62 protein-coding genes and 3 pseudogenes (1 of these 65 only partly in view) are annotated in these 55,838 nt (G+C 43.2%); 13 read left to right on the forward strand and 52 right to left on the reverse strand.

The window, feature by feature from the left end:
- The 3 genes in view from DXA93_RS06975 to DXA93_RS17815 are tightly spaced (at most 2 nt apart) and all read right to left on the reverse strand, a layout consistent with a single transcriptional unit that may run on beyond the window.
- Window positions 1–50: the start of a hypothetical protein gene (locus tag DXA93_RS06975; RefSeq protein WP_055268050.1), read on the reverse strand. 232 nt of this gene lie to the left of the window's left edge; the window shows 50 of its 282 coding nt (coding positions 1–50); the start codon lies at window positions 48–50; its stop codon lies beyond the left edge, outside the window.
- 2 nt (window positions 51–52) lie between these two features.
- The gene (locus DXA93_RS06980; protein WP_119207935.1) at window positions 53–301 is read right to left on the reverse strand and encodes a hypothetical protein; all 249 of its coding nucleotides are present in this window, start codon (window positions 299–301) and stop codon (window positions 53–55) included.
- Window positions 298–447, reverse strand: a complete 150-nt coding sequence (locus DXA93_RS17815) for a hypothetical protein (RefSeq protein WP_158583275.1) — start codon at window positions 445–447, stop codon at window positions 298–300. Before DXA93_RS17815 ends, DXA93_RS06980 begins: the two co-directional genes overlap by 4 nt.
- A 230-nt stretch (window positions 448–677) precedes the next feature.
- Here DXA93_RS17815 and DXA93_RS06985 point away from each other — a divergent pair, with 230 nt between their 5' ends.
- On the forward strand, window positions 678–1,124 hold the full coding sequence (locus DXA93_RS06985) for a hypothetical protein (RefSeq protein WP_119207937.1): 447 nt from the start codon (window positions 678–680) through the stop codon (window positions 1,122–1,124).
- A gap of 93 nt (window positions 1,125–1,217) precedes the next feature.
- Here DXA93_RS06985 and DXA93_RS06990 read toward each other — a convergent pair whose 3' ends face one another.
- Entirely contained in the window at window positions 1,218–1,412 is a 195-nt protein-coding gene (locus DXA93_RS06990) for a hypothetical protein (protein ID WP_119207939.1), read from the reverse strand.
- On the reverse strand, window positions 1,409–2,158 hold the full coding sequence (locus tag DXA93_RS06995; protein WP_119207941.1) for a phage antirepressor KilAC domain-containing protein: 750 nt from the start codon (window positions 2,156–2,158) through the stop codon (window positions 1,409–1,411). The genes DXA93_RS06990 and DXA93_RS06995 overlap by 4 nt, the downstream gene beginning before the upstream one ends.
- Window positions 2,159–2,234: 76 nt before the next feature.
- Between DXA93_RS06995 and DXA93_RS07000 the strand changes: the two genes are divergently transcribed.
- Window positions 2,235–2,969 (forward strand): hypothetical protein, encoded by a 735-nt coding sequence (locus tag DXA93_RS07000; RefSeq protein WP_119207943.1) that lies wholly within the window; start codon window positions 2,235–2,237, stop codon window positions 2,967–2,969.
- On the opposite strand, the gene DXA93_RS07005 is transcribed toward DXA93_RS07000, so the two are convergent.
- The 4 genes from DXA93_RS07005 to DXA93_RS17820 all read right to left on the reverse strand — a co-directional run bounded on the left by DXA93_RS07005 (window position 2,954) and on the right by DXA93_RS17820 (window position 4,241).
- Window positions 2,954–3,211 carry a hypothetical protein gene (locus tag DXA93_RS07005; RefSeq protein ID WP_119207944.1) on the reverse strand — a complete coding sequence of 86 codons (258 nt, stop codon included), beginning with the start codon at window positions 3,209–3,211 and terminating at the stop codon, window positions 2,954–2,956. The two genes, DXA93_RS07000 and DXA93_RS07005, sit on opposite strands and share 16 nt — an antisense overlap.
- A 95-nt stretch (window positions 3,212–3,306) precedes the next feature.
- The gene (locus DXA93_RS20875; RefSeq protein ID WP_330427282.1) at window positions 3,307–3,642 is read right to left on the reverse strand and encodes a phage antirepressor KilAC domain-containing protein; all 336 of its coding nucleotides are present in this window, start codon (window positions 3,640–3,642) and stop codon (window positions 3,307–3,309) included.
- Complete coding sequence (locus DXA93_RS20880; RefSeq protein WP_330427283.1) at window positions 3,639–4,070, reverse strand: Bro-N domain-containing protein; 432 nt, start codon at window positions 4,068–4,070, stop codon at window positions 3,639–3,641. Before DXA93_RS20880 ends, DXA93_RS20875 begins: the two co-directional genes overlap by 4 nt.
- Window positions 4,071–4,082: 12 nt before the next feature.
- The gene (locus DXA93_RS17820) at window positions 4,083–4,241 is read right to left on the reverse strand and encodes a hypothetical protein (protein ID WP_158583276.1); all 159 of its coding nucleotides are present in this window, start codon (window positions 4,239–4,241) and stop codon (window positions 4,083–4,085) included.
- A gap of 152 nt (window positions 4,242–4,393) precedes the next feature.
- On the opposite strand from DXA93_RS17820, the gene DXA93_RS07015 reads away from it, so the two are divergent.
- Entirely contained in the window at window positions 4,394–4,789 is a 396-nt protein-coding gene (locus DXA93_RS07015; RefSeq protein WP_119207946.1) for a helix-turn-helix domain-containing protein, read from the forward strand.
- 263 nt (window positions 4,790–5,052) lie between these two features.
- Here the strand turns inward: DXA93_RS07015 and DXA93_RS07020 are convergent, their stop codons facing one another.
- Entirely contained in the window at window positions 5,053–5,247 is a 195-nt protein-coding gene (locus tag DXA93_RS07020; RefSeq protein WP_119207948.1) for a helix-turn-helix domain-containing protein, read from the reverse strand.
- A gap of 172 nt (window positions 5,248–5,419) precedes the next feature.
- Here DXA93_RS07020 and DXA93_RS07025 point away from each other — a divergent pair, with 172 nt between their 5' ends.
- The 3 genes from DXA93_RS07025 to DXA93_RS07035 all read left to right on the forward strand — a co-directional run bounded on the left by DXA93_RS07025 (window position 5,420) and on the right by DXA93_RS07035 (window position 8,591).
- Window positions 5,420–6,409: an HNH endonuclease gene (locus DXA93_RS07025; protein WP_119207950.1), complete on the forward strand. Its 990-nt coding sequence runs from the start codon at window positions 5,420–5,422 to the stop codon at window positions 6,407–6,409.
- Window positions 6,410–6,440: 31 nt separating this feature from the next.
- The gene (locus DXA93_RS07030) at window positions 6,441–7,121 is read left to right on the forward strand and encodes an Ltp family lipoprotein (RefSeq protein WP_243109168.1); all 681 of its coding nucleotides are present in this window, start codon (window positions 6,441–6,443) and stop codon (window positions 7,119–7,121) included.
- Between the two features lie 162 nt (window positions 7,122–7,283).
- Window positions 7,284–8,591 carry a recombinase family protein gene (locus tag DXA93_RS07035; protein ID WP_243109169.1) on the forward strand — a complete coding sequence of 436 codons (1,308 nt, stop codon included), beginning with the start codon at window positions 7,284–7,286 and terminating at the stop codon, window positions 8,589–8,591.
- A 193-nt stretch (window positions 8,592–8,784) separates the two neighbouring features.
- On the opposite strand, the pseudogene DXA93_RS20535 reads toward DXA93_RS07035, so the two are convergent.
- From DXA93_RS20535 to DXA93_RS07100, 14 genes and pseudogenes are all read right to left on the reverse strand, one after another.
- Window positions 8,785–8,883, reverse strand: a pseudogene (locus DXA93_RS20535) (manganese catalase family protein); the annotation flags it as partial.
- A gap of 3 nt (window positions 8,884–8,886) precedes the next feature.
- Window positions 8,887–9,168 carry a spore coat protein CotJB gene (locus tag DXA93_RS07045; protein ID WP_022462706.1) on the reverse strand — a complete coding sequence of 94 codons (282 nt, stop codon included), beginning with the start codon at window positions 9,166–9,168 and terminating at the stop codon, window positions 8,887–8,889.
- Window positions 9,165–9,434, reverse strand: a complete 270-nt coding sequence (locus tag DXA93_RS07050; RefSeq protein WP_022462705.1) for a spore coat associated protein CotJA — start codon at window positions 9,432–9,434, stop codon at window positions 9,165–9,167. The genes DXA93_RS07045 and DXA93_RS07050 overlap by 4 nt, the downstream gene beginning before the upstream one ends.
- A 115-nt stretch (window positions 9,435–9,549) precedes the next feature.
- Window positions 9,550–11,307 (reverse strand): ABC transporter ATP-binding protein, encoded by a 1,758-nt coding sequence (locus DXA93_RS07055; RefSeq protein ID WP_117510327.1) that lies wholly within the window; start codon window positions 11,305–11,307, stop codon window positions 9,550–9,552.
- On the reverse strand, window positions 11,300–12,748 hold the full coding sequence (locus tag DXA93_RS07060; protein ID WP_118700506.1) for a response regulator: 1,449 nt from the start codon (window positions 12,746–12,748) through the stop codon (window positions 11,300–11,302). The genes DXA93_RS07055 and DXA93_RS07060 overlap by 8 nt, the downstream gene beginning before the upstream one ends.
- Window positions 12,720–14,585 carry a sensor histidine kinase gene (locus tag DXA93_RS07065; RefSeq protein ID WP_022462702.1) on the reverse strand — a complete coding sequence of 622 codons (1,866 nt, stop codon included), beginning with the start codon at window positions 14,583–14,585 and terminating at the stop codon, window positions 12,720–12,722. Before DXA93_RS07065 ends, DXA93_RS07060 begins: the two co-directional genes overlap by 29 nt.
- Before the next feature lie 198 nt (window positions 14,586–14,783).
- Window positions 14,784–15,602, reverse strand: coding sequence for an ABC transporter ATP-binding protein (locus DXA93_RS07070; RefSeq protein WP_022462701.1), 819 nt, complete (start codon window positions 15,600–15,602; stop codon window positions 14,784–14,786).
- On the reverse strand, window positions 15,595–16,023 hold the full coding sequence (locus DXA93_RS17980; protein WP_199681673.1) for an ABC transporter ATP-binding protein: 429 nt from the start codon (window positions 16,021–16,023) through the stop codon (window positions 15,595–15,597). Before DXA93_RS17980 ends, DXA93_RS07070 begins: the two co-directional genes overlap by 8 nt.
- Window positions 16,024–16,067: 44 nt before the next feature.
- Window positions 16,068–16,601 (reverse strand): ATP-binding cassette domain-containing protein, encoded by a 534-nt coding sequence (locus DXA93_RS17985; RefSeq protein ID WP_199681671.1) that lies wholly within the window; start codon window positions 16,599–16,601, stop codon window positions 16,068–16,070.
- Between the two features lie 10 nt (window positions 16,602–16,611).
- Window positions 16,612–17,865 carry an ABC transporter permease gene (locus tag DXA93_RS07080; protein WP_055228407.1) on the reverse strand — a complete coding sequence of 418 codons (1,254 nt, stop codon included), beginning with the start codon at window positions 17,863–17,865 and terminating at the stop codon, window positions 16,612–16,614.
- A gap of 15 nt (window positions 17,866–17,880) precedes the next feature.
- Window positions 17,881–18,885, reverse strand: coding sequence for an ABC transporter permease (locus DXA93_RS07085; protein ID WP_022462698.1), 1,005 nt, complete (start codon window positions 18,883–18,885; stop codon window positions 17,881–17,883).
- Window positions 18,886–18,984: 99 nt separating this feature from the next.
- A complete protein-coding gene (locus tag DXA93_RS07090; RefSeq protein WP_330427287.1) occupies window positions 18,985–20,079 on the reverse strand; it encodes an ABC transporter substrate-binding protein in 1,095 nt (364 codons plus the stop codon).
- Window positions 20,076–20,537: an ABC transporter substrate-binding protein gene (locus DXA93_RS18905; RefSeq protein WP_158583277.1), complete on the reverse strand. Its 462-nt coding sequence runs from the start codon at window positions 20,535–20,537 to the stop codon at window positions 20,076–20,078. The genes DXA93_RS07090 and DXA93_RS18905 overlap by 4 nt, the downstream gene beginning before the upstream one ends.
- A 44-nt stretch (window positions 20,538–20,581) precedes the next feature.
- On the reverse strand, window positions 20,582–20,911 hold the full coding sequence (locus DXA93_RS07100) for a hypothetical protein (RefSeq protein WP_119207958.1): 330 nt from the start codon (window positions 20,909–20,911) through the stop codon (window positions 20,582–20,584).
- Window positions 20,912–21,226: 315 nt separating this feature from the next.
- Between DXA93_RS07100 and DXA93_RS07105 the strand changes: the two genes are divergently transcribed.
- A complete protein-coding gene (locus DXA93_RS07105; RefSeq protein ID WP_119207960.1) occupies window positions 21,227–22,153 on the forward strand; it encodes a DMT family transporter in 927 nt (308 codons plus the stop codon).
- A gap of 2 nt (window positions 22,154–22,155) precedes the next feature.
- Here the strand turns inward: DXA93_RS07105 and DXA93_RS17825 are convergent, their stop codons facing one another.
- The gene (locus tag DXA93_RS17825) at window positions 22,156–22,320 is read right to left on the reverse strand and encodes a hypothetical protein (protein WP_158578772.1); all 165 of its coding nucleotides are present in this window, start codon (window positions 22,318–22,320) and stop codon (window positions 22,156–22,158) included.
- Between the two features lie 135 nt (window positions 22,321–22,455).
- On the opposite strand from DXA93_RS17825, the gene DXA93_RS07110 reads away from it, so the two are divergent.
- Entirely contained in the window at window positions 22,456–23,946 is a 1,491-nt protein-coding gene (locus tag DXA93_RS07110) for an AAA family ATPase (RefSeq protein ID WP_118594911.1), read from the forward strand.
- 240 nt (window positions 23,947–24,186) lie between these two features.
- On the opposite strand, the gene pckA is transcribed toward DXA93_RS07110, so the two are convergent.
- Window positions 24,187–25,791: a phosphoenolpyruvate carboxykinase (ATP) gene (gene pckA, locus DXA93_RS07115; RefSeq protein WP_117510336.1), complete on the reverse strand. Its 1,605-nt coding sequence runs from the start codon at window positions 25,789–25,791 to the stop codon at window positions 24,187–24,189.
- A gap of 314 nt (window positions 25,792–26,105) precedes the next feature.
- Here pckA and DXA93_RS07120 point away from each other — a divergent pair, with 314 nt between their 5' ends.
- Window positions 26,106–27,440, forward strand: a complete 1,335-nt coding sequence (locus DXA93_RS07120; protein ID WP_022461056.1) for an MATE family efflux transporter — start codon at window positions 26,106–26,108, stop codon at window positions 27,438–27,440.
- Between the two features lie 10 nt (window positions 27,441–27,450).
- Here DXA93_RS07120 and DXA93_RS07125 read toward each other — a convergent pair whose 3' ends face one another.
- Complete coding sequence (locus DXA93_RS07125; protein WP_055228413.1) at window positions 27,451–28,353, reverse strand: AraC family transcriptional regulator; 903 nt, start codon at window positions 28,351–28,353, stop codon at window positions 27,451–27,453.
- Window positions 28,354–28,638: 285 nt separating this feature from the next.
- Between DXA93_RS07125 and DXA93_RS07130 the strand changes: the two genes are divergently transcribed.
- Entirely contained in the window at window positions 28,639–28,896 is a 258-nt protein-coding gene (locus DXA93_RS07130; protein WP_330427284.1) for a heavy metal-associated domain-containing protein, read from the forward strand.
- 122 nt (window positions 28,897–29,018) lie between these two features.
- On the opposite strand, the gene DXA93_RS07135 is transcribed toward DXA93_RS07130, so the two are convergent.
- The 4 genes from DXA93_RS07135 to DXA93_RS07150 form a co-directional block, all read right to left on the reverse strand.
- Window positions 29,019–29,957, reverse strand: a complete 939-nt coding sequence (locus tag DXA93_RS07135; RefSeq protein WP_118594914.1) for a hypothetical protein — start codon at window positions 29,955–29,957, stop codon at window positions 29,019–29,021.
- Window positions 29,958–30,186: 229 nt separating this feature from the next.
- Complete coding sequence (locus DXA93_RS07140) at window positions 30,187–30,645, reverse strand: low molecular weight protein-tyrosine-phosphatase (protein ID WP_118594915.1); 459 nt, start codon at window positions 30,643–30,645, stop codon at window positions 30,187–30,189.
- Between the two features lie 70 nt (window positions 30,646–30,715).
- Window positions 30,716–31,474: a hypothetical protein gene (locus DXA93_RS07145; protein ID WP_118594916.1), complete on the reverse strand. Its 759-nt coding sequence runs from the start codon at window positions 31,472–31,474 to the stop codon at window positions 30,716–30,718.
- The gene (locus tag DXA93_RS07150; RefSeq protein WP_158578774.1) at window positions 31,474–32,568 is read right to left on the reverse strand and encodes an MBL fold metallo-hydrolase; all 1,095 of its coding nucleotides are present in this window, start codon (window positions 32,566–32,568) and stop codon (window positions 31,474–31,476) included. The genes DXA93_RS07145 and DXA93_RS07150 overlap by 1 nt, the downstream gene beginning before the upstream one ends.
- 294 nt (window positions 32,569–32,862) lie before the next feature.
- On the opposite strand from DXA93_RS07150, the gene DXA93_RS07155 reads away from it, so the two are divergent.
- Together DXA93_RS07155 and DXA93_RS07160 are read left to right on the forward strand one after the other, a co-directional pair.
- A complete protein-coding gene (locus DXA93_RS07155) occupies window positions 32,863–33,048 on the forward strand; it encodes an AAA family ATPase (protein ID WP_119207962.1) in 186 nt (61 codons plus the stop codon).
- The gene (locus DXA93_RS07160) at window positions 33,035–34,189 is read left to right on the forward strand and encodes an AAA family ATPase (RefSeq protein WP_158583278.1); all 1,155 of its coding nucleotides are present in this window, start codon (window positions 33,035–33,037) and stop codon (window positions 34,187–34,189) included. The genes DXA93_RS07155 and DXA93_RS07160 overlap by 14 nt, the downstream gene beginning before the upstream one ends.
- A gap of 177 nt (window positions 34,190–34,366) precedes the next feature.
- Here DXA93_RS07160 and DXA93_RS07165 read toward each other — a convergent pair whose 3' ends face one another.
- From DXA93_RS07165 to DXA93_RS07190, 6 genes are all read right to left on the reverse strand, one after another.
- A complete protein-coding gene (locus tag DXA93_RS07165; RefSeq protein WP_243037980.1) occupies window positions 34,367–35,353 on the reverse strand; it encodes an Abi family protein in 987 nt (328 codons plus the stop codon).
- A gap of 119 nt (window positions 35,354–35,472) precedes the next feature.
- Entirely contained in the window at window positions 35,473–35,841 is a 369-nt protein-coding gene (locus DXA93_RS07170; RefSeq protein ID WP_118594962.1) for a TnpV protein, read from the reverse strand.
- 187 nt (window positions 35,842–36,028) lie between these two features.
- On the reverse strand, window positions 36,029–36,493 hold the full coding sequence (locus DXA93_RS07175) for an 8-oxo-dGTP diphosphatase (RefSeq protein WP_243037981.1): 465 nt from the start codon (window positions 36,491–36,493) through the stop codon (window positions 36,029–36,031).
- A 20-nt stretch (window positions 36,494–36,513) separates the two neighbouring features.
- Window positions 36,514–38,547 (reverse strand): hypothetical protein, encoded by a 2,034-nt coding sequence (locus DXA93_RS07180; protein ID WP_118594919.1) that lies wholly within the window; start codon window positions 38,545–38,547, stop codon window positions 36,514–36,516.
- 402 nt (window positions 38,548–38,949) lie between these two features.
- The gene (locus DXA93_RS07185; protein WP_330416926.1) at window positions 38,950–39,483 is read right to left on the reverse strand and encodes an AbgT family transporter; all 534 of its coding nucleotides are present in this window, start codon (window positions 39,481–39,483) and stop codon (window positions 38,950–38,952) included.
- 47 nt (window positions 39,484–39,530) lie between these two features.
- A complete protein-coding gene (locus DXA93_RS07190) occupies window positions 39,531–41,249 on the reverse strand; it encodes a glycoside hydrolase family 2 protein (RefSeq protein ID WP_119207966.1) in 1,719 nt (572 codons plus the stop codon).
- Between the two features lie 146 nt (window positions 41,250–41,395).
- Between DXA93_RS07190 and DXA93_RS07195 the strand changes: the two genes are divergently transcribed.
- On the forward strand, window positions 41,396–42,238 hold the full coding sequence (locus DXA93_RS07195; protein WP_158583279.1) for an AraC family transcriptional regulator: 843 nt from the start codon (window positions 41,396–41,398) through the stop codon (window positions 42,236–42,238).
- A gap of 416 nt (window positions 42,239–42,654) precedes the next feature.
- Here DXA93_RS07195 and cytX read toward each other — a convergent pair.
- The 15 genes and pseudogenes from cytX to DXA93_RS07270 all read right to left on the reverse strand — a co-directional run bounded on the left by cytX (window position 42,655) and on the right by DXA93_RS07270 (window position 55,591).
- Window positions 42,655–43,814: pseudogene (cytX, locus tag DXA93_RS07205) on the reverse strand (putative hydroxymethylpyrimidine transporter CytX).
- A 115-nt stretch (window positions 43,815–43,929) separates the two neighbouring features.
- Window positions 43,930–44,313, reverse strand: coding sequence for an arsenate reductase family protein (locus DXA93_RS07210; protein ID WP_330425624.1), 384 nt, complete (start codon window positions 44,311–44,313; stop codon window positions 43,930–43,932).
- 181 nt (window positions 44,314–44,494) lie between these two features.
- Complete coding sequence (locus DXA93_RS07215) at window positions 44,495–45,178, reverse strand: serine hydrolase domain-containing protein (protein WP_243109174.1); 684 nt, start codon at window positions 45,176–45,178, stop codon at window positions 44,495–44,497.
- Entirely contained in the window at window positions 45,169–45,357 is a 189-nt protein-coding gene (locus DXA93_RS18370; RefSeq protein ID WP_243109170.1) for a hypothetical protein, read from the reverse strand. The genes DXA93_RS07215 and DXA93_RS18370 overlap by 10 nt, the downstream gene beginning before the upstream one ends.
- A 78-nt stretch (window positions 45,358–45,435) precedes the next feature.
- The gene (locus DXA93_RS07220) at window positions 45,436–46,137 is read right to left on the reverse strand and encodes a hypothetical protein (protein WP_118720585.1); all 702 of its coding nucleotides are present in this window, start codon (window positions 46,135–46,137) and stop codon (window positions 45,436–45,438) included.
- Window positions 46,138–46,162: 25 nt separating this feature from the next.
- Window positions 46,163–46,504, reverse strand: a complete 342-nt coding sequence (locus DXA93_RS07225; RefSeq protein ID WP_055222169.1) for an arsenate reductase family protein — start codon at window positions 46,502–46,504, stop codon at window positions 46,163–46,165.
- 260 nt (window positions 46,505–46,764) lie between these two features.
- A complete protein-coding gene (locus DXA93_RS07230) occupies window positions 46,765–47,187 on the reverse strand; it encodes a hypothetical protein (RefSeq protein WP_118720583.1) in 423 nt (140 codons plus the stop codon).
- Window positions 47,187–48,521 carry an AAA family ATPase gene (locus tag DXA93_RS07235; protein WP_118720581.1) on the reverse strand — a complete coding sequence of 445 codons (1,335 nt, stop codon included), beginning with the start codon at window positions 48,519–48,521 and terminating at the stop codon, window positions 47,187–47,189. Before DXA93_RS07235 ends, DXA93_RS07230 begins: the two co-directional genes overlap by 1 nt.
- A gap of 219 nt (window positions 48,522–48,740) precedes the next feature.
- Window positions 48,741–49,163 (reverse strand): annotated as a pseudogene (locus tag DXA93_RS07240) (ATP-binding protein); the annotation flags it as partial.
- Window positions 49,164–49,169: 6 nt separating this feature from the next.
- Window positions 49,170–50,708: an IS21 family transposase gene (gene istA / locus DXA93_RS07245; protein WP_118720579.1), complete on the reverse strand. Its 1,539-nt coding sequence runs from the start codon at window positions 50,706–50,708 to the stop codon at window positions 49,170–49,172.
- Window positions 50,709–51,418: 710 nt separating this feature from the next.
- Window positions 51,419–52,198 (reverse strand): hypothetical protein, encoded by a 780-nt coding sequence (locus DXA93_RS07250; RefSeq protein ID WP_118720577.1) that lies wholly within the window; start codon window positions 52,196–52,198, stop codon window positions 51,419–51,421.
- A gap of 121 nt (window positions 52,199–52,319) precedes the next feature.
- On the reverse strand, window positions 52,320–53,444 hold the full coding sequence (locus DXA93_RS07255) for an AAA family ATPase (RefSeq protein WP_118720575.1): 1,125 nt from the start codon (window positions 53,442–53,444) through the stop codon (window positions 52,320–52,322).
- Window positions 53,444–54,271 carry a DUF6414 family protein gene (locus DXA93_RS07260; RefSeq protein ID WP_118720573.1) on the reverse strand — a complete coding sequence of 276 codons (828 nt, stop codon included), beginning with the start codon at window positions 54,269–54,271 and terminating at the stop codon, window positions 53,444–53,446. The genes DXA93_RS07255 and DXA93_RS07260 overlap by 1 nt, the downstream gene beginning before the upstream one ends.
- A 374-nt stretch (window positions 54,272–54,645) precedes the next feature.
- Window positions 54,646–54,834, reverse strand: a complete 189-nt coding sequence (locus DXA93_RS07265; protein ID WP_118720571.1) for a hypothetical protein — start codon at window positions 54,832–54,834, stop codon at window positions 54,646–54,648.
- A gap of 280 nt (window positions 54,835–55,114) precedes the next feature.
- On the reverse strand, window positions 55,115–55,591 hold the full coding sequence (locus DXA93_RS07270; protein WP_119207973.1) for a hypothetical protein: 477 nt from the start codon (window positions 55,589–55,591) through the stop codon (window positions 55,115–55,117).
- Window positions 55,592–55,838 lie beyond the last annotated feature (247 nt).

Here is a 55,838-nt window from a genome sequence, read left to right on the forward strand (position 1 = left end):
CCGTGCATTGTCAGATCCACGGCCTCCGTATATTCAACAATCTGCATCATTCTCACCCTTCTTTCAACGACCCTGAGCGGATCCACGCCGCAAACACCTCGTCCCGGCGCTCTTCTTCCCGCTCTTCCTGCTCCTCGCGGCACTCTTCGACGTAATCGCCGATCTTCTTTGCCACGAGCGCCAGAAGGAACATTCCAGCTCCCAGGGCGGCGCGTCCCCACAGGTCGGAATCCACGCCGCCGATGTAGATCCATGTACCAACCGCGCCGATTGCCAACGCAGCTCTATCTGATGCTTTCATTCCTTACTCCTTTCATACCCCATCGACTCCACCGCGGCTTCCATCCGCTGGCGAACGATCTCTTTTGCTTTCTCTTCTCCGAGTTCCTCTGCTGTATACTGCTGTCCTCCGATTGTGATCCGAGTAACAACCATGATTTCTTTCATAAGGCACCACCTCTTCCTTATCGTATGCAACCCGTCTCCGTAATGATTTTCTATTGATTCATAACCATTTTTGAGCTATTATGTAGTTGCAAATTGTTTTTTTGTATTCGTCCCATGGGAATTGGTCCTTCCTGTGGGACTTTTTCTTTTTATTGACTTTTTACTGCTCCACTCCTATTCTGGTTATACAAGGCACTGCCATGCCCGAGTATTTCAGAAAGGAGATCATCGTGAATAGCTCTGTTATTGTTTCTGTAATCACTGTAATTGGGTCGTTTACCCTTGTTTATCTAAACTCGATAAAAGACTCATCCGACAGAAAATACAACGTCAGAAAAGAACAGCTTTTAAAATTTTATGTCCCGTTTTATCAGAGATATCGCATGGGATTCTTCCCTCAAAATCAGTTGAGCACTATGTCTATTGAAGTACGTTCCACATTTTTGGATATAATGACTCAAAACATCCATCTCATGGAACCACTATCTCAGGCAATGTATTCTGATTTCTATTTTGCATTCCTAAACTTGGCGGAAGCTGAAAATGGCAATCCAGAATATCCATATGAAAAATGTGCTCAAAAAATGGACGAGGTTTTTGAGGACCTGTCAAAAGCAATCTTCATCGAGTACAGACAAATATTAAAGAAATGCCATCTGCCAGTGCCTTTAAAATAAGGCCTGTGCGTTTCTTTTCTTTTGAATAGCACAATGCGGAAAGCATATTCATTCCAAGTACAATAATTACTATTGCTATTTCGAACATCAGCATCACTTAACGCTTGCCTCTCCAAAATGTGAGCGGATAAATTTCGCCGTTTCTCCAGAAGAGACCTGCATATCTTTTTCCAGCTCTCTTCTGGAAAAATCAAACTGCATATTAATTCCTTCTCTCAGCTTTACCCACTGCGGATACGTGATCCCGTCCAGAGCATCGATGTACTCACTCAGTTTCTTCTGGCTCATACTGCCTCCTTGTTCTTCAAATATTTATTCAGGAAATACTGCTGGCCTTTCCCAGTCACCTTTGTTGTTTTGGTCATCCGCACGCTGCCGTCCGGATTGGAAATCACAGTCTCTTTGATCTGGAAAAATCCATTTGCCACGTATTTCTGCTTCGGCATGTTCCGACTGGATCCAGTCTTCATAAGGTAACCTTCATTACGAAGCTGTTCGAACAATCTTTTCTGTCCAGTGTCCACGCCGTTCTGGCGCAGGAGCTTTGCGAGATCTCCGATCAGGATGGAACTGGTGCTTGCTTTCACCGCATCCGCGAAGATTTCCTTCGGACGCATGCGCTCGACATCTTCCAGCAGACCGGCGTTGGTTTCTTTCAGCTTCTCGATCTTCTGATCTGCCATTTTCAGGGCGCGGGCGAAGATCTGCTCCGGGGTGTTCCAGGCTTTTTCCAGGTCAATGAAGTATTGACGGTACTGCTTGCCTTTCTCGGATCGCTGGATCATACAGATCTGTTTTGCCATGTCTACGGAAATCTGGTAGTCCATAATATCTCTTTTGACCTCTCGATTTCCCTCTAATCGAACCTTCTCATTTTTGAGTAAGTTGAAATCAACCCCATTTTCAAATCCATATTCCGCCATTCTCGAGAACCAATCATTGAATCTCGTATTGATTTCCAATGCTTCATGTAAATCTCTTGCTGATACGGTCGGCTGTTCTGCCTCGTAGTTAATTTTTAACAACTCGTTCATCTAATTCCTTCTTTCTATCTTTATTTTTGATTTTGTGTTATACTTCTTTCAAAATATTTTGAAAAGGAGAATTGCCATGAATAGTGATGTAACCATTATCCAATCTCGCTTTCACTACACCGAAAAAGCATATGTGCCAAACACTTCGAACATCGTAGTTATCATTGACGAGCTGATCAAATTGATGGAACCGTATTTTCACAAACAAGCCCCTACATTCCGACTTATAAATGATATTCGCTTTGAACACCCAGAAACCGCTTCTACTTACGATAAAATTCATATCTGCTGTATGGACACTTCTTGGTCTCAAATAGCCTATCAATTTTCCCATGAATTCTGTCACCTTTTAATTGGAAATCCAGTTCCACAAAAGATGCGATGGTTTGAAGAAAGCATTTGCGAACTTTCCTCTTTGTTTTTCATGGAACAGCTGGCCATTGTTTGGGCGAAAAGTGGAATCCTCGGTCATCCCGAATACGCGGGATCTTTTATCTCCTACTGCGATAATCGCATGAATTCCGTATCTAACCTTCAAAATCTTTTGGATGTCTCCGATCCATCTTCTAATATTTGGGTTCATGCTGTTTCCGAATGCTATGACAGAAATTTCAATTTGCAAATTGCCAAATTACTTCTACCAATTTTTCGCAAATACCCTGCATTATGGGAAACTGTTCCCCTTTTAAGCAGGTTACCAGAAGATGAACGCTCACTTACTCGGTATTTAAGTTATTGGAGCATCCTTTCTGGAGAATCATTCCGGCAGCCTTTTGTAGAACTCGCTGAAACTCTTCATTGTTCCATATAAGACCAATTTACCCACTGATTCTCACGCCATAACCAAAACTCAGCCGCGCCACCGTTGTAATAGATATAAACTTTATATCCTGTTACCTCTGGTGGCTCTGGTTTCCCGCCAAGCAAGATCTCTTCTCTTTTCGCCATGAACTGATGCATAGCAAAAGAAATTGTTTTTTCAAGCTGTGCATAGTCAACGCCCATAGCTCCCGGTGCTCCCTTAGGGCATCCGTAATTCTTGAACGTGTTCATGTAACTCACCTTCTTTCTTTTTTCTGTCATCCTGTTTCTGGCTTACCATGGCTTCTCCCATTCCCAGAAGATAGCCCTTGTCAAATTCAGACATTTTAGGAATTGCCGTTGCGATGGTTTCCAGAATCTAAAAATTTGTTTACGAAATAAGTCTGTCCTCTCCCCGTCACTTTGGTCGTGCGGTTGATCCTTACAGATCCGTCCGGGTTGTTGACCGTAGACTCTTTTACCTCAAAAAGCTTCATGTTCATGGCTTTCTGGGTCGGCATGTTCCAATCAGATCCCTTTCTTTTGATCAGATAGCCTTTTTCTCTCATCCAATCAAAGAGACGTTTCTGACCGGTTTCAACGCCGTTCTGTTTTAAGAGCTTCGCCAGGTCACCGATCAGAATCGACGTGTGGCTTGTTTCTACCGCGTTGGCAAAAATCACCTCGGTTTCATTCGTTCGATTGCCTTGCTCTGCTCATCAATCGTCTTCTGTGCTTCCAGCACTGCCAGCGCAAGCAGTTCCTTTCCCTGTAGAGCTGGCACCTGGTAGCCGCCGGTTCTGCGGATAGCCGGAAGCACCTCTGATGTTACCCAGTGTTTGAAGCGCTGCGCACTTTTTAATCTGCTTCCAAAAACCAACGCATAAAGCCCTGACTCATTAATTACCGTCATTTTTTGCTTTCCACCAAGGGTGTCGATACTTTCTACTCCCTTATCTTCATCGAAAACATGCGTTGAAATTGCATCCCTTGGATTTGTAAATCCTAATGCCGCTGCAACATCTTTTCCAACGAACCACGGATCTCCATTAATAGTTACCGTTCGGACATCGCCGAATTCTTCTGAATTGAAAACTTTTAACTCGTTCATTGCTTCTCCTTCCTATGTCTCCAATTTTTTATCAGGTGATTTTTTCTGATTCATGTCCTTCATGATGCTCATTCCTTCAGCAATTCCAAGGAATCGGTTCTTTTCGGCTTCCGTCATTCCTGAAACAGCCTTGGAAATCTCTTCCATTGTTTTTTTCTCTTTTTCCGACATGTTTTTCCCTCCTTTCTTGTTCCTTACAAGAACATTATAGTTCCTTAGACGAACTTTGTCAAACACTTTTTGTTCTTTTAAAGAACTTTTTTCGTTGACTTTTTCATTATCACGTGCTATTCTGTTCTTATCAGAAAAAAGGAGGTGCAGTTATGACACAGGGAGAGCGAGTAAAAGAAATTCGAAAAGCTCTTGGTCTCACCCTTGAGAAATTTGGCAATGAAATAGGATTAAAAAAGAACTCTGTTAGTCAGATTGAAAATGGCGTAAACGAGCTCACCGAAGCAAATCTAATGGCTATATGCCGTGCAGACTGGCATGGAAATTTAGTCAATGAAAATTGGCTTCGTACAGGAGACGGCAAAATGTTTCTTTCTCCAACAAGAGAAGATGAAATCGCAAAAATGACTTCTAATCTCTTTAAGGAAGAAGAATCGTCCTTCAAATCCCGTTTAATTCTTGCATTATCCAGATTAGATGAAGATGAATGGGCTGTTTTAGAGAAAATTGCTAAAGAATTGGAAAACGGATTAAAGAAAAAGGACTAGGTCAAACCTAGTCCAATAGATTACAGATGATTTGTAGATAAACGCGAGTGTTTTTTCATCGTTTATCTTCTGAAGCATTTTGATAATCTTTCCTTTGTAGTCCATATGTACGCCCTCCGATCTAGTCTTATTATATACGAACGTTTGTTCGATTTCAATATCTTTTCTCGAACAATTTGTTCTCTATATTAATATTACGGATCAAAAGGGTGAAAATTAGTAAATTTTGGAAATCGTCCGAAATCTCGGACACTTTTTAAAAATCACTTATAAGGGCTGTCATATAAATCGTGCATCCGCACTTGCAAGCCCTTGGCGATCTGCTCCAATGTATCCAATCGCGGTATGCTTCCCTTGCACAGATCATTGAGCGTGGACTTCGGGATTCCGGTCAGAATTGACACCTGCCGGAGTGAGAGGTTTTTCTTATAGATGACTTCTGCAATTAATATCTTCATGCGGACAGTATCTGCAAAATCTGAAAAGATATTCTAAAAAGTGTAATTTTTTTAATTCTCAAACGTACTTATATGGGATGTTTTACCTAATATATGTTGAGGGGTGGTGCCTATGATTTTCCCGTAGCAATACAAATATAAAATATAATATAAAGCAAACGAGGAAAAGCATATGAAGTTTTTTATGTTTCTAATCATCATAACAATTATTCTCTGTATTCTTAACGAAATATGGCCGTATCTTTTAGGCATAGCTGCCTTTATCCTCGGAACATATCTTCTTTGGAAACTTTATGAACATTGTTATTTTAACAGTCAGAATTTTAAAGCTATCAAACAGCGAATCGCTACATACGCCAAAAGCTGCAATGAATTGAACGAGCATATTGAGAGTCTCAAAGACACAACTTTGATCTCAAATAAAGTAGACTATGGCGATGCTACTTACCATGATTCCAGCAAGTGGAATTATCAAAGAAAATACTTGAAAGACCAGAAATATGAGCCAAATGTTCATCAATGTTCTCGTTCTGTCTGTGACAACGCCCGGAAGAAACCTTTCGAGTATGTTTGTAAGTATTTTGGAATAAAGGCAAACGAAGAAACGCTGTCCAATTTCGAAACAATTTTAAATAATTTCGAGGCTGCCGAAGAAGGTAAACAGAATCTTAAAGCGGAAAAAGATAGTATCTTTAAAAGCATCGAAACAGAAATTCCTTTTCTTATTCGCACCATAGGAAAAAGAAAATTGGAAAAGAATCTCGGATTCAAACCGATAGATATGAGTACTGCATATTTCCCGAAATATATTTTTGAATATGTTAGTTCGGGTGGTAATGCTTCTACTCAGTGTGAAGTGGTAATGAATATTGAAAATCTAAATAAATTCATCCAGTTCTTATCTGAAAAGATAAAATTCAGCAAAAGTGTGGCCGGACAACGTGCTCTCATGACAAGTAAACTTCGTCAGCACATTAAAGAACGTGATAAATTTACTTGCAGACAATGCGGTATTTCTATTGCGCAGGAACCTCATTTATTACTTGAAATTGATCACATTATTCCTGTCTCTAAAGGTGGATTGACCGTTGAAGATAACCTTCAAACATTATGTTGGCGTTGCAATCGCAGCAAAGGATCTAAAGTAGCACCAGAATCCTAAATGCGATAAAATATAAAAAAGGAGAATGTCTATGAAAAAGAAAATGGTATCTCTCGTATTGACCGCCGTGCTGTCTGCCTCTGCATTGACCGCCTGCGGATCATCAACCGCTTCCAGCTCCTCGAGTTCCTCAAGCTCTTCGTCTACTGCTTTCAGCAGCATCAGTGAGACTGAAACTCCAACACCTACGGAAGAGGCTACCCCGACTCCGACCGAAGAAGCCGCAAGTACACAGTCCGAATCCGAAGACTCCAGCGTTCCGTGGGACTATACATCGGCTCTTAATTCAGCTGAAAGCTACAGTGAAATAATGCACATGTCAAAAGCCGGAATCTACGATCAGTTGACCTCCGAGTATGGAGACCAGTTCTCTGCCGAGGCTGCCCAGTATGCAGTTGACAATATGACCGCCGACTGGAATGCAAATGCCCTTGCAACAGCAGAAAACTACAATGAAACGATGCATATGTCGAAAGCCGGACTCTATGATCAGCTTACTTCTGAAAATGGCGAAAAATTTACCGCTGAAGAGGCGCAGTACGCTGTCGACAATATAAATGCCGATTGGAACGAAAACGCGCTCGAGACCGCAAAAGACTACCGCGATAATATGGATATGTCGCCAGAAGCGATCCGCGATCAGCTTACTTCTGAATACGGTGAACAGTTTACCGCCGAGGAAGCCGATTACGCTATACAGAATTTAAACTAAAATAAAAAACCGCCCCGGTGCGCCAACACCAGGACGGCTCAGTAACATTCCGAAGAATGATACCAGTTCGCAAAACATATTGTATCATCTTCGGAAGCGCCAATCAATCAGAACGTTTGTTTTGGTGTTTTTCTTATACCCAAAATTAAAGAAGGTGATATTATGTCAGCACTTAAAAACGGTGCTCTCTACATCCGCGTCAGCACCGCGGATCAGACAGAACTCTCTCCGGATGCCCAGCAGCGCCTACTCCTGGACTACGCGAAGAAGAACGGGATTGTCATCGCAAAAGAGTTCATCTTCGAGGAATCCGTCTCCGGCCGGCATGCGGACCGGCGGCCGAAGTTTCAGGAGATGATCGCGCTTGCCAAACAGGAGTCCCACCCGATCGACGTGATCCTGGTCTGGAAATACAGCCGGTTTGCCCGTAATCAGGAAGAATCCATCGTCTACAAATCACTGCTGAAAAAGAGCAATGTAGATGTGATCAGTATCTCAGAGCCACTGATCGACGGTCCGTTCGGTACGCTGATCGAGCGTATTATCGAATGGATGGACGAATACTATTCTATCCGTCTCTCTGGCGAGGTTCTGCGCGGCATGAAGGAAAAGGCTCTGCAGCACGGCTACCAGACAACGCCATGTCTTGGATACCAGGCGGCAGGCGGCGGCAAACCGTTTGTGATCGATGAAGCGGAATACCAGATTGTCAAATACATCATGGACCAATATGATCTTGAGCATCTGGATCCGACGGCGATCGCCCGCAAATGCAATGATCTTGGATACCGCACCAGACGCGGAAACCGGATGGAACGCCGCTCCATCGAGCGTGTGCTGCGCAATCCGTTCTATGCCGGTACTGTGATCTGGAATGGCATTTCCTTCGACGGTACCCACGAGACGCGGCTGGATCCGGCACGCTATCAGGAGCGTATCAAGCGCATGGATGCCCGCAGACGCTCTCCTAAGAGCCGCAACCCATCAACCTGCCGCCACTGGCTCTCCGGTCTCTTAAAGTGTCCAATTTGCGGCGCTACGATGACGGTAACAGCCGGAAACACATCTTGTCCATACTTTCAATGCTGGAAATACGCAAAAGGTTTCCATAAAGGCTCCAATTCAATCACCGTTGCCAAGGCAGAGCGGACCGTCTACCGCTACTTCGATGATATCCTCGCCGGTGCGGATTTCTCCTTCACTGTCCGCGACCGGAAGCAGGAACAGGAAGACGATGAGACCATCCAGCGGCTGCAGCATGCCCTGGACCATCTGGCTGTCCGCGAAGCCCGCGTGAAGATGGCTTATGAAAATGGGATTGATACGCTGGAGGAATACGGTGCCAACAAAAAAAAGGCTCGCCGAAGAACGGCAGAGCCTGCAGGAAGAACTGAACCGCGTGCTTACGCCCGCCGCCCCGCCGGAAACAATCTCGAAAGAAGATTTCCGGAAAGAGATAAAAAACATTAATGATATTCTGAAAAATCCAGAGGAGCCAACCGAGAAGAAGGGACTTCTGCTCCGCTCCATCGTGGATCGTATCGTCTATGAAAAATCTTCTGGAACGATGTATTTTGACTTTTTTGTTTCTTGATTTTCCATCCCGAAAAGCTCGCAAACCCGCATAAATACTGGCTTTTCTGGCTTATCATCTGGTATTGAACTCCGGGCCACCATACTGACTCATGATAATTTGGGCGATTTTGGGGTTTGGTGTCGTAATGTTTACAGGATACTCGAGGCGTTTTTCATAATTCCACATCCGTCAGCACCCTCCTTTCCGGTTGACTTCCCACGGCCATGGCTGCATAACCCATTCGAAAGAACGGCTCATGCGGTCGTTGGCGGTATCGATCGTGAGCGGGCCGTACTGTTCGGCGTACTGTTTCAATGCTTCTTTTCGAAGCTCCACTTTTTCCCGGAAAAAGGCAAGTGCATCTTCATCCTCCGGGTGGGTGTCGAGGTAAAGGTTCATTTCAACAACAGCAAAGCTGACCTGATCAATCCAGGCGAGCAGCTTTTCGCGGGATGGCATCTGCGGCATCATAGGCACTCTCCTCCTCCCTTTCCACAGAATGGTTTACAGAGTTCCGGGAATAAGGTTCCATTTTTTAATGCAGTGGAAAGATCATAGATCTGTTCAAACCGCTGCATCGGAACGTACGCCATTGCAGGTATCATATGATCTACATGCTGCATTTTCCGCGGGAAATTCCTTGGTTCCATCTTCAGTTCCATATTGTTTGAAGCGGCGCGGCGGTTCTGCATATTGTTCGCACCGCAGCAGCCGCGATTCATACGGGATGAATCCATACCATGTTCCTCTTTCATTTTCTGTTCTTTATAGAGTATGAAGAAAATAAGAAAGTGTCAAAAAAGGCAGCGGTTTCTCTTCCGCTGCCTTTCTGTCATACTAATGAAATTTTCATCAAAACTGCATCTCATACAAATGCGCATAAATCCCGCCTTTCGCGAGCAGTTCCTTATGTGTGCCTTCCTCCGCAATTCCATTCTCCGTCAGCACCAGAATCCGCTTTGCATTCCGGATTGTGGACAGCCGGTGCGCAATCACGAAGGTTGTCCTGTCTTTCGCCAGAAGTTCCAAAGATTTCTGGACGACTTTTTCGCTTTCGTTGTCGAGCGCTGAGGTTGCCTCGTCGAAAATCAGAATCGGCGGGTTTTTGAGGAATACGCGGGCGATGGAAAGCCGTTGTTTCTGGCCACCGGAAAGTTTTACGCCGCGCTGGCCGATATCGGTGTCGTAGCCGTCCGCCAGCTCCATGATAAATTCATGTGCATTGGCCGCTTTCGCTGCGCGGATGACCTCCTCGTCGGTCGCATCCGGTCTGCCATAGCGGATGTTGTCGATGATCGTTCCCGCAAACAGGTACACATCCTGCTGCACAATACCGATCTCATCGCGCAGATCCTTTAACTTCACATCGCGGATGTCCTTTCCATCCAGCAGAATTCGTCCTTCCGTCACATCGTAAAAACGCGGAATCAGCGAGCAAAGCGTCGTCTTTCCGGCGCCGGAGCTGCCGACCAGTGCCACATAGTCGCCGGCCGGGACATGCAGATTCACATTGCTTAACACGTTTTCCTTCGACTCCTCATAGTGAAACGAAACGTTTTCAAAGGTTACTTCTCCCTGCACATTCTTCAGTGGCAGTGCATCCGGCTTGTCCTGGATGTCCGGTGCGATGCTCATAATTTCCAGGAAACGTTCATAACCGGAATAACCATTCTGGAACTGCTCCGTAAAGTTCACCAGCTTTTTCACCGGATCTGTGCAGTTGTTGATGTACAGAAGAAAGGTAACCAGATCCGCTGCCCCAAGTTTCCCACCTGTCATCAGCAATGCGCCGACAATCAGCGAAATAACGGTAATCAGCGTCGAAAAGGCTCCCATTCCCGAATTGTAAATTCCCATATAGCGGTAGCTGACCTTCTTCGAATCGACAAAACGGTCATTTCCCGCATTGAACTTACGCATCTCTTCTGTCTCATTTCCAAACGATTTGACAACACGGATCCCCGAAAGACTGTCCTCAATCTGACTGTTGATATCCGCAATTCTGCGGCGGTTTTCCTTGAATGCACTCTTCATGCGGCTGTTCATCACTAACGCAAACAGCAGCATCACCACAATAACCACAAGCGGCACACATGCCAGCATCGGATTTACCACAAACAGAATAATCATCGCGCCGATCAGTTTGATAAACGAAATGACAATATCCTCCGGCCCATGATGTAAAAGCTCACTGATATCGAACAGATCGCTTGTGATGCGCGACAGCAGATGGCCGACCTTCTGGTTATCGAAAAAAGCAAACGAAAGCTTCTGATAATGGCCGAAGATCTCGTTCCGCATATCATGCTCAATCCGCGCCCCCATCACATGGCCGTAATAGGCAATATAAAAGTTACAGTACATTTCAACCAGAACCATAGCAATCATCAGAATACCGAGGCGGATAATCTCACCCGTTGCCTGCTCCAGCGGCTTTTCCACAACCGTACTCGTAATATACCGTACAATCAGTGGAATCACCAGTGTAATGGCTGCTCCAAGCATTGCAAAAAACATGTCGGTAAAAAACAATCCCTTATATGGAATGTAATACCGCGCCAGCTGGCGGATTCTTCTCTTCTCTTTTCCGGTTTCTTTTTCTTTACTCATCCTGTCCTCCCTTTCCGTTGGAAACCATTTTGTAATCTTTTCGGAACTCAGACGGTGATACGCCGCATGCCGTTTTAAATGATTTCATGAAATGCTTATCATTTTCAAATCCAACCTGTTTGGCAATTTCCGTAATTTTATCTTCTGTTTGAATCAACAGACGCTTTGCCTCCGCAATGCGGATCTCCTTCAGATAGTTCACAAAATTCACACCGGTATGTTCTTTAAACGCTGCTGAAAACAGCGAATAATTCATGCAAATATGGTTAGATACCATCGCCATATTCAGATCTTTTGCATAATTTTCCCGAATATATGAAATTGCCTCTTCCATTTTTTCTTTTCCGGCTGTCTGACTTTTCAGGCTTTCCCTGTAAACGTGTATCCATTCTTCAAACGCATCCAGAAACAGATCTGCATCACGGTACTGCAGAGGACGCGGACATTTTTCCTGTTTTTCCGGCATGCGGTAAAAAAGATCCAGTTCTTTGCAGATTGCTTCCGTCACTGTCAGAAGCTGATAGGGGGAGACCCTCTGATGCGCCGCCTCAAAATACCAGTTCCGCATTTTTCGCAGCACAGTATCTGCCCGGTCCGTTGGCACCTGCAGAATAAATTTTTCCTGAAACTGTGCCAGCTCCGGCTTTTCCTCAAAACATTTTTTCTGATATTCTTCCACAGGATTTTTCTGTATAAATGCCATTTCCCGGGCCAGCAGTGCTTCCTGGTATGCCTCTGGAATTTCCATCACAGAACGATGTTCTTTTCCCACTCCGAGACAAAATCTCTCATCTTTTTCTTTCATGATCCGCTCTGCCTCCGGTTCCGGCAGAAGATACAGAACTCCTCCTTCTACGCCTTCCAGCAGAATTCCGCTGCATTTCGAAAACCGTTCCCCATTTGCCTTGCTGGTCAGCAGGATCCGGAAGCTGTCGTTTCCGATGTGGCGCCGGAGCCTGCTTTCCATATCCATCCATTCTTTTTCTTCGGCCATTTCTGCATTCATCATCAGATAACGGAGCTGATTTAAAAAGCACCGTTCTTCCTCTTCTTCCGTTTCCCGGGTCTCCGAAAGCTCTCGTTCCAGATTTTCCAGAAGCTGTTCTATCGTCTCCCGCTTGATCGGTTTTAAAATATAGTCCCGAACTCCATGTTTCATCATTTCAACCGCATAGGAAAATTCATCATAGCCACTTAAAACAATAACAACAGGTTTCTGTGACAGCTCCTCCATTTTGTTGACCAGTGTCAGACCGTCCATTTTGGGCATACGGATATCAGTGAACATGACGTCCACCCTCTGTTTTCTCAAAATCTCCAATGCCTCTTCTCCGTTTCGACACTCCAGAATCTCCTCCACCGGCACGCTGCTTCGCCGGATCATCGCCACGATTCCCTGTCGAATCAATTTTTCATCTTCTACAACCAGCAGTGTATTCATTTTCTTTTTCTTCCTCTTTCTCGTCACCCTCTTGATCCATCGGAGAATATTTCCCCCTCGTGATGGGAAGATGAATGCTCACCTTCGTATAGCAATGCTCTTTTGTATAAACTGACAGTCCATACTCTGTTCCAAATTGAATGTGGATTCTGTCCTGTACATTCCGAAGCCCGATTCCATGTTTCGGCTGTGTATCTGAATTCAGGCGCATTCTTAGTTTACGTCTCAGAATTGCAAGCTGCTTTTCTGACATGCCTATTCCGGAATCTGTGATTTCAATCTCAAAGCTCTTTTCATGCTCTATTCCTTTGATTTCAATGACGGCGTCTGCATCCAGCTCCTCAATTCCATGTGTGATTGCATTTTCCACAATCGGCTGAAGAGACATCTTGGGGATATCCTGCCGATACAAATTTTCCGGTATCTGAACAGATAATGTAATTGTGAAATCATACCGCAGATTCATCAGTTCCACATAGTTCTGAATATAATTCATCTCATCCTGAACGGTTACCAGAAATTTATTCCAGCGCATATTGTAGTGCAGCATTTCACCAAGTGCTGTTACCGCATCGGAAATCGTATACTCTTCATTAATCTCAGCCATCATCTTAATGGATTCCAGAACATTATAAATAAAATGAGCGTTAATCTGGTTCTGCATTGCCCGGATTGCCGTATCTTTCAGCGCTGCCTCCCTTTTGATGCTTTCCTCGTTCTGTTTCTGAATTCTCTCCAGCATTCCGTTGATACCATAGCTCATTTCCCGCATCTCTTCTGCGCTGTAACAAACCTTTATCTTTGTTGTTCCATTGTCAATCTGACGCATCTCACACAGGACGTCATAAAACTCCTTCAGCAGGCCACGCACAATCAGATTGACCACCACAATCAGAAGCAGCCCGAAGCCGGCAAATTCAAGCAGCATTCTCTGCTGCTGTTTGATCATGTTTCCGGTTGCATCATCCAAATTGGTCAGTGTTACAAACATTCCATTGAGTTTATCGACTTTCCGAAGCACAATTGCAACGTTTTTCCGGTCAATCACCGCGCTCTGCTGACTCTCTTTTCTGTCACGGATTCCTGCCCGGAACAGAATCAGCCCCCGATAGGACTGCCATTTGCAGGCTGCCGCTGTTTTTCCGCAGTCATATAAATTCCAATTTTCATCAACAAAGCAGGCCCAGCTGCTGTCACCGGATCGATAAATTTCGGGAAATATGTCTGCCATACGCATGGATACCTCGATCACGCCAAGCCTTCCTCCGCTTTGATCCCGCAGTTCCCGTACATAAGTCATCAAATGGGAACCTTCTTTTTTTGTACCGGAGATAATATTTTTTTCCTGTATGTCAAAAAACCACTGTCCTCCGCCCTGATAGCTTCGGTACCAGGCGCAGTTTTTCATCTTTTCCTTCTGGTACAGGATCGGCTGCTGCTCCAGAAAACCATCTGCCATGGCAAAAATATGGATCTGGTACAGATCTGGCATTGCCTCCTGCATTTTATCGATTATGCTGATGCTGTTGTTTCGAAATTGCTGATAATAGCTCTCCGAGATCTCCTCTCCCCTCCTGAGATGAAGAAGATATTTTTCCAACGGTTCATACTCCTGCAGCGTATCTACAACCATTGAGCAGGCATTCGCTTTTGCATTCACCTCCGCACAGGTAAGATCTATTGCCGTTACTGCTTCATTTACCCCATGATCTATGGCATTCTTTTTGATACTCCTAAACCCAAAGCACATCATGCCAAAAAGCGGAATAAAAATAAAGATCAACGTTGTTACGGTAAATTTTTGGTTCAGTTTCAGTCCGCGAAACCAGTTTCGCATTTTTCATCCCCCAGTTTTCTTTTCGGTTCTGTAACCTTACTAATTTTACCAGTTTTTTCTTTAAAAAGCAATTTTTTCAGAAAAATTATTGACAAAAAGAGAAGACGGTACACTTTTTTTCCGTGCACCGTCTCTCTTTTCGCAAGACTCATATATGACGCAAAGCATGATTCCAGGGAAACAGCTTTCGTACCATTGTTATACTGTTGTCAGATCCCACGGTTCATAAATCTTTGGAACATCGCTGATCAGACGTTTGGTATACGCTGCTGTCGGGTGAAGAATTACTTCTTCTGCCGGTCCCGATTCCACAAATTTTCCATGCTCCATAATATAAACATTATCGGATACATAGTAAGCAAGACCAATATCGTGGGTGATGAAGATAATCGTCATATTGATCTCATCACGCAACTTCAGCAGCATATCCAGGATCGTTGCACGTGAGCAGGCATCAATCATAGACGTCGGCTCATCGGCAAGCAGAATCTTTGGTTTCAGAAGGAAAATACGTGCAATCATCAGTCGCTGCATCTGGCCTCCTGACAGCTCAAATGGATATTTGTTTGTCAGTTCTGCGTATTTTAAGTTTACAAAGCTGCAGGCCTCTGTCATCAGACGTTCTTTTTCTTCTTTCGGCAGATTCTTGTCACCGCGCATATTAATGCAATCCAGCAGAACAGAATCTACACGTTTAAACATATTGTAGGAAGCAAACGGATCCTGGAAAATCGCCTGAATTCCCTTCCAGTACTCTTTTTTCTTCTTTCCGTTCGAGATGTCTCTTGGTTTACCCTGGAAATCAATTTCACCTTCCGTTACGCTGATCAGCCCGAGCAACATCTTCGAAAGGGTTGTTTTTCCGGATCCGGATTCTCCTACGATAGAAACAAATTCACCTTCATGAAAATCGAAATCAACATGGTCTACAGCGACCGTTTTTGCATCGCCAAAGCCAAACACTTTCGTTACGCCTCTTCCGGAGAGGCATGGTTTTAATTCTTTACCATCACGCATTTGCATACACCTCCCGAACCTTTCTCTCAGACATCAGGCAGCGGTACTCTCTTCCGTTCGGCAGTTCGATGACCTCTGGTTTCATACCGCGGCAGGTTGGCTGTGCATAAGGACAGCGGTCTGCGAAACGGCAGCCCTCCGGCGGATGCTTCAGGTTTGGCGGAGTTCCCGGAATTGCAGTCAGCTTCTGTTCTCTTACACCTTCCTCCGGAACGATGATCGATCCCATCAGACCTTTGGAATATGGATGCAGCGGATCGAATACCATTTCTTTTGCGGTACCTTTTTCTACAATCTGTCCAGCATACATAACCATAATATCATCGGTTACGTTGTAAAGAAGCGGCAGCTCGTGTGTGATGAAGATCATGGATTTGATAAATCCTTTTTCCATCAGATCACGCATCATTTTAATAACCATTTTCTGGGAAGTTACATCCAGCGCGGACGATGGCTCATCGGCGATCAGTACCTTCGGAGAAGAATGGTCGAAATTGCGATAACGGTTCTCTGTTTCATACCTCCGGAAAGCTCAACCGCATGCTTTTGCAGTACCTCCTCCGGCAGGCCTAAGATCTGAAAACGTTCTTTTGCCAGATCATAAATATCCTTTCTCGGCATTTTCGGATCATGCGCATGAATAACGTCTTCTACAAATCGGATGATTTTCTGTGTCGGGTTCAGAGCATTCATTGCTGCCTGCGGAATGTAGGCGATCTCATTGCCCAGAATATTTTTCCGGACATCGTCTGGTTTCATTCCGGAAATTTTTCTTCCATCTACGATAATATCGCCGCTGATGTAGTGAAGCGGTGCGAAATAATAGCCCATCAGGGACAGTGCCAGCGTCGATTTACCACAGCCGGACTCACCTGCTACACCGAGGGATTTTCCCTCCTCAATCTTCAGGGAGACTCCGTCTACGGCGTATACATCTTCATGAAAACGAGTTACATATTTCGTTTTCAGATTGTTTACTTCCAGCATTACTTTTCCCATAGCTGCCTCCTTAGTCTCTTAACTGCGGGTTGAATACCTGGTCAAGACCGGTGTTCATCAGGTTAAGAGAAAATGAAATAAGTGCGATTACAAGAATAACCGGGAAATATGCCCACCATGCACCGTTTAAGTGTGCATTGTACTGGGTTGCCCATTGCATCATAAGACCAAGTGTTGCAGTCTTTGTGGTTGCCGGTCCAAGTCCGATCATAGAAAGCTGTGCCTCTGCCAGAATTCCGGAGGAAATCTGGAGAATGAAGGCCATAACAACGTAGGATGCAACGTACGGAAGGATGTCGGTAAGGACAATCCGCAGCATGCTGTGGCCGGACAGTTTGGAAAGGTTTACATGGTCACGGTTTCGAAGAGAAATAACCTGGGAACGTACAGAACGTGTTGTCCACGGCCATGCGGTAATTCCGATCAGGAGTGCCACCATCATGATTCCCCTCTGAGACTCACCTACGCTGTAGGAGATGAGGATCAGGAGAACGAAGGATGGGATAACGGTGAACAAGTTGGTAAAGAACAGAATCAGGTTGTCCACAAAACCTCCAAGGTAACCTGCAAGAAGTCCGAGGAACAGTCCGATCACAGTTGCAATGATTCCCGCAACCAGACCAATTTTCAGGGATGAACCTGTTGCAGAGATCAGCTCAGTCAAAACATCACGACCAAAGTTATCTGTACCAAGAACAAAGTTCTGACGGTTAATGACATCTTTTTCATTGATGTACTGCTTGCTGTCGATGCTCTGAACCTCTTCCAGCTCACCGGTCTCTTCATTTTTCTCGGCAATAATGGTTGGAACATCCTCTAAAATACCGTCGATTTCGTTGTCAAGACGCTGATATTTTTTCTTTTTTGCTGCGATAAGGCCTTTCTGTTCTGCATTTGGGTCATATTTTTCCTCCCAGAGAGCAATCAGACCTTCTGCATCGGTAACATCGATTTCACTGGCATCTACACCGCCGTATTTTTCCAGCCATTCTGCCATCATAGAACGGTTGTCCATTGTCAGTTTGCTTTCAACGATGGATGCGGTTGCATCAACATTCATCTTATACGTTTTGCCGGAATTTACGGTGTCCTGAATCGAAAGATAGGTACCCGGTTTGAAAAAGTTTCCGTTTCCGATCATTGCCAGCGGATCTTTTGCCACAACAAGCGGATAGATGATAATAGTCAGGAGAATTGCCAAGAAGATTACAAATCCTGTCACGAATTTTCCTGAATGAAAAATCTGTTTGATTGTATTTTTCATAGCGTATTCTCCTTTCTAATCCTGCTGGGATGCTTTGACACGTGGGTCAATGACTGCATACAGAAGTTCAACAAGCAGGTTGGCCAGCAGAACCATGATAGTAATGATTAACGTACAGGCAGAAAGCAACGGATAATCCTGGCCGGTAACTGCTGAGAGCATCGTTGTTCCAAGTCCCGGATAACTGAATACCATCTCAGCTACCAGGTTACCGCCTATCATGGTACCAAGGGACATTGCAAGACCGGTGATCTGCGGAAGCATTGCGTTACGGAACACATATTTCACAATCGTATGATCCTTGATTCCAAGGAAACGACTGTATTTTACATAGTCGGCATTCAATTCATAAATTGACATTGAACGCATACCAATAGCCTGGCCGCCGATCGTGATGATTACGATAGACCAGAACGGCAACTGGTAATGTGAAAGCACAGATTTCATAAAAGCAAGGCTCATATGCGGAATCATACTGCTCGCATAGCCGCCTGCTGCAGGTGCAATATGTAATTTCAGTGAGAAAACAAATAAAAGTACGGTTGCCATACCAAAGGCAGGTACGTTACTGATAAACAGGAATGCCGGAAGGATTGCCTTGTCGAAAACACCTTTCATGTAAGCTGCAATTGCACCAAGCAGGTTACCAAGAATCCATCCAACAATAATGGCCGGAAGCTGTAAACATATGGTCCACAGAACCGAACTGGAAATAATATCGGATACGGTACGCGGATACTGGCTGAAAGAAATGCCGAAATCACCGCGAAGTGCATTTTTTACCCAAGTAAAAAACTGGACATACATTGGTTTGTTAATACCAAATTTCGCTGCATAGTCTTCATATACTTTCTGAATTGCAGTCGCATCGGTCATACCTTCTACCGATTTGGACGCAATAGTTGAAACCGGATCGCCCGGCATCAGACGCGGAAGAATGAAGTTCAGCAGCACTGCAAAGACTAACGTCAAAAGATACCACATGATCTTCTGCGTATAATACTTTTTCATTCCTTTCATAGAGGAACCCTCCTTCTGATTTTGTAAAAGCGGCCGGAGCACCCCGGCTCCGGCCGCCTCTGTTACAATTCAGTGTGTGCTTTCTTTCTGTTTGGCAAATCAGCCGTCAATCAGTTCCAGATTGTACAGTGCTGCTACGCCATAACCATCGGTGCAGTCCATCGGAGGAACATTGGTTCCATCGTCTTTCTGCGGATAGTTGGTCCATACGGACTCGTTTACTTCGTGGAATACCTGCGGTCTGTACATCAGCGGTACACACGGGCAATCTTCCAGCATAATCTTGGAAAGTTCTGTATAGTAATCTTTCAGTTTTGCATCATCGGTCTCATGAGGAATTGCTGCAAGGATTTCATCTACACGGTCGTTCTGATAATGACCGAAGTTACCACTGAAGTTAACCTCAAGATCGTTGTAATCAGAGCTCATGAAGAAACGGCATCTCATGTACGGGTTGGCAACCGATGTACCAGGGCCGGACTGCATGGTGATTTCGAAGTTTCCGGTACTGTAATCCGTGCTGTAGTTTGCTGCTTCCGGGAAGTAGGTCTCAATGTTGATACCAATATTCTTTCCTGCTGCTGCTACGATTTCAAGGGTTGCATTCCAGTCAGACCATCCTGTCGGGCACTCAGCCTTATAGGAAAGGTTCTTTCCGTTGTACTCACGGATTCCGTCTCCGTCGGTGTCTACGATTCCGGCATCGTCCAGAAGCTTCTTAGCACCTTCTACATCGGCATTGGACCACTGATACTCTTTTAAGGCATCCTGATCCACCATAGCCTGCTCAGCATCGGTCGGGTTCATGACAGAACGCGGAACATCTGCGAAGGTAGGAGACTGTCCGGACATTGCTGAAGAAATAACCTGATCGTAGTCAACTGCCATAGCGATTGCCTTACGAACAGCTACCTGATCCAGTCCTTCTACTTCTGTATTAAAGAACAGGGTAGGCATTGTCATACACAGCTGATACGGTGCTTCATCAACATAGGTAGAAATCGGAAGATCCTGCTCTAACCACAATTTCTGAAGGTCTGTGATGAATATCTGTGCCACATCAATATCACCATTCTGGAATGCGGTGGTAGCTGCTGCGTTATCTTTAAAGATCGGGTGAGAAATATATTTCGGAACCGGAAGCTTACCCCACATGGAATCTGCCTGTCCCCAATAATTATCATCGCGGATCAGACTACGTTCTGGTCATTGTCAAAGTATTTTTTGTACGGTCCGGAAGTTACCAGATCGTCCATCTTATCCATTTTAATTGCTTCAGCATCGTTGTTGTTTCTGTCAGCTACGGTCTTCAGATAGTTTTCCTGCATGATATAAAGCATTGGAAGATATCTTTCCGCAAGAACCGGGTTAACTGCTTCGCCGGAGTCATCGGTTGTCAGTTTGAAGACTACGGTACTGTCATCCTGTGCAACAACATCTGCAATGTAGCTCTTCATTTCAGCGCCGGTAGAAGAATTGTAATCTACATGTGCATGATAGGTAGCTGCTACGTCTTTTGCAGTAACCGGTGTGCCGTCATTCCATTTTGCATCAGCTTTGATCTTAACGGTAATTTCGGTACGGGCATCGTTCCAAACCGGATCTCCGTCTGCAAGCAACGGATACATTTTTGCATCCAGTGGATTCCACATATAAAGAGTTTCATAAACAAGTACACGTGAAGCATCGCCCTGCGCTATAACCATTGCATTGTTTGAGTTTGCGGACATTGGGTTGTAATCATTGACGGTACCCCACTGCTGTCCTGCGAAGTAAAGAGTTTCATTTCTTGGAGCTCGCCTACCACATCATCTGAACCTGTGGTATCTTCGCTGGAAGCATCTGCTGTGCTGGAAGATGCTGCTGTGGTATCGCTTGATGCATCTGCTGTTCCGCTGGAGGATGCTGTTGCTCCTCCGCTTGAACTAGTGCTTGTGCTTCCGCTGTCTCCACATCCGGCAAGCATCGTTCCTGCCATTGCCACTGTCATTAACAGTGCAAGGACTTTCATGTTACGCTTTTTCATACTTTTTACCTCCTTAAGGTTTTCGTTCTTGCTTGATGAATTCATTATATACAAAGACTGTTAGAAAAACAGTGTCTATTTTTTGTTTTTGGTGTTCTTTTTTTGTTTTATGTTGGTTAAATTGCTCATTTTACTCTTTTTAACTCCCTTTGTTCTGCTCATTTTTCACATATCCGTTTTCGCAACATCTGCACTATTTCGTCATTATGATTATTTGTGCTATTTTTCCGTCTTTTCCGACATTTTTCCGTTCGCTTTTTCCATCTCTTTGTGCTATGATGAATATCGTATCAATTTCAGGAGGTTTTTTCTATTATGAATACTGTTTCTCATAAGTACCGACAGTCAGCGCTTCTGCTTCTGACCGCTGCGATCTGGGGTTCTGCCTTTGTCGCACAGCAGACCGGTATGGATTATGTCGGACCTTTTACGTTCAACGCGGCACGAAACCTGCTCGGCGGACTTACGCTTCTTCCGCTGATTGTCTTTTTCTCCTCGCGTAAAAAGCGAACCCTACCGCCGGATGCTTCGTCAGAAAATGGCACACAGCCAAAAACGCTCTGGGCGGGCGGTATTCTCTGCGGCATCGCACTGTTTGTCGCCTCAACTCTGCAGCAGATCGGCATCCAGTACACAACCGTCGGAAAGGCCGGTTTTATCACCGCACTTTACATCGTACTTGTTCCGGTCTGCGGTTTTTTTCTCCGAAAGCGTGTACAGCCGAAGGTCTGGCTCGCAGTTCTTATTGCCGTCGCTGGTCTCTATCTGCTCTGTATGACAGACGGCTCCTTCTCTTTGCAGAAGGGAGATTTTCTTGTGCTTGCCTGCGCGCTCGGATTTACCGTACATATTCTGGTTATTGATCATTTTTCTCCGCTTGTCAGCGGCATCAAAATGTCCTGCATTCAGTTTTTTACCTGTTCGATCCTGTCCGCTGTCTGTATGGTTCTCTTTGAAACCGTAAACTTCTCCGATCTTCTGCACGCCTGGATGCCGATTCTCTATGCCGGAATTCTCTCTTCAGGTATTGGCTATACCCTGCAGATCATCGGGCAGAAAGGATTAAATCCTACCACAGCTTCTCTGCTTATGAGCCTGGAATCCGTTTTTTCTGTTCTTGCCGGTTGGATTCTCCTTCATCAGGCTCTCTCCGCTCGCGAGCTCTCCGGCTGTATTCTGATGTTTGCAGCGATCGTGCTGGTACAGCTTCCGAACTTTCACAAAGCCAACGCTGTTTCCTGATGTTATTCCTTTTTCAGTGTAAGAAAGATTTCTGTTTTGCGAGCTTCTTTCTTACGGCAGCTTGCTTTGATGACATAATTCCCCTCCGCCGCAGTGTGATCCTGTCCGGAGGGCTTTTTTATGCCATCCGAAAATTTAACCGAATCAAGTAAGTCACCTGCTTCCATTTCGAATATCCGCTTGCCCAATATTTTCATGGCATAAAAATACAAAATTCTGCATATTGATTGCAGGATTTTTTAATTCGTGCTACACTGTTTTTATTGTACCAATAAGCACTTATTTTATTAGGAGGTTCTGTCATGCCCGTTTTTGATTTCAGCAATTCCCCGGAAAAAGCAAAAGTTTCCGAATGTACGTATACTGTTTTCCGCACAAACGCACCGTTTACTTCTCCGGATCAGCCGATCCTAATTCTGGATACAAAAGAGAAGGCTTTCCCGCATCATCCCTGTGGTATTTTCACAAACCCATCCAAACGGACCTCGTTTGAATTTAAAGAGGAAGAAGAAACCTTTATTGCCGACATTCTTCAGATCGATGCCCGTTTTGTCAGCCTTTTAAAATGGCTCGGTGAAAACCATATCAATGTCCGCCTTTCCGGTGCACAAACATCCGACGGTTATGCAGTTTACAAAATCCGCGAGATCGCTTTCGGTGGCGGTGCAAAGCTTTCGGCTGAGGATGGATTTTTACAGTTTATGATTGAGCGTCTCCTCGCCAGCAATGCACCGGAAGAAGAAGTTGAGGATGAGGATCAGGAGGAAACCGGTGACAGCATGAAGCTCACCAGCATCCAATCCATCACTGATTTTATGAACTGTGCCGGAAGAACGCTGCCGGACAATATCCGCCTTTGGGCTCGTCGAAACCTCGCTGTTGCCCGTTCCCACGAAGTCTCTCCCGAAGAACGTCGTCACGCACAGCGCGCCCTCTCCATGATGATGAATATTCAATGGAAAAGCAACTATTTTGAAGCCATTGATCCAGTGGAAGCACGCCGGATCCTCGATGAAGAACTGTATGGCATGGAACGCGTGAAGCAGAGAATTATCGAAACCATCATTCAGATTAACCGGACTCATACGCTGCCGGCCTATGGTCTGTTACTGATCGGTCCTGCCGGAACCGGAAAATCGCAGATTGCTTATGCCGTTGCGCGTATCTTAAAATTACCGTGGACAACACTCGATATGAGTTCGATTAATGACCCGGAACAGCTGACCGGAAGTTCCCGCATCTACGCAAACGCAAAACCGGGAATCATCATGGATGCTTTTTCCATGGCTGGTGAATCCAACCTCGTCTTTATCATCAATGAGCTCGACAAGGCTGCCTCCGGCAAAGGAAACGGAAACCCGGCAGATGTTCTGCTGACCCTTCTTGATAATCTTGGTTTTACCGATAACTATATCGAATGTATGATCCCGACCGTCGGTGTATACCCGATTGCAACCGCAAACGACAAGAACCAGATCAGTGCTCCGCTGATGTCCCGCTTCGCTGTGATTGAAATTCCGGACTACACACCGGAAGAAAAGAAAATCATTTTCTCCCGCTATGCACTTCCAAAGGTATTAAAACGCATCGGTATGAAAGAAAATGAATGCATTCTGACACTGGAAGGACTCGATGCCGTAATCTCCTGCCACGAAAACACAAGCGGTATTCGTGATCTTGAGCAGGCTGCTGAGCATATCGCAGCAAATGCGTTATATCAGATAGAAGTCAACCATGTTTCCTCTGTTACCTTTGATGCAGAAATGGTACGTGAACTGCTCTTGTCCTGCTGATCTGCCTTATTTTCTATTTTGAAGGCGTATCAGGGTACGGCGAAAACCAGTGACGCAACAATTCACGCTCTGTGGTGCTGAAATTTTTTGCATTATTTTGGAGTGTGCTGTAAAATAGTTTCCTGTCCCATCAGTCTGTACTTTCGGGCAGGGAACTATTTTATTTCTCCAGATATTTTCATAAAAGGAAGCCCCTGACACTTTCATGTCAGGGGCTTCCTTTCGGTCAATTCAGAAAATTTATTTCTGCGGACCAGCGGAAACAAGTGCTTTACCAGCAGCGTTTCCTTCGTATTTTGCAAAGTTCTTGATGAATCTTTCAGCCAGATCCAGTGCTTTGGTCTCCCACTCGGAAGCATCAGCATAGGTATCGCGAGGATCCAGGATAGCCGGATCAACGCCCGGAAGTTCAGTCGGAACTTCGAAGTTGAAGTACGGAATAGTCTTCGTCGGAGCTTCGTTGATAGCACCGCTTAAGATTGCATCGATGATTCCACGGGTATCACGGATGGAGATACGTTTTCCGGTTCCGTTCCAGCCTGTGTTAACCAGGTATGCTTTTGCTCCGCTCTTCTCCATTTTCTTAACAAGCTCTTCTGCATATTTGGTTGGGTGCAGCTCCAGGAATGCCTGGCCGAAGCATGCAGAGAAGGTAGGAGTCGGCTCGGTAATTCCGCGCTCGGTTCCTGCAAGTTTTGCAGTAAATCCGGACAGGAAGTAGTACTGAGTCTGCTCTGGTGTCAGAATAGATACTGGCGGAAGTACGCCGAATGCATCTGCGGACAGGAAGATAACATTCTTAGCTGCCGGTGCAGAAGAAATCGGGCGAACGATGTTCTCAATGTGGTTGATCGGATAAGATACACGAGTATTCTCGGTTACGCTCTTATCATTGAAGTCGATCTTGCCTGCTGCATCAACGGTAACGTTCTCAAGCAGAGCGTCACGTCTGATTGCATTGTAGATGTCCGGCTCAGACTCTTTGTCCAGGTTGATGACTTTTGCATAGCAGCCGCCCTCGAAGTTGAATACTCCGTTGTCGTCCCAGCCGTGCTCGTCATCACCGATCAGAAGACGTTTCGGGTCTGTGGAAAGAGTTGTTTTTCCTGTTCCGGAAAGTCCGAAGAAGATTGCGGTGTTCTCACCGTTAAGGTCTGTGTTTGCAGAGCAGTGCATGGAAGCGATGCCCTTCAGCGGCAGATAGTAGTTCATCATGGAGAACATACCTTTCTTCATCTCTCCGCCGTACCATGTGTTGACGATAACCTGCTCACGGCTTGTGATGTTGAATACTACTGCTGTCTCAGAGTTCAGACCCAGCTCTTTGTAGTTCTCAACTTTTGCTTTGGATGCGTTGTAAACAACGAAATCCGGCTCGAAGTTCTCAAGCTCTTCTGCTGTAGGTTTGATGAACATGTTAGTTACGAAATGTGCCTGCCAAGCTACCTCAACGATGAAGCGGATAGCCATACGGGTATCTTTATTTGCGCCGCAGAATGCATCTACAACGAACAGTCTTTTGTTGGAGAGCTCTTTTTTGGCGATCTCTTTTACTGCTGCCCATGCTTCCTGGGTTGCCGGATGGTTATCGTTTTTGTACTCATCAGAAGTCCACCATACAGTATCTTTCGAATTCTCGTCCACAACGATGTATTTGTCTTTCGGTGAACGGCCTGTATAGATACCGGTCATAACGTTAACTGCACCAAGCTCTGTCTCCCGGCCTTTTTCATAGCCTTCCAGCTCTGGTTTTGTCTCTTCCTCAAATAACTGCTCATAAGAAGGGTTGTACACAATTTCTGTGGTACCGGTGATGCCATACTTTGTTAAATCGATCTGTGCCATCTTGTAATTAACCTCTTTCCTTTGATAGTAATACTGCTTCATTCTGCAAAATGCAGAAATTTGAAGGTATCCTTTAGAAGAAACCGGACCAGCCGGCCTCTTCTACTCTAATTATACATAAAAGGCCAAAAAAATCAACTGAAAATCTTCCGTTTTTTTACAGAACGTGTCCCAAAATCTGTAAAAATTTTATAAACTTCGATTTTTCGAAGTTTTCTGACAATTGCATTTTTGTACACTTCATCCTGCAAATTGACATTTTTTGATTTTTTATGTTATAATATTAATAATTATGTTCGGAAAGAAGTTTCTTTATGTATTACGATCTGACCCGCGGGAAAATCTCCCGCTCTCTTATCCTGTTTGCCCTGCCGATGATCGCAGGAAATCTGTTGCAGCAGTTTTACAACATTGCCGACACCCTGATCGTCGGACGCGTTCTCGGAAGCAATGCGCTCGCCGCCGTCGGCTCCTCCTATACGCTGATGACGTTTCTGACTTCCATTTTTCTCGGCCTGTCGATGGGCGCCGGTGCGCTCTTTTCGATTTATCAGGGACGAAAAGATCTTTCTTCTTTAAAACTTTCGATTCTCCACGCGTTTCTGCTGATCCTTGCCGTTACGCTCGTGCTGAATCTCGCTGTTTATGCAGGCATCGAGCCGATCCTTACGTTTCTTCGCGTCCCGGATGAAGTCCGTCCCGGCATGCGGACGTATCTTCTGATTATCTTTGCCGGCCTTATTGCAACATCCGTATACAATTTCTTTTCCTGTATGCTGCGCGCGCTCGGAAACTCTTCTGTGCCGCTGATTTTTCTCGCTGTCTCTGCTGTGCTGAACATTGCACTGGATCTGCTCTTTGTCGCTGTACTGCCGTTCGGCATCGCAGGCGCGGCGCTCGCTACGGTTCTTGCGCAGTATGTGTCCGCCGTCGGTATTCTGCTCTATGTGCTGCTCCGCTGCCGCATGTGGCTGCCGTCAAAAAAAGAATGGCGTTTCAGCCATTCCATTTTAAAAGAGATTCTGAATCTTTCTTCGATGACCTGCATTCAGCAGTCGGTCATGAATTTCGGCATTCTGATGGTACAGGGGCTCGTCAACAGCTTCGGTCCGGCGGTCATGGCGGCATTTGCGGCCGCGGTGAAAATTGATACCTTTGCCTATCTGCCGGTGCAGGATTTCGGAAATGCCTACTCCACTTTCACCGCACAGAATTACGGAGCCGGAAATCACGAGCGGATCCGGCGCGGCACGAAAGATGCTTTTGCACTGAGCGCTGCTTTTTCCATCGTCATTTCTCTGCTTGTCAATCTGTTCGCGCATCCGCTGATGCAGATTTTCGTGAAAGCATCAGAAATGGAGGTCATCGCGATCGGCGTACAGTACCTGCGGCTGGAAGGCTCGTTCTATCTCGGCATCGGATGGCTGTTTCTGCTGTACGGGTATTACCGCGCTGTCAAACGCGCCGAGATGTCGGTTGTTCTGACCGTCATTTCGCTTGGCATGCGTGTGGCGCTGGCATACCTTTTCTCCGCCACGGCGCTTGGCGTTGCCGGAATCTGGATCGCTATTCCGATCGGCTGGGCACTGGCTGATATGACCGGACTTTTCTTCCTGCGGCGTGCATTCCGATCGCAGAAGCCTGCATAAGTTCCGAATCTTATATCGCAGTACGGTTTTCTGCGGATAAACTGCGGAACTGCCCCGGCGTCTGGTGCATGCGTTCCTGGAAGACGCGGTTAAAATAGCTGATATTTCGGAATCCGCAGTCGCTCGCAATCTTGCTGATCGCCTCCTCGGTGGAAAGCAGCAGCCGGCAGCTCTCGGCAATCCGCAGGTTATTGACATACGTCACGGCGGAAATATGCATAATCGACTTAAAGAAGCGGCAGAAAGCGCTCTCACTCATATGAAACTGGCTCGCCAGTTCCGCGATTTCGAGATCCTCACAGAAATGAGCATTCATGTATGTGAGGATCTCTTTCATTCTGCTGACACGGTAATTCGTCGAGGCATCCGTTTTTCCGCCGTTCTTTTCTGCCGCACTGTAATATCCCTGCCAGATTTTCAGAAGTTCCGCTTTTAACAGCAGCTCCCAGCCCGGTTCTTTTCTTTCCTGCAGATTTCGGATCTCCTGCATGGCCTGTGCCGTTTTTTCTGCAAGGCGTGTCCCCCGCTCTGTCTTGGATGGAAAACGGATCTCGGAGGACAGCACTGGTTCGATATACTGCTGCTGGATCCGGTCAAGCGATGTGCCGGACAGAAAACGCGGCTGGAATACAACGGCAAGAAACGTAAATTCCTGTCCGTCGATTCCCTCTACCTCATGCAGACGGTTTGCATTGACAAAGGCGGTCTCCCCTTCCCGCAGGAGAAAGGTCTCGGTATCCATATGAAAAACAGCTTCGCCCTTTACTGCATAAAAGAGCTCCACTTCCTCATGCCAGTGGCAGTACACCCGCACGGTACTCTGCAGGTCTGTCTCGAAAACGTGAATGCTCAGCGGAAAAAGCTCATCACCGTGGGGCTGTGTTTCTTTTCGGTAATTCATCTGTGAGAGCATATTTTTGTCTCCTCTCTTGTTTTGCTCTGCTGTCCCAATTGTAACACGAACTTTGCGATTCCGGCAAGTTTCCATGTTCTGCCGGCGAATCGCCCTTCCATGACCGTATTTTTCCTTCTTAAATGATAATAATTATCATATTTTATCAGCTTATTGACATTTCTTTTCATCCGCGCTATATTTTAGATACCCCGATAGGGTATGTGATTTCAAATTTTTCATCAAACTCCAGGAATACAGTCCGGCACGCTTTCGTTTCGCTGTATTCCCGGAAGAAAGCAGGTATTGTATGATAAAACAGTCTTAAAAATTGATGGTATGATGTGCGGCATGTGCGAATCCCATATGAATGATGTAGTCCGCAAGAGCTGCTCTCCAAAGAAAGTAAACTCTTCTGCAAAAAGCGGCGAGACCGTTGTCATCAGCGAAGCGCCGCTCGATATTCCGTATCTGAAACAGCAGATCAAGGACATCGGATATGAGCTGGTTTCGTATACGAGTGAGCCGTATGAGAAAAAGGGATTTTTCCATTTCGGACGATAAGCGGATTTCATGCCTTTCCTTTTGCAGTTTGTGCGTCGGAAAAAAGCACCGTTTCAGAAGTTTATTTTCTTTTGGAAATCTGCCTCTGAAACGGTGTTTTCTATTTTTTATCTATGATTTGATCAGCCGCAGCAGCATCCGCAGGACGGCGGCGTTTCTTTCTCCTCTTTTTTCGGAGATTCTGCGCCCAGATCGTACCAGGTCGGGTCGATGTCGAATCTGCGGTTGTTTCCAAGATAGATCGGATGGGTCGGGTCTGAGGACAGGTAGGCGCGCTCGGTCGAAACCTTCCACTGTGCATCCCAGTCAATCTTCGGAAGTGCCAGATCGTAGTGTGTGCTGGCGCGGAAGCCGTCTTCCTCTCCCTCAATTCTTCCCTTGGCGTCTGCCGGCGGCACGGCAAAATCTGCAAAGAAGGTGTTCACACCGTCGAAATGGCCTTCGTTGCTTCTGGAGAAGGAACTGCGGTATACCGCGTTGTTGATATTATCGAAGAGCCAGAGATTCATCTTGTCAATCTCTTCCCGCAGCTCCACCGGATACAGCTCCGGCGCACCTTTTTTGTGCCATGGGCGGAAGTTGACCTCGAAATAAGTGGTCAGCCAGTTGTAATCGTTGTTGACTACCTTTCCCGTCGTTGTGTCGATCAGCGCCGGAACGGTCGTTCTTCCCTGGTAATCATCATCAGCACGGTAATACGCCTCAGAGAGGAACTGATCGCCGAGCACCGGGTCGATGTTGTTTTCATTGTAAACGTATTCCCAGCCAAGGTTTTTCTCATACGGGGCATGTTCTACCATATTGACGGAAATCTGATCTTCCAGGCCCTCCAGCTCTCTTACGATCGCCGCGCGGTTGGACCAGTGGCACAGCTTTGCCCAGACGAGACGGTATCTCTTATTACCTTCTGCCTTCAGATCGTTTTCACCGTCGCCGAACGGAGTCGTGAAGTGATTCGGCTGTCTGCGGAAATAGCCGTTTTTGTCGATCTCCGATACGGTTTCTTTTGGTCTTACGCGGATTTTTCTTCCATTTACAATCTCATAATCATAATTCGCCATTGATTTTCTGCCTCTCTTTCGCGTGTTCTATCGAATGAATTTTCAAATAGGAAAGCTTTTGTTTCCCTATTATTTCGCTATGTTTTCTATGCAGTTATCATACCATATCTGTCTGGTTACGTCTAATTGCTAATTCTTTAGAGCGGCTATAGAATTTTCTTATATTAAAAGGCCAGTGCCGCATTCTCTGCAAATGGGCACTGGCCTTGTTTTCGGCGCTTTTTGTTTTTCAGATTTTTCCTTCCCGGCGCAGATACACCAGAAAGCCGTTGCATCCCTCCACGACATCGCGGTACGTCGCCTCAAAATCTCCCGTATACCACGGATCCGCAATATCGCGGCCGGAACCGGCGAAGGAAAGAAATTTGTAAACCTTTCCATCCGGATCATTCTTCAGCATCCGGTTCAGATTGCGGATATTCGCGGTATCCATGCCGATGATGTAGTCGGCGCGCTCGTAATCCTTCCATGTAATCTGCTTCGCGTGATGCGGCACGAGCGGAATGTGCTCCTCGCGCAGTTTATTGACTGTCCCGTAGTGCGGCGGATTGCCGATCTCCTCGCGGCTGGTGGCGAAGCTGTCAATTTCAAAATTGTGGGTAAGGCCGAGGGAATTTACTTTGTGGGTGAATACGCTCTCAGCAAGAGTCGAGCGGCAAATATTGCCGTGGCATAAAATATAGGGTATGTTAAAACATAACTCTTCAACATACCCTACCTATATAAACCATTGTTTTGTTCAAATTTGTTTTAACTATCTATTTTTCTATCGTAATTTCTTCTTGAGAGAGATTTTCGATTATCTCAAGAAGCGTTTTTGCATAATCAAATGCATTTCTTTTTACCGTCTTTTTTGTCACTATTGAGCAAAAAAGACAAATCCATATTAATAATCCCACTAAAATAATATACTTCGGAAATGGAACGATAAGCATTTCCTTCAAGCTAAAGGAATCTATGACTACAAATTCTCTAAGTAACAGAATAGCATATGACACAGTTGCCAAAACTTTACATCCATATAAATTTCTCCAGAAATTGTATTTTTTTAATTCTTGATACACTCTTGGGAATTTATCTCTATTTGAATTAGCATAAGTACGTAAAAATGTCATCGCACTAATATACTTTTTATCAGATGTTGAATCTGCCATTTCTTCTGTTAAAGACACGGGTAACGAAACACCCACCAAATTATTATTAAACCATTGATGATATTTCACTTTAGAAATACCATCAATTTTATTATCAGAAAAACGCAGAATTATCGTTGTTGGCATTCCACCTAATTCCTCAAACATCTTTCCTTCGTAATTTTTTCCCCATTCACGAGCAATATAGGAGGAGAATGCAATAAATATTATTGCTAATGCAAAGGATGTACTTTCCTCTGACCAACTGTTAGCTACTATTCCGTTATATACTGCTATAATTAGCAGCGGTAAGCCAGCTGTCATAGCTGGCATTACTCTTGCCGCAAAAACAAAATCATCAAAATATTTTTTTACTGATTCCATCAATCTTCCCACTCCTCTACCTTCTGTTCGAACTCAAGTGGTTTTATAGCGGTCCATCCCGGTCTGTCCGGCATATTTCTGTGATGGTGAATTATATTACCTTTTGTTTTATATACACTCACACCTCTTCTTGTAAATGCATTAACTACCATTTGAAGCGGGTGATCCGAACCACTTGCAACAGAAACAAATGCAGTTTTTCCAGTGGTTTCGCCTTCTTCCACAACATCTCCAATCAGACGATTAAGGATGGACGGACTAACATTGTGGCGGCCTCCATGATGAGGCACTTGTATAAAGCCTACATTATCTTTAATCTCTTTTCCGATGTTTTCGGAATATGTAATGCTTTTATCCAAAGCACGGATTCCAGCATCACCTGTCAATAAGAAATTATCATCCATTTCTCCATAGATAACAACGCTCATTTCATTTTCCGGGGTAGTAGACACGTTCTCACGTAATTTTTCACTACTCCATGTTTCGATAAGATTCTTCACATATTGAAAAGCATTCTTTAAAAATCTGGAAAACGCATTGTCTGCACTTTCATTTATTAAAGGTGTTTTACTTGATTCAACCAGCAACTCAAGGTAAAACTCCTTACTTGGAGATAATATTCTTAACTTACCATCAATAACAGTTCCTTGAAACGCTTCATAAATTGGAATCCCTTTGTCTTGTGCAATTTCTTCCAGGTCATTGATATATGGATATTCATCTCTCAAACGTCTAATAAGGCTGTCTTTTGTAATGCGACCATCCTTTACTTTATCCCAAATATCATCTACATATAACCACGGACGATTCATGTACAATGCTTGGACCTCAAATTTGTCCAATATATTTTTCAAACCAGAAGTATGGTCAGAATCTGAATGAGAACAGATGACATAATCGATAACCTTTTCATCATCTTTATCAAAATAATACTGATTTAGATGCTGTTCCAATTTTTCTCCGTGGGCTTGCAACCCACCATCGTACACGGCAATTTTATAATTGCCAAATAAATCTTTCCAACGTAAGGCGATGGCATCAGCATCTTTTTTACACTCATCGCCCACACCAACAAAATCAATTTCGTAAGCCATTTTGCCTTCTTTCTGCAAATGAACATGACTTCTCTGGCCATTACGAATCATGTCATTTGCTTGTCTTATAGTAATCAGTTACGTTCCCGGGATTGTTAGCAAACATCGCCGCCGAGTGCCAACAATCTTATACTATCATAATACCTTGCATTTTTCAAATGTTTTTGTTATATTTTCGTAATTTTTACGAGTATATATACAAAATGTTCTTTACTTTATTTATTTTTTGTGTTATAGTACATTTGTGAAATTATATTTTTACTTATTTACTATTTAGAAAACGGAGAAACTGAAATGTTTGAATATGTTAAACTCAAAAATTACAAATCTTTCGGTGATGTAGAATTCAATTTATTAGACAAAAATGGAGCGCCAAAAAAACTACTATTAATTTACGGAAAAAATGGTGTTGGAAAATCCAATTTAGCTTCCGCTTTTTTTTATGCTATCGGAAACTCTTCGCACTATGGATGTTCGTGATATTATGCAATCCATATTATCTGATCCAGACAATCTTAAAGATGAAGATTTTTCTCGTTACTTAAAAATGAGATATAAAGACATCGAAACATTGATTCAAGAAAACAAAATGGTGGGAAGCGAAGAACCCATGTATCTTGAATTTGGTTTTCAATTACACGGAAAAAGTGGGCGTTATATTTTAGAAACTAACGACTCTCAAATCATACACGAACGATTGGAATACACTCTTACAAGAAATCGTGGTGCTTATTTTGATATCACACCAGACAAAGCCACAATCAGTCCTAAAATTTTTCTGGAAAATACAGCCTATCAAGAAATCAAAAAAGCTTGTAGCAAATATTGGGGGAAACATTCTTTATTAGCAATATTGATGCACGAATCTGATGACAAAGCTGATATGTATATAAAGGAGCAAATCAGTGACCATTTCGATTCGGTTCTCGAATTTTTCTCTCGTACTTCATGTAAAGTAAAATTCGGCAGCCGCCAAGAACGAGGTATTATCGGACTTCCCCCTGAAATATTCGGTCACTATGATGAGGGAAATATTCGCCTTGATAAAGAAAATCTTTTAAATCGAACTGAAAGCATGTTAAATACCTTTTTCCAAAACACCTATACCGATATTCAAAAAGTGTATTACAAAAGAGTCTATAAAGAAAATCGTATTAATTACAGATTGATGGTTACCAAATATATTGAAGGCATGGAACGAGATATCGAATTTTCTTTAGAATCCACAGGAACACAATCTCTTCTTCAGCTATTACCATTTATGCTCGTAGTTGTAAAAGGATCCGTTGCCATCATTGACGAATTTGACACAGCCCTCCATGATATTCTGGTCGAAAGCTTAGTTTCTGCTCTAAACAAATACTCCGAAGGACAACTTATCCTTACAACTCATAATACCCTGTTAATGGAATCAGATATTCCTAAAGAAAGCATTTATGTCATTGATGAAACCGAAAATGGAAACAAAGAAATACAATGCATTACACATTACGATAGCAAAATCCATAAAAACACTAACCTTAGAAATCAGTATATCCATGGAAACTACCATGGCATTCCTGTTAGAGCCTCTATCGACTTCAATTCTTTATTAGAAACATTAGAAAATGATTCAAACTAATTTTAAAGAGCTGGATTCCTCAAACACTGGGAGCCAGCTCTTGTTTATACTCAGATCAATTCCATCAAAATAAAAATGGCGAAGTGCTTATCGTAACACTTCGCCGAAAGCCTAACCGGTTTGAGCAAAAAAAGCTTGGTTAGGTCTGCTTTACTATTTTATGCAGTTCTGCTACATTTATACGATTAAATGTGCTTTCCAATCCGTTGGAAGATTCATTGCTGTAAGACTGACTACACCAATATTATTTTGAATCAGCTTATCAAAAGTATCTACAAATACTGTCCACTCTTCATCTGAAGATCTCAGATATTTCATTGCCAGTAAGATTTGATACAATCCATTATGTGCTGGCGGAGGTGTAACTTTATCTACATCGAGAATTTCTGGTGTAGTATGTATGGTTCGATTGTAAATTCTGGAATTATGAGCACACATATTACGCAATACCGAAACGCCTTGTATCCATGAAGCAAGCATTTTCTGTGATGGATTTACCAAATTCCCTTTTTTCGATTTATACTGGTAATTAGTGGCCAATATAGAATACGAACTTCCAGTACCTGTTTTCAAATTCTTAATTATCTTCGATAGCGTACCAAATGAAAGAACTTCAACAGCTGCCCACACAGGCACCTCTCCATCATGATTGTCAAAATTATGTTTGATAAACACATCATTAGAACGAGCAATTTCTGACGCTACAGTAGACATATTCTGCCAATACAGTTTTTTCTCTTTAAAAATCGATGAATCCTGCAAAACAAGTGGCTCTCCGTGTATTAGTAACGCTTCCACCAATCGTACTCTCAAAGCCACTTCAATCTTGGAAATCATTGAAAAAATCAAAGCAGATAATTCCTGATCAAATTGATACAACTTTAAAATATCTTCAAACTTTGTTCCTGGAACATACTTCTTTGTAGCATTATCATATAAGTGGAACGAGTATCCACGCAAACGATAAAATCCAACGGACTTTAATGACTTTTCTACGTCCGCACGAGAAGTAATTACCATTCCTGCATCAATATATGATTGTACCTGCTGTGCTATTGTTAAAATTTGTTTTGGATATTGATACATAAAACACCCCATAAATGAAAAAGTCCCACCGGGTTGCGCATGAAAAATCAGAGGCGTGGTGGGTTCTGTTACTATCATTATACAACTTTTATTGTGGCTGTCAAGATTCCTTTTCGAAAAAAGAATACAAGCTCCCACTATTTCTTGCAGTACATACCTGTTACACTTCGTGTAATAGGTATGTACTGCATTGTCAATTATCTATAAATCAATTCGTTCAACACAATTTCCTCTGCACGATTATGGATACTGCCCATTCTCTGAATCCATTCCCACTGATTACTTTCTTTCATTTTCTCAGTTACAGACTCAGCTTTTTGCATCTGACTGATAATGACCTGTAATCTGTCCTGTGCCTGCTCATTTATATCTGCAAGGTAAGTCCAGAACTGGCAACTCAGCACCAAATCATTAAACAACATCGGTTTATTCTCTCTTAAATATTTTCGGTGCATTCGCCCATACTTTCCAATAGGCCGTTCTTCCTCTGGGAATTTTAAATCCGGTATGTAATAATCCCCAACCAGTACATAATCAATTCCGTTTTTCGTAATTCTTTCCTTCATCATATTTGACCTCTTTCACAACATATTTATCATAGCTTGACTTCATCTGTCGTAAAAGTGTCGTAAATTCAGGTCGGATTTTGAAAAAATCCTTGATTTTCAAAGGTTTTCAGCACTATTTTCGTCACCTGCCGTGGCAAACGAAATACACAGTTATCATACTCCTAAAATTCCTTTCTTTTGCACATTATCCCAGAAGATTTGTTCTGTCCGGTCTTACATCATCTTCATCCCGGAAGAAAAACTCGCTGTAATCGTCCGTGTCAAAAATCTCCAGCAGTTCTCTCATATTCCAGATCAGATTGGCAGTCGGAACATCTTTCCGGTCGATCCAGAAGACGCGGCCTTCTTCGGATGATTTTAATTCTCCTTCGAATTGATCTGTTTTGTACAGCAGAACAAGATATCTCGTGCCGTCCTTCTCGATCCAGTCCTTTACGCCGCACAGCTTTGGATTCTTTATGGTCAGCCCTGTCTCTTCTTTCATTTCACGAATGACCGAATCCTGCAGCGATTCATTTTTCTCTACATGGCCGCCTGGAAAAACCAGGCCGCCCGGATAAGATGTGCCGCACTTTTCCTCCACCAGAATTCGTGTTTCATCGCAGATGAGGCACATGCTTGTCAATTCTACTTGTGATTTACGATTCAAAATGATTTCCTTCCTTGTTCTTATCTTGTTTTTTCTTCGCTCTGATTTATCTTTTTACAATTTCTTGCATAAAATTGAAACTTATTTGCCACTTCATTTAAAGATCCGACTGCATAATATCCATCTTTATTTTTTCCAACACAGCCAATTAACGGCGATTCTAAAAAACGGAGGATATCTTCGATCTCATCCAGCCCGGGGGTTATCGAGAATCTTTCATCGTCTCTTACCGTTCTGTAAATTTCACGGGACGTAAGAACTCCTTCTGTCACTTCGTCCTGGCTTTCACTCACAAGACATCCCATGATCGCATCAACCAGCTGCCCATATCGTTCTGTCTGGTTTCTTGCCTCATCCAAAACACTCAGATCGACAATACCCGTCTGTTCAAAGATTTTTTTATAATTTTCACCTGTAAGTGGAATTTCTGCCTGATTCCGAATCATCTGTTCCATGATATCCACATCAAGAAGTGCTACTTTATGTTCCCGGCATCGGTTAAACAGCCGTTCTCCCCGGAAGGAACAGCCGACAATCGCTGAATAATCCGCATGATGGAGCTTCCGGTGTTCTTTCAAGGTATCAAAATCAATCATTTCTTCTGTAACATTTCCGGACTGCGTAGATTTCGCATCCACAGCAACCACATAAGACAGCTTCGGCGCCGTCCTTGCTTGAATCAACACATCCGTCTTTCCTGATCCGCCAAGCCATGCCGCCTGAAACCCAAGATACACAAAAGCGGATTTGATTGCTTTTTCAAAACGATCCGGATTTGCGGAATCCCTGCTGGATAATCTCAGCTCTGTAATCACACTTTCGCAGAGGTCTTTTTGCAGTTCCGCACCGCTTTCTGTCTTTCTTTCCTCGTCCTTTTGAACCGCATTCACAACCGTAACAGAAAACTCATCCAGTAATTTTTCCCCTCTTGCCGTCACCCCGTATTTATCGTTATCCACATAATACACCAGCTTTGCTGACGACAGCAGAATCAATCGCTTTCTAATCTCATCAATACTTTCTCTTTCAAATCCGTACGACACTTTTGCAATAATAGAGAGTGTTTTCGCGTTTTTCGGTTCTTTGCGCAATTCAGCCAGCAGTTCATAAACAAATAAATATCTGGCATTCAAACACGCAATCAAATCGACTGGTGATTGTTTCTCCATCCATTTTCTTCCGAGCTCAGATGTCATGTACATTGTTCTGCTGACCCGGTCAATAAATCCGATTTTTTCCAAAAAGGATAGAAACATATTGGAAGAAGAAACGGCTATCTGATAATTTGTCTGGGAATATTCCCGAATATGCTCAATCGAAACAGCCTGGTTCATCAATTGGAGATATGTACTAATCGTTGTACAGGCATCCATCATTTTTCCCGGCATATAGCCGATTGCCATCCTCTTTTGTTCTAACGGAACCGCCTCCAGCATTCTGGCCCACTCTTCCATGGGTAATGCATCTTCCTGTATAGTTTCATCCTGTTCTTCCTCAAGATCGGAAGGCAACACAATATCAATCTGCCTGAGAAATTCTTCTCCTTTTTCCGTCAGATGGTATTCCAGTTTGTATTCTTCAAAATAAACCATCTCCACATCTCGGAACCATTTGATTCTATTATGAATCTCGGAATATGTTTTCCAGCTTAGATGGTAGCTCTCTGCAATCTTTAAAAGCTGCTGTGATGTTTTCGGCAAATTCAGGGAGAACAGAATTTCTCCCATAAATACAATCGATGAGCAAAGCACTGCCGTAGAAAAGAAACTGTCCCGCTTCTTTAAAACAGTTTCTCCCAGCTCCGTTAAAGACCACCTCTGTTTTTCTTTGTTGACTAGACCGATTGGCCGAATCCATTCGCACATACGTCCCAATGTGGCAGTGCTGTCGCTTCCTTTGATTTCAGGAACCGTATTTGGCGATTGTCCCTCCTTTACCATTTGTAAAATCGTATACAATGTTTTTTCCAGACCATCGTCCCCACCGGGTAATTTCGGCATACTAAATGCTTTTTGCTTCCATTCTCTGTTAACTGGATATTCCTCATTTCTCATTCGTTTTCCTCCGTTATTTGTGCAACTGATACAAACCGGTTTATGGATACCTTTTCATATCCTTCCCTTAATCTGGTTTCTGTTTTTCAAACACGCTCTCGAAACTTCATACCGCAAAATCTTAGATATATGATAACACATACCCAGATTATTTTGACAAATATTTTTTAATTCTTCCATTTCATATTATTTCTGTATTCTTTTGTACTTTTTTTCAATTTTATAAAAAAACAGATTGCTCTCACGCCTTCTGGCCAGTCCCCGTAACCATATATTTTCTGGTTTCAGGGGCTACCGATTCTCTCTGCGTAAAAGCAACCTGTTTTTATTTTCTTTCTGTTTCAGATGCATCATTTCCTACAGACCTCAATGCATCTCTTTTTCTTCTATTAGAAGTTCTCTTTAGAATCCAATTCCAACCGCAATCAGAATCGTGATAATCGCGCCGATCATCGGAATGCCAAGGAATTTCCACATAAATTTAATCCAACTGGACCATTCGATTTTCGCGATGGCCAGAGAACCGATCAGACAGCCGGAGGTTGGAACGATTAAGTTCGTGAAAGCATCTCCAAGCTGGAATGCCAGAACAGATGTCTGACGAGAAACACCCAAAAGATCTGCCAGCGGAGCCATAATCGGCATCGTAATTGCAGCCTGGCCGGAGCCGGATACAACAAAGAAGTTGAAAACAGACTGGAAGAGATACATAATAACCGCTGCGGCTGCACCGGAAAGACCGGAAAGCGCGTTGGAGATTCCGTACATAATGGTATTAATCACCGTCGGTGTCGTCGGATCGGAGCCTCCAAGCACCTGCATGATGCCCTGCGCCATGGCAACAACGAGTGCTGCACCAATCAGGTCTTTCGCACCGTTTTTAAAAGAAACAGCAATATCATTCACTTTCATATCATTTAAGTATAAGAGGGTCAGACCCCAATGTCTCTCACACGCTTTCTTTTATACTCTGCGGGATGCTTTTAATCCTCGATTGCTGCCTTACGGGCATTGATTGCCTTTATCACATCCATATCAAACTTGGGTTTACGTTCATAGGTATACAGACCGTTTAACTCCTGCTCCACATCATACAGCTGAGTATAGCAGAAGGCAAACATATGGGGATTGTCCAAAAGGGCATCGGTCAGTCCCTTATATCGGTTCAGGAATTCCTCCTTGGTAGCAGGACCTGCACCATAGCCCCAGCCATCCTTTTCAACACCTTCCTCGTCCCACTTGATACCGCCATACTCACTGATGAAGGTAGGGATACCCTTTACAGGTGTCTGCCTGTAGCCATGATTATCTTCCAAATCACCTCCCTGTTTAAAGGACTCGTAGATTGCTGCAAACTTTGCCGGATCCTGCTCATAATTGTGTAAGTCATAGATGTCCGTCACCACATGATAATTTCCGCTGGTATCAATGCAGGGTCTGGTGGTGTCATACAGCTTTGTCATCTTATACACATTGGCCAGTAAGCTGTCATCCTGCCTTCTTCCCTCATAATCCCATGTCTCATTAAACGGACACCAGCCGATGATGGCGGGATGGTTGAAGTCTCTCTCCAAGGCTTCCATCCACTCAGGCAGGAAATATTTTAGTGCTGCGGGATTGCTGTAATCCAGTCCCCAACAGCCCTGCTCGCCCCATACCAGATAGCCTGCTTTATCGCAGTGATACAAGAACAGAGGCTCAAATACCTTCTGATGGAGTCTTGCGCCGTTGAAGCCTGCAGCCATGGACAGTTCCACATCCTTGACAAGTGCCTCCTCTGTAGGCGCTGTGTAAATGCCATCCGGATAGAAGCCCTGATCCAGCACCAGTCTTTGGAACACGCTCTTATCGTTGATGAGGAATTTCTCTCCATCCAGTCTTACCTCACGCATACCAAAGTAGCTTTCTACCTTATCTTCTCCATAGGTTAATGTAAGGTCATACAGTCTGCCATGACCCGGCTCCCACTTTTCCAGACGGGACAAAGGAAGTGTCATGGTAACGGTGCCGCCCTCTGACTTTGCGCTTACGCTGCCACAGGGCTCTCCCCCATAAAAGGCCTTTGCTTCCAGTGTGCCCTGCCCCTTTACTACCGCCTTAATTCCCAGAGTTGCCTCTGCCAGGTTTGGATAATATTGCACTTTTTCAATGTAGCTTTCCGGTACCCACTCAAGCCATACCGTCTGCCAGATACCTGTCGTTCTGGTATAATCACAGCCTCTGGAGTAGAAGAAATGACTCTGCTTTCCCTTGGGCTGCTTTCCGCTTCTCACATCATCTGCTGCAAAAAGCGTAATGTCATTTTCTCCTTCCTTTACAAGCTTTGTAATATCAAACGTAAAGGAAACATAACCGCCCTGGTGTCTGCCTGCCTCTACTCCATTGATCCATACTCTTGCATCATAGTCCACTGCGCCGAAGTGTAAGAGAAGATCTCCCTTCAGCTCCTCCCCTGTCAATGTGATGGTGCGGTGATACCATACGCCGGGGATAAAGTCCTTATAGCCGATTCCGCTCAGATCACTTTCCGGGCAGAAGGGCACCAGGATCTTCTTCTCCCAATCTGTCTTTCCTTCCTGCCATTTCTGATCTATGCCGCTGCATCCAAAGTCGAAGGAAAAATCCCATTCTCCATTCAGGTTTTTCCAATGCTCCCTCTTCATCTGGGGCTGGGGATGCTCCGGTCTGGGTATTTGTGTCATAATTTTGTCCTCCTGTGATCATTTATTTGGGTTGATTTCATTTTTATTTTATATGGTGAAAGCCATAGTTGACAGGCTTACTCCTTTTTACTACAATGCTGTTATTACATTATTGCAATTTGCTTTCAAAAAATGGAGGAACCACCATGCCTCAGGAAATTACACGCACACAGATTGAAAAATACACGGTCTACACCGGCCCTACCGCGGAAAGCTTTTCTCCCATCATGGCCGGTATCACTTACCCGGATCCTGCCTATGAGATCCTGGTTTATCGCAGACCCCTGTGTGTGTTTGAATACGTTTTAAGCGGTCGTGGACATATCGAGCGAAACGGCAGTATCCTCACTGTAAATGCCGGCGATGCCTATATCCTTACTGCCGGCACCTACCACCACTACTATTCAGACAAAGTTGATCCCTGGACCAAGATCTGGTTCAATGTCAGCGGCAGTCTGGTACAGCATCTTCTCTCCGATTACGGCTTAGACGGTGTCACCCTGATCCCCCGCTTCCATAACGAAACACCTCTGACCCGGATCCTTGATGCCTTTACCGCCGACCCTGTACACTCTGCTGACAAGCTGGCTGTACTGCTCCATCAATATATTCAGGAGCTGGCGGATTTTCTGGCAAACAAAGTTCCCATCAATCCTACTGCACTGGCGATCCGCAATTATATCGATATGCACTTAACAGAAAGTCTGTCCTTGGATCATCTGGCAGATACCGTTTCCCTGTCCCGCTCCAGGCTCATCCACCTGTTCCAGGAGGTATATCATGTTGCTCCCTACCAGTATTACCTGTCCCAGAAGTACAAGCTGGCCCAGTCCATGCTAAGCCGCACCACTCTTCCTGTTTCTGCCATCTCCACACAGCTTGGGTTCTTAGACCCTCACCACTTTTCTTCCTTTTTCAAGAAACAGTGCGGTCTGTCCCCGGTTTCTTACAGAAAACTCCACACAGCGCCTGGGAATTTTCCCACCTAAGTATTATTCTTTCTAAAAATGGAACCAAGGCAACGAAACTACTTTTTTAAGTACTTTCATTGCCTTGGATTATAGTGCATTTTCTTTCTGTTTACGATACAAAATACAGCTAAAAAGGTATGAATTATTGCTACTACATATTCGGTTTACGTTTACCATTTGGGCTTCAATTTGATTTGCAATCTCACCCACCTAATCGCCTGATCAAGTTTCTGTTCGTAGGCTCAAGAACTTTGCTACACCACTTCCTCCATCCATACCGTTACTGATACCGACTTGTGGTTCGCTACACTTGGCGGTAAATACCCGTGACTGGACTTGCACCAGCAAGATTAGTGCCATGCTCGGCACACAAAATGACTGCCCCGCCTGCTCAAATGCAGGCAGAACAGTCATCTGATCTTTTTATTCACTTTTTATGAAACAAATTTTCCAACGATCAGGCAGATTACAATCGTAATCACCATATCCGGCAGAGTGTTTCCCAGCGGCATGTCGATGTTCATCAGAATTCGGTATGCCACAAATCCAATCACCCAGATGATCAGATTCGGAATATGTACGGCCAGGCTGCTCTTGTCCCGTTTCAGCAGGAAAAAGTCGGCAATCTGGATTGCGATCATCGGTGCAAAGACCGAGCCGATCAGATAGAGGAAATCTGTGATGTTGTCCATCGGATATACAATCGCTGCGATGGTTCCAATGACGGTGACAACGATGGCCACATGCTTTCCATTCCATTTGCTTACGACGGTCTCGCTGGAAATTCCTGCGGAGTAGGCATCCAGAAATGTCGTTGTTACTGTTGAAAATACAATAATCAGAAGGCCCGCAATGCCAAGGCCTGCCTTCAGCATGATCTGCGCGATGTCATATTCTCCGGTGATGATCGCTGCTCCCATTCCAATCACATACATCCAGCAGCTGACGATTCCATAGACAACCGCGCTGATGGCCGTTGCTTTGACCGGTTCTTTTGCTTCTCTTGTGTAATCGCTGATCAGCGGCAGCCAGGATAACGGCATCGCAACCGCAAGTTCTACTGCTGCACCGAATGTCATACTGTCATCCGATGGTGCTCCTGCTCCGCCTCCGGCAAAGATGACCTTGCTCAGGATCAGGCTAAGCAGAAATAATGCTGCCATGGCAACCGTGTTGATTTTACCAAGATTCGTGATTCCGATCACAATCCATAGAATAATCAGGACTCCGATCACAAGGCACCAGATCCATCTGCCGTATGCATTACGCCGTCTGCGGCGAGCGCTCCGTCATAGATCATGATGGCGGTCCAGCCAACGAGCTGCAATACATTCAGGACAGCAAAAAGGATGCTTCCCTTCTGTCCAAAACTCATTTTTACGGTTTCCATGGCACTTTTTCTGACCCTGCCGCCGATCACGCCCGCCAGAAACAGCATCAGGCATCCGATGATATGGCCGATAAGAATCGCTGCCAGACCTTTTCCCATGCCGAGCGGTGCAAGGTAGGTTCCGGTCAGGATTTCGGCAATCGAGACACCTGCCCCAAACCAGATCAGGCCATTCTCGAACAGGCCGGTACGTTTTTCGTTCATTTTCATGTTCCTCTCTTTGCTTATATTTTCATACCGGAAACCATTTTAGCACAGAAGGGAAAATGCGGCAATGAATTTACTCTATCCGTTCATCTGACTCCCAATCTTTCTCCAATCATCCCAGCTTTTCAGACCATTCTGCTTCCTTAAAGCCGATCAGCACGGTATCACCATCGATCAGCAGCGGGCGTTTCACCAGCATACCATTCGTGGCAAGAAGCTGCAGCTGTTCCTCTTCGCTCATGGCAGGAAGTTTGTCCTTCAGTTTCATTTCTTTATAAAGAAGGCCGCTGGTATTAAAGAACTTTTTAAGTGGAAAGCCGCTCTTAGAATACCATTCCTTTAACTCACCGCAGGTTGGATTCACATCCACGATGTTGCGCTCGGTATATTCTATTTTCTGTGCATCTAACCATTTTTTCGCTTTCTGGCAGGTTGAGCATTTTGGGTAACATATAAATAATATTTCTCCATCTCCAATCAAATATAATTTATCCATAATCCTGTATCTTTTGCCGGAATCATTTCAGCACAGGAACGGAGGATCGGCAATTATTTTCCTTCTTCCAAGATCAATTCCAGCACCTTCATCAGCTTCGGAATCCAGCCCATCTATCTTATATAGACGAGCTGTTTGGGCTCTTTTGGTCTTTCCTTTTTCACAATTATGCAATAATAATCTATAACTTTGCACATACCAAATCATACAAAGCACTCATAAGTTCTTCCCCGTTCCGGCATTCTGCGACCATCGAAATAACCGCATTCTTGTCCGGAAGGATCATAGAAATCTGAGAATATTTTCCATCCGCCCGATAGGAATTGTATTCTCCTCTCCAGAAAAGATAACCATAATTGTCTGTATCGGATGCTGCTGTACTTTCTTCTATCCATTTTTCGAATAAAATCTGTTTTCCATTCCATTTTCCTTTATTCAGGTAAAACAATCCGAATTTATGAAGTTCAGAAAGTGTAAGGAACAATCCACCTGCGCCAAAACTGTTTCCAAGAGGATCCGTCTCCCATGTCGGCCGCTTGATTCCAAGATGTTTAAAAAGCCTTGGTGTAAGATAAGAGACCAGATCGCATCCGGAACGTCTCTGTACAAGAATGCCTGCCAGGTAGGGACCAACATTATTATATACAAAATGTGTACCTGGCTTATATTGAAACGGAATCGCCAAAGACATTTTTACCCAGTCATCCTCCTGGTATAATGGCCGCTGTTCTCCCATAAGGCTGCCCTGTTCCTGTCCTAAACACATCGTAAGCAGGTCTCGAACCGTTGCCATTTTCAGATTATCATCGATCACATCGGGTAAATCTTCGGGAAAGGCATCCGTCAGTTTTTCATCTAAAGACAGTAATCCTTCCTGGACAGCAAAACCAACTGCACAGGATGTGAAGCTCTTCGTTGCAGATAGATATTTCTACGGCATTCGGGTTCGCTGTACCATTCATTTATGAGGTCGCCATCTTTTGTGACCTTTATTCCAAGAACGTGAAAGGTTTTTGCAGCTCCTATAAAATCAGATATGTCCATAGCTAGGTTCCTCCTTTATTTTTACTATAATAATTTGTAGTATCTTTGCCATGTTGTCTTTCTGAAATTTTTATAAACCTATGTATATTTCCTCCTCATCAACCACTTCTGATCAATACATTTCACCTCACCATCAAACCGAATATGAAGATGAACTCCACCAGATCTCAGATTAATCTTTTCTATGATTCCATCTCCGAATTTCGGATGTGTGATATTGTCTCCAATTTTATATTGAACAACTTCATCCTTCTGCTTCTGTGCTTTCTGCTGGCGCTGATACGTATCTCGAATCGGCACTGTCTTATCATGAATCCGGCTTTTTAATACTTTATCATAGTTATGATCCAACAGCGCCTCTCCTGCCTTATAATAAGGTGTCGGTGCTGCACCTATAAGAGAACAACAATATTTCCACGCACTTCCATGTGTTCCAGCCTGCCATTTATACTTCTCAGGTATCCGCATATTGTACTGCATGTAATGCGCATATTCATGCTTGAATAAATCGATACGGTCCTCTTTTGACAACGGATTGTTGACTCCATACGCAACAAAGAGCAGGGAAAAATGAAAATGTTCCTTTTCATGAGCACTCTGCCTTGTATAGGATCCCAGAGAATCGGTCTCAAATCCAAATGTTACCGGTATTTTTGCTCCATTCAAATGAAATTTCCGGTCCAGTTCCTGATATAAATTCTGAATTAATGCTGTCAAAATTGGGATTTCTTTCTGCAGCCGCTGGCGTAAAAACTGGTTTTCTTGATCATAATAAGTCATTCTTTCATGTTTCCTCCCAGCTTTTCTATTGCCACTTCTTCCATATCTCCGGCTGATAACCGAGCGTAGAAAGTTTTCCATTTCTGACCACTGGTGTCTTAATTACAGATGGATTTTCCATCACTTTCTGAAGCTTATCCTCATCAGCAATGTATTTAATCAAAGCTAATAAATCCTTGTCTTTGCCATCCCAATTAATCATATTTTCCAGTCCACCATTTGCCTGAGCTACAGAATTAAATTCTCCTTTGCTCATGCCTTTTTCCTTCATGTCTACGAACTGGTACTTGATGCCGCGCTCTTTGAAAAAACGCTCAGCTTTCTTTGTATCGTTGCATTTCTTAGTTCCGAATATTTGTATGTTCATTGTAATGTTCCCTTCTAGCTCCAAAATTATATTTAATTCTTCGGATTATCCCTTTCGCAATAAAGCACTATAACAACTGTGTCATTAATCCTCAATAACCAGTACCTTCTCACCCTATCACATTTCCGAGATAATCACACCTTCACTTAAAGCGACTTGATTCCATACTTTACAGATCAGTTCATACTTATTTCAACTCACATCTTTCTGGAATACGACTGTAAGAAGATCCAACTTTACAAATTTCTTTTTTCTATTTTCTAGATTTTTTCTTCAATATATCCCGTTTTCTGTAGTAAACGACTCTTCCATCGTATCTGATATTTCCTATACGCACTGGAATGTATTTCCTGTGTTTTACATTTATTCGCAACAATTCGGTATTGCAATTGATATTCCACTAGCTGAGACCGCAAAGCATTTTCCGTTGCCTCTAGTTGACTGGCAGCCTTCACAAGATCCGATCCTTTTAATTCAATCAAATATGCTGTCTTGGAGGTTTCGTTCATAAGAAGATAATCACATCTGTCACCTGTCTTAATTACTTTTCCGTCTATCTGATAATGTGTTACTTCCGAATTTGAAACATTATTTGCTTTATGATATTGTGAATTCCCTTTATCTCGAGAAACAATCTGTTTCGCATTTTTGCCACATAAAGATATAAATCCGTTTAACGGCATTAGAACACCACACTTTCTTCATTGGTAGTCTGTAGTTCCAGCAATCGTTCAAAATCTTCATTAATTACTTTAGAGATTTCGTCAATTTTTTCATTTTGAATCATATGAATATCTGCATCCATACAATTTTCAATTGTTCCATTTTTTACAAACCAAGAATCAAATGCATTATAATCCAGCCATAAAGATTCCCGAATAATTTTGTTTGCTTCTTTTCTCGCCTGTGGCGAAATCGTTTTTGCATATAATAAATTATTTAACGTTCCCAATACATACGGGCTATGTGTTGTCAGTACAATCGAATGTCCGCAGTTATTGACTAATGCAATCAATTCCGTAATATATTTCTGTGATTCCGGAAACAAATGTGACTCCGGCTCTTCAATAATAAATAGAATTTCTTTTTGTTGAACTAAGTAGTAAAACAATAGATTCAAAATCCAGACACATTCCTGCTGTCCCGAAGACGAAAAGTTTATCTTTACATATTTCCCATCCTCTAAAACAATCTGTTCTTCTCCATTGCTATAACGGTAAGTTCCACGCAGTATTTTCTGAGTTAAATCCAGTGCCTGCGCCACAAGTCGCGGTGACAATCCAGAACGCCCCGATGAATAAGCTAAGCCCTGCAGCCCCTCTGAAAATTCTGGTTTTAATCGAAGTATCCTCTCCAGGTAATCTTTTGTGCAGGTATCCAAAGATCTTTTCTGCATATCATCCATTGTGGCATAAATATAACTCAATTGCTGAGAAAGTAGCGTAATCATACTGCGTCCTGCCGGAATATAGACGACAGAACAAGAATCCTCAAAAATCTCATATAAATTCTTTTTAAAAATCCTCAGATCCTCTTCAGAGATTCCCAATGGTGTTACAGAAAGTGTATGGTTATTTGCTTTCAAAAAACGAATCAGTTCATTACTCATCGTGATCCAAATGTAGTTTGGTGTAGAATATCTGCTATCATTTTCCAAAGAAATCTTAACATAGCATGTCTTAGTGAAATGATATTCCATGTACATGTCGTTTGGCATGCCCCATGATGATCCAAAGGTTCTTAAAAATTTTTCACGCAAATAATTTTCAAGAGCTTTTCTCAAAGTAATTCCATGTTCTATACTAAGAGTACTTTTCGCTCCATATACAGGTGTCGCATCCAATGCCTGCGATTTTGCAAGCTCGATGATATCATCTTTAATTGTTCTAAAATAATAAATTGCTTTGGCAATTGTACTCTTTCCAGATGCCTGAAAACCCGTAAAGTTCATAAATTGGGAACACTCCAGTTCACAGGTCTCAACAGGACCGAGTTTGTTGATAATTAATTTTGGCAATGTATGTTACTCCTTGTCTCATTTATAATAGTTATTGGTTTAATTGGGTTTTGAAAAACATTTTTCCTCATCATATTCTTACATGAAATCTAGCTAAAACATCATTCTTAAGGGATCATCACAAAATCTTTCCATAGATTTTTCTGGGCTAATATGATATATTTATGTTTTCTTTAGATTTTTTTATTTTCTCTTTCGAGTACCAGACCCCAATGTGTACATGAGTAAGTCCGGCATACGGACATACCTGGTGTTGTAATACTGCTTGCAGGCTTCCATACCAAAGGCACATGCCATATATGTTTTGCCACAGCCTGTTGCACCGGTAATAAATAGATTCCGGTGTTCAGATATATATTCGCAGGTTGCAAGTCGCTTTATCAGTTCTTTGTTTAACCTGCGTCCAGAAGTATAGTTGATATCCATGATGCTTGCTTCCGGCTGATCAAATCCAGCGTTGCGGATCAGACGCTTCTGGCGGTTATTTTTTCGCTTGCTGTATTCGATATCCACCAGCATTCCGAAGCGATCCTCAAAAGGAACTTCTTTGAATTTAGGATCGTCAAGCTGGGTGCGGAATGCATCTGCCATTGTGGTAAGACGCATTTCAATAAGTTTATCTATTGTACTCTGATTTGTCATATGTGATTACCTCCGATAGTAGTCTGCACCTCTTGTGATGCCGTGTGCTTTACGTGTGGTCTTGGACTCAGATGATTCCGATTCTGTTTTTACAGAACCCGTTACAAGGATGTTTTTGATACTCTTGTAACTGGGCGAGGATGTATAGGCCAAAGCCTTTTTACAGGATGCTTCAAGCAAAGCCTCTGAATATTTATCAGCAAGCTTTAGAAGTCCCATACAGCTCCGATACGTCTGTTGTTCCACTCGTTTGGAGGTCAGTATTGCATTGACCACAGTGTACGTATTTATGCCAATCCGCTTAGCCCATTTACGGAAACAGTCGCCATTCCACTCCAGATACTTCTGGTGGTCTTCCGGCATATGCTCTGTAATGGTACTGTACTGCCCAGGACGTCCTTTCAGACGCCGATGGGAAGCAATGCGGTTATGACTGTAAAAAATTTCAACGGTTGTATCTGTTATCTTTACATCAACTTTCTTTTTGATGTATTCATACGGAACTGAGTATAGCATTCCGTCCACAGATATGTGATAATTGAACTGAACAGTGGCTGTCTTCCAGTCACTCAGTTCAAAACGGGTTGCAGGTAATGGCGCAAGAAATGGCTTTTCATCTTCAAGGAATAAGTCTAACCGGCTGCCCTCTTTCTTTTGAAAGAGTTTTCGGTTGAATTGCTCCAGCTTTTCTCTGATTGCACGGTTTAATTCGGCAAGAGAAAAGAACTGCTCATTACGGAGTGCTGCTGTTATCCAGGTAGAGAGATTTCCTACCGTTCCTTCCGCATTTGGCTTATCCTTGGGTGCTCTGACACGAGCCGGAATGATAGCTGTGCCATAGTATTCTGCCATTTCCTGATAGGTTTCATTAATCTGCTGGTCTTTCCAGCCACCATTATGGACGACTGCAGTTTTGCAGTTGTCTGGTACAAGGATTCGGGCAACGCCGCCAAAAAACTCGTACATATGGACATGGGCGTTAATCCATGATTTCTGCTTCATATCCAGGAAGGCTTCTACATACGCATACTGGCTGTAGGTCATTACACCTACGAATATGTAAGCCTTTAAGATTTCACCAGTATCTGGATCGATGATTGTTGCAGGATCACCTGCCCAGTCGACCTCGACCTGTTCGCCAGGTTTGCGGTTGATATGCATGGTAGCACGTCGTTTCTGCTCATCCTGTTGGATGTGATAACAGAACTGTGAATACATGAGAGGTTCCTCGCCGTTAGCACGGCAATCCTCCATGTATTCCGTCCACAGGAGCTTTTTGCTGACTCCGTTACGGAGCAACTCCTTGCTGATGTAATCATAGTCCGGCATACGCTTGTTTTGTGATACCGTACTTTCCTTGGAAAACATAAGCCTTTGAAGTTCAACATCTGTCATGGATTCATCGAGAGGCCAGAAAAGCTTTAATTCTCTGGCACGTTTTTGAACTTTGACTACAGTTTTCTGAGCAACACCACAGCTTGCCATGATGTTGCGTTGAGAGAAGCCCAATCCGGTAAGCCGGATGATTTCTCGATACTTGGTCATAATCGTGACCTCCTTGTAATGAATTTACACTATAAAGTGTATATCTCCATTATAAGGATTTAATAACAAAGTGATTTCCTTTTTAGCGGAATAATGATTTCCTTTAAAACGGAACGGTGATTTCCATAAACCGGACAGGTGATGGACTTCGCTCCGGATTATTCAATAAATGCGGGCCTCCGACTACCTGCATTTCTTTTGCCATCCTTCTTTTGGTTGTCAGGCATACTTCCTGTTTACACACTTCAGGAAGAAAATGCAGGTTCTCTCCAGTTGATATATATTCCCTGTGTAACATGAATAGTTCCCACCAACGCCGCAGAAGTATGTAAAATCTCACCGTAACGATAAGTACATATGTTGCCTTCCATCCTGACCACGATGTCGGCCCTCTGGTTCTTTTGGGATTTCGGCGCTCACTAGCTATCCCTGTTACCTTGCTGTCTACGCTTAGCCTGCAGCGTTACCGCGGCAGACTCAAGACTCGCTTCAAATGCTGTGGTTAGCAGCTTATTTGATGGGGCTTCCACCCACCGGACTATATACCCTTAGCTGGACGCACGGTCAGACCCCGAGAGTCTCCAGACAAGCTAAACTTATCCCTCTTAATCGATACGCATTCCATCACGATAAATTTTCTGATATTTTTCTAAATTTTGTTCATACTATATTCGCGTGGTCAAGTACCCATATCAAGCTAATAAATATTATTATTTTCCCAGTTTTTGCGAAAGGGTGTCTAAAATATTTTGATTGAATTTTTCTGATAGAAACGATGTAATATCAGCAAGACGATTACAATACGTTACAGTTCCCATATCGGCAATACGTCTACTTTTACTACGAGGATATTGTTTTTCTATTCGTTCTTTTTCTTCATTCATAAGAAGTTTTAATTTTTCAATATATTCACATATTTCGTGAAGCGTTATTGTAAAGTCCATACCTAAAAACGAATTATTATCAGCTAATAATTTTTTCCAGTTAATTGGTAAAGGAAAATTGCTTGAATCTAGAATGATATGGGTGGATCCCTTAAATAAATATAACCATTTCAAACATTCAGTCAAATCTTTTCTAAATAATAAAAGATTATATATATCAGGACAAATAGCTGCTGTCGAGCATTCAGCAGTAGAATGAACAATGTTAACATGGGATTTTATTTCAGCATCCTTTTTCCAAGTTTTTAATAATTCTACAGTATATTTGTGTTCATCTTTATCAATTACAATGGAACAGTTTGAACACAGCCAAATGCCATTATCTATAGAACTTCTCTCTTCAGGTGTCATAGCAGCATTATAACGAGGCCCACCTGGTGCAGCTGCAGTTATATGAGCCGCAATTCCTATACTGATTGATTTGGAGCCTCCCTCTTGAGCTCCAACAGTTGGTTTTTGGCAATCTGGGTTTGAGCATCGATATCCCGCACGCTTGGCAAGCATATCTTTTACTTGCTGTGAAAAATCATCTCTATTTTTATTCATTGCATTCTCCATAAGAAATCAGTTTTGTTAATGTGCTCGTGGTGTCAAGTACCAGTATTCCATCAGCTGAAATATTGAACTTCCAAGGTACAAAGCTCATTTTAGGCGTGGTAAGTCTTAATTATTGAATAATGCCCCTTACTTTCAATATTTCAAAGTTTATCGCATCCTCAATATCGTTCCTCAGCATACGCATATTGGGATAAGCACCCTCTTTAATAACTTTTTCAAAAAACGATAAAACAGAATTATTTTCAATAAGCACTTTATCCTCAGCATCTATCTGTTCCATTAGCCCTGTATAACATTTTCTTGCAATTTTCAATTTATTATCTACGCTAATCGGATTAAAAATAACAACTTTAGAAAATCTTGAATAGATTGGTGTCCCCAGATACTTTTCCGCTTCTTCTTCAGTTCTGTAATTCGTAGTGCAAATAATAATACACTTGGAAACATCCACTGAATAATTCGAATCGACAAAAGTACCTTCATCAAACATTTGATAAAAAGCATTGTAGAATGAAGGAGATACCTTATCAAATTCGTCTAACAGTATAACATTAGATCTGCGTCTAATCAATTCACGAGCCAAGCTATCCTCACCATGATCGGCACCAAAAATGTACTGATAAGCACTGTTCGTCTGCTGCATTGAAAATTGGATTCTAACCATATCCGTACCTAGACACGAACTAATATATTTTGCCGTCTCTGTTTTTCCGATACCTGAATCACCCAAAAATAGAAGCGTAACTGGCCTTCTACGCTCACTATTCCGTAAAGCATAAATTGAAGCCAACGATTGCTTCATTACATGGGGTTGTCCTATTACAGCATCATTAAACCCTTCAGACATCTTACACATATCCTCTATTGTGATTTCAGGATATAAAGTCCGATGCTCTGTGATTATTTCTTTTTCGTAATTCTTTACAATATCCTCATAAATTTTTATCGGAGGATTGCAAAGCCATAGATTTTTAACATTAACTTTCAGATTACGCAAAACATTGTTAGAAAAGCCAAGAATTGCCCACTCTCTCACACCACCGTAATCGTCCGTGTGAACTAGAAGATTCTCTACTTCCATAGGTGGATCTTTTTTTCCACCTACACCTTCAATCTTTACGTCAGTCTTATTGATGTGATTAACAACGTCCACCAAGAAGTACTCACCTGTAAGTTTTTCAGTCGCTTCTTCGAAATCTTTGTCCGCTCCCCAATATATCTCTATTCTATCCATTATCCCTCCAACACCCCAGCTAACACAACATCGTATACATCAACTCCAGTAGCTGTAGAACTGTCTTCCAATGTAGAATCATAATTTACACGTTTAGACACTTTTGTAGTTCCAAACTCAAACTCTTTTTGAACCTGCAAATCAGACTTTTCAATTTTTCCCACATGGATCGCATAGTATGTAAGTCGCATCTTAGGTAAATCAGACATCGTATAGCTGTTTCTGAAAGCGCTACGATTAAATCTCAAAATGACATCCTTACCATCAACAGTAGCCACAAATTCATAATAGCCACGGCCTTTCTCTATGGCTTCCTCTATTTTAGTTATGTCAATTTTCATCGCTTCGCCATCGTCGGTCTTGAATGGTAATTCGCCATCAATCATGCTAAGAAAAGGAGCTATTAGCATAATATACGAAAAGGAATTTACTTCCGGTCTAACAACCACTTTAGGGAATACTTTAATACCGCTACAACGCTTATTCTTTGATCTGCGCTGGTCAGCATCAAGCAGAGCAATAAAATCTGCAAGCAGTGTATTTTCAAGAATATTTTTAGCAATCCTATCGGACTTTCTCGAAAGATCTGTATTTACACTCGCTTCTACATTGACTGTCGCACCACTTAAAAAAGTAAAGATTTTGGATAACGCATTTTTTTCAGTTCCTATGCCACCCTCTATACCCGCAGTTCCCTCAATTCCAGAGTTAACTTCAGTGATAAACTCTGTCGTCTTCTTAAGTTCACCACCTGCAATAATCTGCATGAAATCCGCAACAAATGCTTCGTCAAAATATACTATTTTCAAAAAATTTGTATTGTCCATAATTCTTTCTCCTTGCAAATTACTCAAAGCCAAAAACTTTATCACCCCTAAACTATAAGTGGTACTATTGTAAGTCCTCATTAACCAGTATCTTTTCATCCTACCACATTTCTGAGATGATTACCCCTAACATTTCCAATCATAAATTCGTACAATTTGTTCGGTTTGTACAGTTCGTTTCATTTTATCCAAGCGGATTATCTCAAAAACGCACTCCAAAGACTTTTTAGCTGGCCGCTTCCCCTCCATTCGAAACATGCTCAGAATCCTGAAGATTTTTCTAAGACCGTAATCACAATCCTATCATAAATTTGTGTATTCGCTGGATTAAGCATTTGTATCTACACTGATCCAGATGATTATACAATCTATTCTTATTTTTGATCTTTCGGCATCTCCTCCCTGGTCCACTTACCAGTTTTTAAATCAATGAATTCATCCAACTTGATCTTTCCCTCAAAATCAGCTCCATACTCACCTGCCTGGGTCTGGTCGTCAAATTTAAAGCTATTGTTATAATATCTACCTGTCTTGGTTTTACAAATCAGATCATTCCTAACCATAAACTGGATCACTCGCTTATGATTCGTTAATCCTCAATAACCAGGATTTCGGCGCTCACTAGCTAGCCCTGTTACCTTGCTGTCTACGCTTAGCCTGCAGCGTTGCCGCGGCAGACTCAAGACTCGCTTCAAATGCTGTGGTTAGCAGCTTATTTGATGGGGCTTCCACCCACCGGACTATATACCCTTAGCTGGACGCACGGTCAGACCCCAATGTGGTCAACTCACAAACGAGGGCACCAAGCGAGTGATTGATATTTACGTTTATCACGATATCTTTCTATAATAAATCTGAAATGCTCTGTTGAAGATCTATTATTTCTGCCGTATTAAAATGTATTACTATTCCATATGCAATGCAAATATAGTTTCCACTTATAGGATCAAATTTCACACCTGGTCCATAGATATTTCTGTTTCTTTCTCCAAAAACATCCTTGACTTCATCTGGCAAAACATTATAAACCGGACAACTAATTTGCAGCGTATAAAACCCAGCTTTCAAATCATTTCCATGATCGCTGAACCACTCGCTTTCGAAAGTACCGTTTTCAGAAAACGCTTTACACTGAGCCTGATAATTAATTCCTTTCAACGTAAGAAGTATCGGCGTTCCATTAGGAATGTTAGATGATACTCGAAACATCAGTCTTCCACCATACAATTCATCATCTAAAGAAGCCTTAATTTTTAATGCCCTTCCTTCTTCAGGATCTTTAGGCGCTAATTCTTCTGACAGTGGAAGGAGATCTCCCATTTCGACGTAATTGTCTTTGTAGTACCAACGCCCATGTTTTTGCCTAAATCCCCATGAGGATATATAATTATAATTCAGTTGATCAATTGTTGGATCAGAGAACTGAAATCCTTTATTTTTGTAATCAATTCTTGAATAGCTCTAAGCAAAGGAATTACAGGAATATGATATTGATTATAAGCATAAAGGAATTACAGGAATATGATATTGATTATAAGCATCCACATAAGGCATACACTCTATATCA

It is taken from the genome of Blautia sp. OF09-25XD (genome assembly GCF_003482095.1).
Classification (GTDB): domain Bacteria; phylum Bacillota; class Clostridia; order Lachnospirales; family Lachnospiraceae; genus Fusicatenibacter; species Fusicatenibacter saccharivorans.

Coding starts and splice junctions, on each gene's coding strand:
- DXA93_RS07065 (WP_022462702.1), bottom strand. CDS start 14,585: ATGCGAAACTGGTTTCGCGGACTGAAACTGAACCAAAAATTTACCGTA.
- DXA93_RS07195 (WP_158583279.1), top strand. CDS start 41,396: ATGCCTCAGGAAATTACACGCACACAGATTGAAAAATACACGGTCTAC.
- DXA93_RS06990 (WP_119207939.1), bottom strand. CDS start 1,412: ATGAGCCAGAAGAAACTGAGTGAGTACATCGATGCTCTGGACGGGATC.
- DXA93_RS07015 (WP_119207946.1), top strand. CDS start 4,394: ATGACACAGGGAGAGCGAGTAAAAGAAATTCGAAAAGCTCTTGGTCTC.
- DXA93_RS07150 (WP_158578774.1), bottom strand. CDS start 32,568: ATGGCTTACGAAATTGATTTTGTTGGTGTGGGCGATGAGTGTAAAAAA.
- DXA93_RS17815 (WP_158583275.1), bottom strand. CDS start 447: ATGAAAGAAATCATGGTTGTTACTCGGATCACAATCGGAGGACAGCAG.
- DXA93_RS20880 (WP_330427283.1), bottom strand. CDS start 4,070: ATGAACGAGTTAAAAGTTTTCAATTCAGAAGAATTCGGCGATGTCCGA.
- DXA93_RS17825 (WP_158578772.1), bottom strand. CDS start 22,320: ATGGAAGCAGGTGACTTACTTGATTCGGTTAAATTTTCGGATGGCATA.
- DXA93_RS06995 (WP_119207941.1), bottom strand. CDS start 2,158: ATGAACGAGTTGTTAAAAATTAACTACGAGGCAGAACAGCCGACCGTA.
- DXA93_RS07100 (WP_119207958.1), bottom strand. CDS start 20,911: ATGAAAAAGCGTAACATGAAAGTCCTTGCACTGTTAATGACAGTGGCA.
- DXA93_RS07030 (WP_243109168.1), top strand. CDS start 6,441: ATGAAAAAGAAAATGGTATCTCTCGTATTGACCGCCGTGCTGTCTGCC.
- DXA93_RS07020 (WP_119207948.1), bottom strand. CDS start 5,247: ATGAAGATATTAATTGCAGAAGTCATCTATAAGAAAAACCTCTCACTC.
- DXA93_RS07000 (WP_119207943.1), top strand. CDS start 2,235: ATGAATAGTGATGTAACCATTATCCAATCTCGCTTTCACTACACCGAA.
- DXA93_RS07190 (WP_119207966.1), bottom strand. CDS start 41,249: ATGACACAAATACCCAGACCGGAGCATCCCCAGCCCCAGATGAAGAGG.
- DXA93_RS07230 (WP_118720583.1), bottom strand. CDS start 47,187: ATGCCGTTAAACGGATTTATATCTTTATGTGGCAAAAATGCGAAACAG.
- DXA93_RS07070 (WP_022462701.1), bottom strand. CDS start 15,602: ATGCGTGATGGTAAAGAATTAAAACCATGCCTCTCCGGAAGAGGCGTA.
- istA (WP_118720579.1), bottom strand. CDS start 50,708: ATGACCAAGTATCGAGAAATCATCCGGCTTACCGGATTGGGCTTCTCT.
- DXA93_RS07260 (WP_118720573.1), bottom strand. CDS start 54,271: ATGGACAATACAAATTTTTTGAAAATAGTATATTTTGACGAAGCATTT.
- DXA93_RS07120 (WP_022461056.1), top strand. CDS start 26,106: ATGTATTACGATCTGACCCGCGGGAAAATCTCCCGCTCTCTTATCCTG.
- pckA (WP_117510336.1), bottom strand. CDS start 25,791: ATGGCACAGATCGATTTAACAAAGTATGGCATCACCGGTACCACAGAA.
- DXA93_RS07085 (WP_022462698.1), bottom strand. CDS start 18,885: ATGAAAGGAATGAAAAAGTATTATACGCAGAAGATCATGTGGTATCTT.
- DXA93_RS07060 (WP_118700506.1), bottom strand. CDS start 12,748: ATGAATACACTGCTGGTTGTAGAAGATGAAAAATTGATTCGACAGGGA.
- DXA93_RS17980 (WP_199681673.1), bottom strand. CDS start 16,023: ATGGTTATTAAAATGATGCGTGATCTGATGGAAAAAGGATTTATCAAA.
- DXA93_RS07035 (WP_243109169.1), top strand. CDS start 7,284: ATGTCAGCACTTAAAAACGGTGCTCTCTACATCCGCGTCAGCACCGCG.
- DXA93_RS07025 (WP_119207950.1), top strand. CDS start 5,420: ATGAAGTTTTTTATGTTTCTAATCATCATAACAATTATTCTCTGTATT.
- DXA93_RS07250 (WP_118720577.1), bottom strand. CDS start 52,198: ATGAATAAAAATAGAGATGATTTTTCACAGCAAGTAAAAGATATGCTT.
- DXA93_RS07265 (WP_118720571.1), bottom strand. CDS start 54,834: ATGGTTAGGAATGATCTGATTTGTAAAACCAAGACAGGTAGATATTAT.
- DXA93_RS07045 (WP_022462706.1), bottom strand. CDS start 9,168: ATGATGCCGCAGATGCCATCCCGCGAAAAGCTGCTCGCCTGGATTGAT.
- DXA93_RS07155 (WP_119207962.1), top strand. CDS start 32,863: ATGTTTGAATATGTTAAACTCAAAAATTACAAATCTTTCGGTGATGTA.
- DXA93_RS07135 (WP_118594914.1), bottom strand. CDS start 29,957: ATGGCGAATTATGATTATGAGATTGTAAATGGAAGAAAAATCCGCGTA.
- DXA93_RS18905 (WP_158583277.1), bottom strand. CDS start 20,537: ATGTGGAATCCACTGGATGCAAAAATGTATCCGTTGCTTGCAGACGGA.
- DXA93_RS07170 (WP_118594962.1), bottom strand. CDS start 35,841: ATGAAGGAAAGAATTACGAAAAACGGAATTGATTATGTACTGGTTGGG.
- DXA93_RS07270 (WP_119207973.1), bottom strand. CDS start 55,591: ATGGGAGATCTCCTTCCACTGTCAGAAGAATTAGCGCCTAAAGATCCT.
- DXA93_RS07110 (WP_118594911.1), top strand. CDS start 22,456: ATGCCCGTTTTTGATTTCAGCAATTCCCCGGAAAAAGCAAAAGTTTCC.
- DXA93_RS07255 (WP_118720575.1), bottom strand. CDS start 53,444: ATGGATAGAATAGAGATATATTGGGGAGCGGACAAAGATTTCGAAGAA.
- DXA93_RS07080 (WP_055228407.1), bottom strand. CDS start 17,865: ATGAAAAATACAATCAAACAGATTTTTCATTCAGGAAAATTCGTGACA.
- DXA93_RS07210 (WP_330425624.1), bottom strand. CDS start 44,313: ATGGATAAATTATATTTGATTGGAGATGGAGAAATATTATTTATATGT.
- DXA93_RS17985 (WP_199681671.1), bottom strand. CDS start 16,601: ATGGGAAAAGTAATGCTGGAAGTAAACAATCTGAAAACGAAATATGTA.
- DXA93_RS06980 (WP_119207935.1), bottom strand. CDS start 301: ATGAAAGCATCAGATAGAGCTGCGTTGGCAATCGGCGCGGTTGGTACA.
- DXA93_RS07165 (WP_243037980.1), bottom strand. CDS start 35,353: ATGATAGTAACAGAACCCACCACGCCTCTGATTTTTCATGCGCAACCC.
- DXA93_RS07160 (WP_158583278.1), top strand. CDS start 33,035: ATGGATGTTCGTGATATTATGCAATCCATATTATCTGATCCAGACAAT.
- DXA93_RS07055 (WP_117510327.1), bottom strand. CDS start 11,307: ATGAGTAAAGAAAAAGAAACCGGAAAAGAGAAGAGAAGAATCCGCCAG.
- DXA93_RS17820 (WP_158583276.1), bottom strand. CDS start 4,241: ATGTCGGAAAAAGAGAAAAAAACAATGGAAGAGATTTCCAAGGCTGTT.
- DXA93_RS18370 (WP_243109170.1), bottom strand. CDS start 45,357: ATGGACATATCTGATTTTATAGGAGCTGCAAAAACCTTTCACGTTCTT.
- DXA93_RS07125 (WP_055228413.1), bottom strand. CDS start 28,353: ATGCTCTCACAGATGAATTACCGAAAAGAAACACAGCCCCACGGTGAT.
- DXA93_RS07145 (WP_118594916.1), bottom strand. CDS start 31,474: ATGGAATCAGTAAAAAAATATTTTGATGATTTTGTTTTTGCGGCAAGA.
- DXA93_RS07180 (WP_118594919.1), bottom strand. CDS start 38,547: ATGAGAAATGAGGAATATCCAGTTAACAGAGAATGGAAGCAAAAAGCA.
- DXA93_RS07225 (WP_055222169.1), bottom strand. CDS start 46,504: ATGAACATACAAATATTCGGAACTAAGAAATGCAACGATACAAAGAAA.
- DXA93_RS07105 (WP_119207960.1), top strand. CDS start 21,227: ATGAATACTGTTTCTCATAAGTACCGACAGTCAGCGCTTCTGCTTCTG.
- DXA93_RS07220 (WP_118720585.1), bottom strand. CDS start 46,137: ATGACTTATTATGATCAAGAAAACCAGTTTTTACGCCAGCGGCTGCAG.
- DXA93_RS07005 (WP_119207944.1), bottom strand. CDS start 3,211: ATGAACACGTTCAAGAATTACGGATGCCCTAAGGGAGCACCGGGAGCT.
- DXA93_RS07050 (WP_022462705.1), bottom strand. CDS start 9,434: ATGGATTCATCCCGTATGAATCGCGGCTGCTGCGGTGCGAACAATATG.